This window comes from Caballeronia udeis, from assembly GCF_044909315.1.
GTDB classification, from domain to species: Bacteria; Pseudomonadota; Gammaproteobacteria; order Burkholderiales; family Burkholderiaceae; genus Caballeronia; species Caballeronia udeis_A.
Map to the genome: position 1 here is coordinate 56587 of NZ_JBIYEB010000024.1, position 55378 is coordinate 111964.

The 55378-nt window shown below is 61.4% G+C and carries 57 protein-coding genes and 1 pseudogene (2 of these 58 running past the window's edge); 34 read left to right on the forward strand and 24 right to left on the reverse strand.

The features are described from left to right. Positions 1-528 (reverse strand): annotated as a pseudogene (locus ABH944_RS31190) (PAS domain-containing sensor histidine kinase) (its annotated part extends 744 nt beyond the left edge of the window); the annotation flags it as partial. A gap of 218 nt (positions 529-746) precedes the next feature. On the opposite strand from ABH944_RS31190, the gene ABH944_RS31195 reads away from it, so the two are divergent. Continuing rightward, entirely contained in the window at positions 747-1211 is a 465-nt protein-coding gene (locus tag ABH944_RS31195) for a universal stress protein (RefSeq protein WP_404611151.1), read from the forward strand. A 42-nt stretch (positions 1212-1253) separates the two neighbouring features. On the opposite strand, the gene ABH944_RS31200 is transcribed toward ABH944_RS31195, so the two are convergent. Both ABH944_RS31200 and ABH944_RS31205 read right to left on the reverse strand, forming a co-directional pair. Then, complete coding sequence (locus ABH944_RS31200) at positions 1254-1760, reverse strand: universal stress protein (RefSeq protein ID WP_404611150.1); 507 nt, start codon at positions 1758-1760, stop codon at positions 1254-1256. 31 nt (positions 1761-1791) lie between these two features. Next, positions 1792-2631 carry a universal stress protein gene (locus tag ABH944_RS31205; RefSeq protein WP_404611149.1) on the reverse strand — a complete coding sequence of 280 codons (840 nt, stop codon included), beginning with the start codon at positions 2629-2631 and terminating at the stop codon, positions 1792-1794. Between the two features lie 314 nt (positions 2632-2945). Here ABH944_RS31205 and ABH944_RS31210 point away from each other — a divergent pair, with 314 nt between their 5' ends. Beyond that, a complete protein-coding gene (locus tag ABH944_RS31210; protein ID WP_404611148.1) occupies positions 2946-3983 on the forward strand; it encodes a zinc-dependent alcohol dehydrogenase family protein in 1038 nt (345 codons plus the stop codon). A 142-nt stretch (positions 3984-4125) separates the two neighbouring features. Further along, positions 4126-4362: a UDP-glucose 4-epimerase gene (locus ABH944_RS31215; protein WP_404611147.1), complete on the forward strand. Its 237-nt coding sequence runs from the start codon at positions 4126-4128 to the stop codon at positions 4360-4362. On the opposite strand, the gene ABH944_RS31220 is transcribed toward ABH944_RS31215, so the two are convergent. Next, complete coding sequence (locus ABH944_RS31220) at positions 4334-5524, reverse strand: PAS domain-containing sensor histidine kinase (protein ID WP_404611146.1); 1191 nt, start codon at positions 5522-5524, stop codon at positions 4334-4336. The genes ABH944_RS31215 and ABH944_RS31220 overlap by 29 nt on opposite strands. Positions 5525-5836: 312 nt before the next feature. On the opposite strand from ABH944_RS31220, the gene ABH944_RS31225 reads away from it, so the two are divergent. The 5 genes from ABH944_RS31225 to ABH944_RS31245 all read left to right on the forward strand — a co-directional run bounded on the left by ABH944_RS31225 (position 5837) and on the right by ABH944_RS31245 (position 11276). Next, complete coding sequence (locus ABH944_RS31225) at positions 5837-6451, forward strand: OmpW/AlkL family protein (protein WP_404611145.1); 615 nt, start codon at positions 5837-5839, stop codon at positions 6449-6451. A gap of 129 nt (positions 6452-6580) precedes the next feature. Continuing rightward, complete coding sequence (locus tag ABH944_RS31230) at positions 6581-7273, forward strand: CBS domain-containing protein (RefSeq protein WP_404611144.1); 693 nt, start codon at positions 6581-6583, stop codon at positions 7271-7273. A 410-nt stretch (positions 7274-7683) separates the two neighbouring features. Beyond that, on the forward strand, positions 7684-9069 hold the full coding sequence (locus ABH944_RS31235) for a glutamate decarboxylase (RefSeq protein WP_404611143.1): 1386 nt from the start codon (positions 7684-7686) through the stop codon (positions 9067-9069). 54 nt (positions 9070-9123) lie between these two features. Beyond that, on the forward strand, positions 9124-10599 hold the full coding sequence (locus tag ABH944_RS31240; RefSeq protein WP_404611142.1) for an amino acid permease: 1476 nt from the start codon (positions 9124-9126) through the stop codon (positions 10597-10599). 221 nt (positions 10600-10820) lie between these two features. After that, positions 10821-11276: a DUF2934 domain-containing protein gene (locus tag ABH944_RS31245; RefSeq protein WP_404611141.1), complete on the forward strand. Its 456-nt coding sequence runs from the start codon at positions 10821-10823 to the stop codon at positions 11274-11276. Positions 11277-11377: 101 nt separating this feature from the next. Here ABH944_RS31245 and ABH944_RS31250 read toward each other — a convergent pair whose 3' ends face one another. Together ABH944_RS31250 and ABH944_RS31255 are read right to left on the reverse strand one after the other, a co-directional pair. Beyond that, positions 11378-12298 carry an NADP-dependent oxidoreductase gene (locus ABH944_RS31250; protein WP_404611140.1) on the reverse strand — a complete coding sequence of 307 codons (921 nt, stop codon included), beginning with the start codon at positions 12296-12298 and terminating at the stop codon, positions 11378-11380. Further along, a complete protein-coding gene (locus ABH944_RS31255) occupies positions 12298-13362 on the reverse strand; it encodes an alkene reductase (RefSeq protein ID WP_404611139.1) in 1065 nt (354 codons plus the stop codon). The genes ABH944_RS31250 and ABH944_RS31255 overlap by 1 nt, the downstream gene beginning before the upstream one ends. Before the next feature lie 103 nt (positions 13363-13465). Between ABH944_RS31255 and ABH944_RS31260 the strand changes: the two genes are divergently transcribed. Further along, the gene (locus tag ABH944_RS31260) at positions 13466-14356 is read left to right on the forward strand and encodes a LysR family transcriptional regulator (RefSeq protein WP_404611138.1); all 891 of its coding nucleotides are present in this window, start codon (positions 13466-13468) and stop codon (positions 14354-14356) included. A 173-nt stretch (positions 14357-14529) separates the two neighbouring features. Then, positions 14530-16536 (forward strand): APC family permease, encoded by a 2007-nt coding sequence (locus tag ABH944_RS31265; RefSeq protein ID WP_404659602.1) that lies wholly within the window; start codon positions 14530-14532, stop codon positions 16534-16536. A gap of 72 nt (positions 16537-16608) precedes the next feature. Here the strand turns inward: ABH944_RS31265 and ABH944_RS31270 are convergent, their stop codons facing one another. Then, entirely contained in the window at positions 16609-16785 is a 177-nt protein-coding gene (locus tag ABH944_RS31270) for a hypothetical protein (protein ID WP_404611136.1), read from the reverse strand. Between the two features lie 322 nt (positions 16786-17107). Between ABH944_RS31270 and ABH944_RS31275 the strand changes: the two genes are divergently transcribed. Further along, the gene (locus ABH944_RS31275) at positions 17108-17824 is read left to right on the forward strand and encodes a dienelactone hydrolase family protein (protein WP_404611135.1); all 717 of its coding nucleotides are present in this window, start codon (positions 17108-17110) and stop codon (positions 17822-17824) included. A 244-nt stretch (positions 17825-18068) separates the two neighbouring features. Here the strand turns inward: ABH944_RS31275 and ABH944_RS31280 are convergent, their stop codons facing one another. The 5 genes from ABH944_RS31280 to ABH944_RS31305 all read right to left on the reverse strand — a co-directional run bounded on the left by ABH944_RS31280 (position 18069) and on the right by ABH944_RS31305 (position 21915). Then, positions 18069-18389: an NIPSNAP family protein gene (locus ABH944_RS31280; RefSeq protein ID WP_404611134.1), complete on the reverse strand. Its 321-nt coding sequence runs from the start codon at positions 18387-18389 to the stop codon at positions 18069-18071. Positions 18390-18419: 30 nt separating this feature from the next. Further along, positions 18420-19169, reverse strand: a complete 750-nt coding sequence (locus ABH944_RS31285) for an SDR family NAD(P)-dependent oxidoreductase (protein WP_404611133.1) — start codon at positions 19167-19169, stop codon at positions 18420-18422. A 103-nt stretch (positions 19170-19272) separates the two neighbouring features. Further along, positions 19273-20262 (reverse strand): zinc-dependent alcohol dehydrogenase family protein, encoded by a 990-nt coding sequence (locus ABH944_RS31290; protein ID WP_404611132.1) that lies wholly within the window; start codon positions 20260-20262, stop codon positions 19273-19275. Positions 20263-20325: 63 nt separating this feature from the next. Further along, a complete protein-coding gene (locus ABH944_RS44655; protein ID WP_472975138.1) occupies positions 20326-21087 on the reverse strand; it encodes a glutathione S-transferase N-terminal domain-containing protein in 762 nt (253 codons plus the stop codon). Between the two features lie 81 nt (positions 21088-21168). After that, entirely contained in the window at positions 21169-21915 is a 747-nt protein-coding gene (locus ABH944_RS31305; protein ID WP_404611131.1) for an SDR family NAD(P)-dependent oxidoreductase, read from the reverse strand. 233 nt (positions 21916-22148) lie between these two features. On the opposite strand from ABH944_RS31305, the gene ABH944_RS31310 reads away from it, so the two are divergent. After that, entirely contained in the window at positions 22149-23039 is an 891-nt protein-coding gene (locus ABH944_RS31310) for a LysR family transcriptional regulator (RefSeq protein WP_404611130.1), read from the forward strand. A gap of 61 nt (positions 23040-23100) precedes the next feature. Here the strand turns inward: ABH944_RS31310 and ABH944_RS31315 are convergent, their stop codons facing one another. Beyond that, the gene (locus ABH944_RS31315) at positions 23101-24300 is read right to left on the reverse strand and encodes a cytochrome P450 (RefSeq protein ID WP_404611129.1); all 1200 of its coding nucleotides are present in this window, start codon (positions 24298-24300) and stop codon (positions 23101-23103) included. A gap of 278 nt (positions 24301-24578) precedes the next feature. On the opposite strand from ABH944_RS31315, the gene ABH944_RS31320 reads away from it, so the two are divergent. After that, positions 24579-24980: a GNAT family N-acetyltransferase gene (locus ABH944_RS31320; RefSeq protein ID WP_404611128.1), complete on the forward strand. Its 402-nt coding sequence runs from the start codon at positions 24579-24581 to the stop codon at positions 24978-24980. A 57-nt stretch (positions 24981-25037) separates the two neighbouring features. On the opposite strand, the gene ABH944_RS31325 is transcribed toward ABH944_RS31320, so the two are convergent. Next, positions 25038-25403: a hypothetical protein gene (locus ABH944_RS31325; RefSeq protein WP_404611127.1), complete on the reverse strand. Its 366-nt coding sequence runs from the start codon at positions 25401-25403 to the stop codon at positions 25038-25040. A 33-nt stretch (positions 25404-25436) separates the two neighbouring features. Between ABH944_RS31325 and ABH944_RS31330 the strand changes: the two genes are divergently transcribed. From ABH944_RS31330 to ABH944_RS31340, 3 genes are all read left to right on the forward strand, one after another. Continuing rightward, the gene (locus tag ABH944_RS31330) at positions 25437-25889 is read left to right on the forward strand and encodes a MarR family winged helix-turn-helix transcriptional regulator (protein ID WP_404611126.1); all 453 of its coding nucleotides are present in this window, start codon (positions 25437-25439) and stop codon (positions 25887-25889) included. A 171-nt stretch (positions 25890-26060) separates the two neighbouring features. Continuing rightward, positions 26061-26909, forward strand: coding sequence for a helix-turn-helix transcriptional regulator (locus tag ABH944_RS31335; RefSeq protein WP_404611125.1), 849 nt, complete (start codon positions 26061-26063; stop codon positions 26907-26909). 65 nt (positions 26910-26974) lie between these two features. Next, a complete protein-coding gene (locus tag ABH944_RS31340) occupies positions 26975-27775 on the forward strand; it encodes a class I SAM-dependent methyltransferase (protein WP_404611124.1) in 801 nt (266 codons plus the stop codon). 62 nt (positions 27776-27837) lie between these two features. On the opposite strand, the gene ABH944_RS31345 is transcribed toward ABH944_RS31340, so the two are convergent. From ABH944_RS31345 to ABH944_RS31355, 3 genes are all read right to left on the reverse strand, one after another. Further along, the gene (locus ABH944_RS31345; protein WP_404611123.1) at positions 27838-28200 is read right to left on the reverse strand and encodes a copper resistance CopC family protein; all 363 of its coding nucleotides are present in this window, start codon (positions 28198-28200) and stop codon (positions 27838-27840) included. A gap of 11 nt (positions 28201-28211) precedes the next feature. Further along, positions 28212-29135 carry a hypothetical protein gene (locus ABH944_RS31350; protein WP_404611122.1) on the reverse strand — a complete coding sequence of 308 codons (924 nt, stop codon included), beginning with the start codon at positions 29133-29135 and terminating at the stop codon, positions 28212-28214. Positions 29136-29251: 116 nt separating this feature from the next. Then, positions 29252-29632, reverse strand: coding sequence for a DUF2946 domain-containing protein (locus ABH944_RS31355; protein WP_404611121.1), 381 nt, complete (start codon positions 29630-29632; stop codon positions 29252-29254). Between the two features lie 724 nt (positions 29633-30356). Between ABH944_RS31355 and ABH944_RS31360 the strand changes: the two genes are divergently transcribed. The 6 genes from ABH944_RS31360 (at position 30357) to kdpE (ending at position 38598) form a co-directional block, all read left to right on the forward strand. Further along, positions 30357-30452 (forward strand): potassium-transporting ATPase subunit F, encoded by a 96-nt coding sequence (locus tag ABH944_RS31360; protein WP_035566418.1) that lies wholly within the window; start codon positions 30357-30359, stop codon positions 30450-30452. After that, positions 30449-32257, forward strand: a complete 1809-nt coding sequence (gene kdpA, locus ABH944_RS31365; RefSeq protein WP_404611120.1) for a potassium-transporting ATPase subunit KdpA — start codon at positions 30449-30451, stop codon at positions 32255-32257. Before ABH944_RS31360 ends, kdpA begins: the two co-directional genes overlap by 4 nt. Positions 32258-32377: 120 nt before the next feature. Further along, positions 32378-34435, forward strand: a complete 2058-nt coding sequence (kdpB, locus tag ABH944_RS31370; RefSeq protein WP_404611204.1) for a potassium-transporting ATPase subunit KdpB — start codon at positions 32378-32380, stop codon at positions 34433-34435. Between the two features lie 94 nt (positions 34436-34529). Beyond that, complete coding sequence (gene kdpC / locus ABH944_RS31375) at positions 34530-35111, forward strand: potassium-transporting ATPase subunit KdpC (RefSeq protein WP_404611119.1); 582 nt, start codon at positions 34530-34532, stop codon at positions 35109-35111. Further along, a complete protein-coding gene (locus tag ABH944_RS31380; RefSeq protein WP_404611118.1) occupies positions 35111-37903 on the forward strand; it encodes a DUF4118 domain-containing protein in 2793 nt (930 codons plus the stop codon). Before kdpC ends, ABH944_RS31380 begins: the two co-directional genes overlap by 1 nt. Further along, positions 37900-38598 (forward strand): two-component system response regulator KdpE, encoded by a 699-nt coding sequence (gene kdpE, locus ABH944_RS31385; RefSeq protein WP_404611117.1) that lies wholly within the window; start codon positions 37900-37902, stop codon positions 38596-38598. The genes ABH944_RS31380 and kdpE overlap by 4 nt, the downstream gene beginning before the upstream one ends. Before the next feature lie 49 nt (positions 38599-38647). Here the strand turns inward: kdpE and ABH944_RS31390 are convergent, their stop codons facing one another. Next, positions 38648-38869: a hypothetical protein gene (locus ABH944_RS31390; RefSeq protein WP_404611116.1), complete on the reverse strand. Its 222-nt coding sequence runs from the start codon at positions 38867-38869 to the stop codon at positions 38648-38650. A 298-nt stretch (positions 38870-39167) separates the two neighbouring features. On the opposite strand from ABH944_RS31390, the gene ABH944_RS31395 reads away from it, so the two are divergent. From ABH944_RS31395 to ABH944_RS31450, 12 genes are all read left to right on the forward strand, one after another. Next, positions 39168-39719 carry a lytic transglycosylase domain-containing protein gene (locus tag ABH944_RS31395; protein WP_404611115.1) on the forward strand — a complete coding sequence of 184 codons (552 nt, stop codon included), beginning with the start codon at positions 39168-39170 and terminating at the stop codon, positions 39717-39719. A gap of 94 nt (positions 39720-39813) precedes the next feature. After that, positions 39814-40230 carry a universal stress protein gene (locus ABH944_RS31400; RefSeq protein WP_404611113.1) on the forward strand — a complete coding sequence of 139 codons (417 nt, stop codon included), beginning with the start codon at positions 39814-39816 and terminating at the stop codon, positions 40228-40230. 83 nt (positions 40231-40313) lie between these two features. Beyond that, entirely contained in the window at positions 40314-40658 is a 345-nt protein-coding gene (locus ABH944_RS31405) for a hypothetical protein (RefSeq protein WP_404611111.1), read from the forward strand. Between the two features lie 357 nt (positions 40659-41015). Further along, a complete protein-coding gene (locus ABH944_RS31410) occupies positions 41016-41660 on the forward strand; it encodes a GntR family transcriptional regulator (RefSeq protein WP_404611203.1) in 645 nt (214 codons plus the stop codon). A 58-nt stretch (positions 41661-41718) separates the two neighbouring features. Then, a complete protein-coding gene (locus ABH944_RS31415; protein ID WP_404611110.1) occupies positions 41719-42525 on the forward strand; it encodes an SDR family oxidoreductase in 807 nt (268 codons plus the stop codon). Positions 42526-42556: 31 nt separating this feature from the next. Then, positions 42557-43489 (forward strand): 3,5-dioxohexanoate:acetyl-CoA acetone transferase, encoded by a 933-nt coding sequence (gene kce / locus ABH944_RS31420; RefSeq protein WP_404611108.1) that lies wholly within the window; start codon positions 42557-42559, stop codon positions 43487-43489. A gap of 80 nt (positions 43490-43569) precedes the next feature. After that, on the forward strand, positions 43570-44316 hold the full coding sequence (locus ABH944_RS31425) for an N-acyl homoserine lactonase family protein (protein ID WP_472975139.1): 747 nt from the start codon (positions 43570-43572) through the stop codon (positions 44314-44316). Between the two features lie 58 nt (positions 44317-44374). Next, entirely contained in the window at positions 44375-45502 is a 1128-nt protein-coding gene (locus ABH944_RS31430) for a sugar ABC transporter substrate-binding protein (protein WP_404611105.1), read from the forward strand. Positions 45503-45519: 17 nt separating this feature from the next. Continuing rightward, positions 45520-47064: a sugar ABC transporter ATP-binding protein gene (locus tag ABH944_RS31435; RefSeq protein ID WP_404611104.1), complete on the forward strand. Its 1545-nt coding sequence runs from the start codon at positions 45520-45522 to the stop codon at positions 47062-47064. Positions 47065-47103: 39 nt separating this feature from the next. Beyond that, on the forward strand, positions 47104-49203 hold the full coding sequence (locus tag ABH944_RS31440) for an ABC transporter permease subunit (protein WP_404611103.1): 2100 nt from the start codon (positions 47104-47106) through the stop codon (positions 49201-49203). 19 nt (positions 49204-49222) lie between these two features. Next, the gene (locus tag ABH944_RS31445; RefSeq protein WP_404611102.1) at positions 49223-50173 is read left to right on the forward strand and encodes a 3-hydroxyacyl-CoA dehydrogenase; all 951 of its coding nucleotides are present in this window, start codon (positions 49223-49225) and stop codon (positions 50171-50173) included. A 15-nt stretch (positions 50174-50188) separates the two neighbouring features. Continuing rightward, entirely contained in the window at positions 50189-51091 is a 903-nt protein-coding gene (locus ABH944_RS31450) for an SMP-30/gluconolactonase/LRE family protein (protein ID WP_404611101.1), read from the forward strand. A 48-nt stretch (positions 51092-51139) separates the two neighbouring features. On the opposite strand, the gene ABH944_RS31455 is transcribed toward ABH944_RS31450, so the two are convergent. The 6 genes from ABH944_RS31455 to ABH944_RS31480 form a co-directional block, all read right to left on the reverse strand. Further along, positions 51140-51340: a YXWGXW repeat-containing protein gene (locus ABH944_RS31455; protein ID WP_404611100.1), complete on the reverse strand. Its 201-nt coding sequence runs from the start codon at positions 51338-51340 to the stop codon at positions 51140-51142. A 56-nt stretch (positions 51341-51396) separates the two neighbouring features. Next, complete coding sequence (locus tag ABH944_RS31460; protein ID WP_404611099.1) at positions 51397-52545, reverse strand: DUF1501 domain-containing protein; 1149 nt, start codon at positions 52543-52545, stop codon at positions 51397-51399. A 3-nt stretch (positions 52546-52548) separates the two neighbouring features. Beyond that, positions 52549-53985, reverse strand: coding sequence for a DUF1800 domain-containing protein (locus ABH944_RS31465; protein ID WP_404611098.1), 1437 nt, complete (start codon positions 53983-53985; stop codon positions 52549-52551). Positions 53986-54059: 74 nt separating this feature from the next. Beyond that, a complete protein-coding gene (locus tag ABH944_RS31470; protein ID WP_404611097.1) occupies positions 54060-54533 on the reverse strand; it encodes a periplasmic heavy metal sensor in 474 nt (157 codons plus the stop codon). Further along, positions 54530-54973 (reverse strand): hypothetical protein, encoded by a 444-nt coding sequence (locus tag ABH944_RS31475; protein WP_404611096.1) that lies wholly within the window; start codon positions 54971-54973, stop codon positions 54530-54532. The genes ABH944_RS31470 and ABH944_RS31475 overlap by 4 nt, the downstream gene beginning before the upstream one ends. Next, on the reverse strand, positions 54970-55378 hold the 3' portion of the coding sequence (locus ABH944_RS31480; protein WP_404611095.1) for an RNA polymerase sigma factor. 167 nt of this gene lie beyond the right edge of the window; 409 of the gene's 576 nt are visible here — the last part of the coding sequence; its start codon lies off the right edge, out of view; it ends in the stop codon at positions 54970-54972. The genes ABH944_RS31475 and ABH944_RS31480 overlap by 4 nt, the downstream gene beginning before the upstream one ends.

The following is a 55378-nucleotide window of genomic DNA, read 5'->3' on the forward strand; positions in this document are numbered from 1 at the left end:
CGCGCTGATGTCGCGCAGCATCACCGTGTAAAGCTTGCCGCCATGATCGTCCTCGAATTGGGAAATCGATGCTTCGAACGGGAATTCATTGCCGTTCGCGCGTAATCCGTACAGTATGCGCCGGCCGCCCATTTGCCGGTCGGACACGCCGGTGACGCCGAACTGGCGGACATGTGCGGCGTGACCGGCGCGAAAACGCTCGGGCAGGAAGCGGCTTAGGGAAGTACCGAGCGCGTCGGCCGCCGGGCAGCCGAACAGGCGTTCCGCCGCCGGGTTGAACATGACGATCCGCTGGTTTTCGTCGATAGTGATGATCGCTTCCATCGACGAGCGGATGATGCCGAGCAGCCGCGCTTCGTCAAGCGGTGACGAAGGCTCGAGATCGGGCTTCGTGGCCTTCGTGTCCTTGCGCGTGAGCGCCATGAAGGCGGCGCTCGCGGTGAGCATGAGAGCACCGGCCAGGCCAACCATGCCGGTCACGCGCGTCTGTCGAGCGGTGCCGCGCTGCGATGCCGTCTGCGATGCCGTGTTACGCCGTGGCCCGGACATGGGGTCTCCGAGGAAAGGGGGAAATGCGTGCCGCTGAAGTTGGGCGGATCATACCGTGCTGCTCCGGATGTCGTTCGCGTGGCTTGTTAGCTGACTGGGGGCTGACGGCGAGCCGACGGCGTGAATTGATGTGGATCAAGCGGCCAGCAAGCTTGCGCGCGGACACTGACGCATGAAGGACATCCGGGGAGACGGTCATGTACAAACGAATTCTGGTAGCACTCGACGGCAGCCTTAGCGCGAACCTCGCGCTTGAAGAGGCGCTCAAGCTGGCGCGGTCCGTCGACGCGATGTTGATGGCGGCGTGCGTTGTCTCGCACGACGTTTGCGATGCCGTGCCGGGAGGTATGGGAGACGCGGGCGGTTATGCCAGTGCGCACCGGCAACTCGATCATGCGCGCGATTCGTGCGCCCGTGGCGGAGTACACGGCGAAGTGCGCTGCATTACCCAGATAATCGATGCGCACGGCGCGAGCATCCCGGACGCACTCATGCAGGCAGCCCAGGCATTCGAGGCGGATCTCATCGTGATGGGCGCACATGGGCCGCGTGACATGCGCCGGCATTTGATCGGCAGCGTTGCGGAAGCGGTTTTGCGTTCGAGTCATGTTCCCGTCCTCACCGTTCGTGACGCACAGCATGACGCAGCATTCGCGATTTAGCGCCGGACGGTGCTTATGCGTAGGGCAGAACCATCGCTGCGCTCATGACGAAGCGCTGGCTATGTCCAGCGTGCTCACGCTGCGAGGTTCCTTTTTATCCGCGGAATTCAGTGGCACCAGCAGCACCGGCCGGGTCGATATCCGCAAGAAACGCTCGGCGACGCTGCCCAGCACGAGCCGCCGCCAGCCACGCCGCCCATGTGTGCCCATGACGACGAGATCGGCGCTGAAATCGTTCGCAGCGGCCGTGATCCGCTGAGCGATATCGTCGCCCAGCGGATCGACTTCAACGACCAGCGTCGCCCCTTTGACGCCCGCGCGCAGCATCCTGGCGGCAGCGTCGGACAGTACTTGCGCGCCTTCCTTGACGAAGGCGTCCCGCACGAGCGACGGATCGCACGCCGGCCCGGAATACATCAGTTGCGGCACGTCCACCACGTAGATCGGCTTGAGTTCCGCGTCGTGTTCGTGCGCGAGCTCCAGGGCGGCGTCGAGGGCGTGCGATGACGTTTCGCTGCCGTCGATCGGAACGAGAATGCGGGTGTACATGAGGAATCTCCTTGGCTCTAAAGCAACAACATCAATGCGACATCAGTACGGGTACGGGCATGGATTGCAGCATGGTGCGTGTCGCACCGCCCATCACGAGTTCCTGGCAGCGCGAGTGGCCGTACGCGCCCATGACGATAAGGTCGGCACCCAGGTCCGACGCGCGCGAAATCAGCATGTCGCCCATAGGAATGTCGTCGACACCGTCGATTGCCGCAATTTCGGCCTTGACGCCGTGCCGCGCCAGCAGGAGCGCGATGTCGGCGCCCGGAATGCGGTTGACGCCCGGTTCGACCTGCGATTCGTTGAGTCTGACGACCGTGACACGTTCGGCGCGTTGCAACAGCGGCATTGAATCGTGGACAGCGCGGGCCGACTCGCGGCTGCCGTTCCACGCAACCATGACGTTCGCGCCCAGCGTCGGAAACACCCCGGTGTACGGAATAAACAGCACAGGGCGCCCGGCGCTCATGACGAGCGTTTCAGGGAAGTGATCGGCGATAAAAGATTCCGGGTCGTCCGGATCGTCCTGCCCCGCCACGACCAGATCGGCGTAACGGGCATGGCGAGGAATCGCTTCGCCTGAGGAGTCGGGGTAATCGACCCATTGCCCCGTGACGCCCGCCCGCAGCAATTCTGCGTGAAAGATCCGCTCGAGCGCACCGTGGCGTTCCTGACGGGACTTGCGGTGCACTTCATAGTAGTCGGCCGCGCCGGCCATGACATAGAAGGAACGCGGATCAGGCGTGAACGACGAGAACACACCGGTCAGGTGGGCGTCGAATTGTCTGGCGAGACGTATTGCATATTCGAGGCGTGAATGGGCGCGCGCGCTCATGTCGAGTTGAACGACGATGCTTTTGTAGCTCATCGCAGAGGCTCCGTTAGTGGGTCGGTGGCTCGGGGACACAGTGAGCAGGCGGCGTTGTTCCGGAGCCAGTCCGGAGCGCGCCGCTTACAAAAAGTCTATGAGTTCGTGCCTTTTTTCCGTTGATGCAGATCAATAACCGGCATCTCCGGCGCATCTTGAACGGAGCGCGGCTGTGCTCATGGCCGTGGCGGACACGTCCGCCTTCATGTCCCTATCGGTTGATACAGGTCAACTGCGTCCGCGTCGGCCGAGCCTAGAGTTTTGTGGTGGAAGCCTGGTGTCCAGGCATGTCCAGGCATAAGGAGAGATTGACGATGAAAGCACTCGTGTATCACGGGCCCGGCAGTAAATCGCTCGACGACCGGCCGACGCCCAAGCTCCTTTCGGCGACCGACGCAATCGTCAAGGTCACGCGCACGACCATTTGCGGAACCGACCTGCATATCCTGAAAGGCGACGTGCCGACGTGTGAACCGGGCCGCATCCTGGGACACGAAGGCGTGGGCGTTATCCAGGAGGTCGGGGCTGCGGTCTCGACCTTCAAGCCGGGTGACCACGTGCTTATTTCCTGCATCACGTCGTGCGGAAAATGCGACTATTGCCGTCGCGGCATGTACTCCCATTGCACGACCGGCGGCTGGATCCTGGGTAACCGGATCGACGGCACGCAAGCCGAGTACGTGCGTATTCCGCATGCGGAAACCAGCTTGTATCCGATCCCCGACGGGGCTGACGAAGAAGCGCTGGTCATGCTCTCGGACATTCTTCCCACCGGCTTCGAGTGCGGCGTGCTGAATGGCAAAGTGCAGCCGGGCAGTACGGTCGCTATTGTCGGCTCGGGGCCTATCGGGCTTGCCGCGTTGCTCACGGCGCAGTTCTACGCACCGGCGCAGATCATCATGATCGACCGCGATGCAAACCGGCTGGAAGTTGCGCGGACTTTCGGCGCGACCGCGTGCGTGAACAACGCGAGCGGCGATCCGGTGGCTGAAATAATGAAACTGACCGGCGGCGTGGGCGTGGATTGCGCGATCGAAGCGGTTGGCGTGCCGGCGAGTTTCGAGTTATGCGAATCGATCATTGCGCCCGGCGGCACCATTGCGAATGTGGGCGTACACGGCGTGAAAGTCGACCTGCACATGGAATGCCTGTGGGACCGCAACATCTCGATCACCACGCGGCTGGTGGATACCGTCAGCACGCCCATGCTGCTGAAGACGGTACGTTCAGGGCGCCTGGAAGCGGGCAAGCTCATCACGCACCGCTTCGCGCTGAACGACGTTTTGAAAGCCTATGAGACCTTCGCCCACGCTGCGGATACGCATGCGCTGAAGGTGATTATCGAAGCGTAATGAAGGCGAAGGCGCTTCGTCTAACCAGGCCTTGGCTTGCCTGGATGACGCGCCGCGCAAGTGTGGCGGCACTGACATGGGACGGCCGCCGGGTCGTCGAGTACGGTCGAGTAAGGTCGGGTAAGCGAGAGGGAGGCATGACATGGCACTCACGGGTCAAGTGAGCGGGGACGACTGGACTGTTTCCACCTGTAGCATTCCGGTCGAAGGCGGTTTTTGCTGTGACGTGCATGTCGCCCATGGCAGCGCGGCGGGTGAATTCAAGCATCGGTTCCGGCACGCGAAGATCTTCGCCACGGAGTGCGAGACGGTGCTCGACGGCTTGCGCGAGGGCGCAGTGTGGATCAGCCTCAAGCGCTCGGAGACGATTCATCTGTAGGGCGGCGCGGGAGATCCGGGTAAGCGTCTTCGTTTTCCTTGACGGCCTCGGCGGGCAAACGGATATCGATTCGAAATCCGTCGCCGGGTTCGCTGTCGAACGTTATCCGTCCGTTTAACTGGCGTATCCGCTCCTTCATGCCGAGTAGTCCGAAGCTTTTCTTGTCCCGGTCGCCGTCCAGCTTCACTCCTTTGCCGTCATCTTCTATGTGCAGGCGGAATTCGTCCTGCACGACGTGCATCTCGACGCTTACCCGGGTGGCTTCCGCGTGACGCGTAACGTTGGTCAGTGCTTCCTGGACCACCCGGAACATGGCGGTCGCCGCGGTTGCCGAGAGTGCGAGTTGATCCGTCATGTTCCGCACCGTGATGACAAGGCCATAGCGATTGCGGAACTCCGCCGCGAGCCACTCGAGCGCGGCCCCAAGGCCCAGGTCGTCAAGCATGGGCGGGCGCAGCCCCGCCGCGATCCGCCGGGCTGAGGCAATGATCGAATCAATCTGGCTCTGCAACGCGAGCGTCTGCGATAAGTCGCGACATACGGCCTGGCTTTCGCCGTCCGGGACCTGATTCAGCAAGGCGACATCCATCTTGAGCGCGACCAGTTGCTGGCCGAGGTCGTCGTGAAGCTCGCGTGCGATCCGGGTTCTTTCTTCCTCGCGTGCACTCTGAACGTGTAAAGACAGCGCGCTGGCATGCTGAAGCTCGATCAGCCGCAGGCGATCCGTCAGGTCCCGCGTTACCTTGGCAAAGCCGCGAAGCGCGCCGTCGGGTGCACGAATCGCGGTGATTGTTACGTTCGCCCAGAAGCGTGAACCGTCGCGGCGCACGCGCCAGCCTTCATCTTCAATGCGGTTGTCCGATGCAGCAAGCGCCAGTTCTGCGCGAGGTTTGCCGCTCGCATTGTCTTCCGGCGTGTAGAAAACTGAAAAATGCTGCCCGATGATCTCGCGGGCCGTATAGCCCTTGATATTTTGCGCGCCGCGGTTCCAGCTTACGACAACGCCGTCCGGATCCAGCATGAAGATGGCGTAGTCCTGCACCGCGTCGATGAGCGCCCCGAAATGGGGGTCGCTCAGGGTAAGAGGAAATGCGCTGCTGGCGAGTTCGTCGCCTGGCTGGGAGCTGCGGGGCTGAGGTGAGGAGGGTCGGTCGCTTGGCACGTGATTCTCCGGCTCGAATTGCTCGTGTCGTTCGGTCATCCTCCGGGCTGCCGCGCGCGAAGCGTGGGCCCGGCGGAGAGCAGGTTTGCCTGGGATCGATTGTATACGGCGGGGTACGCCGGTTTGGATAGCACGGAATGGGCCCGGCATATGGGTATTGAAGCGGACGGTTCAGTTCACGCGGAAAGCGCGATACGCCGCACCCTTGTCATTCCCATTTTCTGATCCACGTCATGGCGCAATAGCGGCTGCATTCGGAAAATCCCCCTACGGAAAAACGCATTCGCGACCGGAAAAAAACAGGGGAAAACCGTGGGAAAGCATTCAGTATTTGCAGCGGCGTTGTTGAGCGCGGCTTTATCGGCGGCATGTCTGCCGGCACAGGCCGATCAGGGCGACATTCTTGCGCGCGTTAGGGCAATCAGCATCCAGCCCGGCGTCTCGGCGGGGGGCACGCTGGGAAGCATCGGGACGGGTGTCAACAACGCGATCGTTCCCGAACTCGATTTTGTTTATATGGTGCGCCCGAGTATTGGCATTGAGTTGATCCTTGCCACGTCGCGTCATCAGGTAACGTCGAGCGCCGGGGCGCTGGGCGGCGTGAATGTCCTGCCGCCCACGCTCCTGCTTCAATACTATTTCAATGCGGCCGGAAAGGTACGCCCTTACGTTGGCGCGGGCGTGAACTACACGCTGTTCTATAACAACGGGCTTCACGCGGGAGATACGCCTGTATCGATCAAGAATTCAAGCTTCGGACCCGCGCTCCAAGCGGGTGTCGACGTGCAAGTCGCCCGCAATCTGTTCGTCAACTTCGACATCAAGAAAATCTGGATGCGCACCAGCGCGTCTGCGGACGCTGCCTCGCTTGGGTCGCTCAAGATCGACCCGCTGGTGGTCGGCGTTGGCGTAGGCATGCGTTTCTGATGGCTGTACGGTTGACCTGAGTCAAGTCTGCGGCGCGATCCTTCACTAGCATTCCTGATGTAGGCGAGTCCTGTCGAAGGAGGTTCACCCTCGTTCAGGAACTCGCCCGATCATACTCAGGAGCTGAACATGCGAGCAGTCGATGTCATGACCAGGAAGGTCATTACCGTAGGACCCGGCACGAGCGTGCGAGAAGCTGCCCGCCTGTTTGCCGACAATCACATCAGTGGTGCGCCGGTAGTGGATGACGAAGGCCGCCTGCTCGGCATGCTCACCGAAGGCGACCTGCTCCATAGAGCAGAGATCGGCACGCAAGCCCGGCGAAGGTCATGGTGGCTTGAATTTTTTGCATCGACACAGAATCTTGCCGCGACGTACATCAAGGAGAACGCGCGCCTGGTGAAGGACGTGATGACCTCCAGGGTGATCACGGTCAAGGAAACAACGCCGGTCAGGGAAATAGCCGACCTTCTGGAGCGGCATCGGATCAAGCGCGTTCCGGTGTTGTACGACGGGGAACTGCTGGGAATTGTCAGCCGGGCAAACCTGGTAAAAGCCCTGGCAAGTGTTCCGAAGGACGCAGGCGTGAGCACGCCGAGCGCCGACCAGACGCTGCGCGACGCGGTTCTCCGGCAGCTCGAAGGTCATCGCTGGGCCGTGGCCGCCGAGAACGTCATTGTGAATGACGGCACGGTTCATTTATGGGGCGTGGTCACCTCGCTTGAACAGGCGCGTGCCATGTGCATTGCTGCGGAAAAGGTACCGGGTGTCAAGGGTGTGGAAGACCATACCGATGCCCCGGTGATGATTCCCGCGATGTAATTGTTGTGACGTAATTGCTGATCGCCACGGGCATCGCGACTCGGCGCAATAGCGCAATCAGCGCCATGGCGGATGCATTGTGGCGGCCATAAGCGCGTTTGAAAGGCGCACGTAACCGCCTATGACCGCATGTCATCCATAAACAAAGCCAGCTCCACGGATTGAAGACCTACCCGCCATGCGCGTGACACAGGTCAACGACCGTTGGAGTTTGCGGCATATAACGGTATCAGGTCGAACGAAGCGGTTGTTAGCTGAACCGCTATCGGATCCGGCCGGTTGTCGAAGCAGCCGCAACACGCTCATTCTTTACGTGGTTGCAATCAACCGCATGACTTCGCGAAGAAGCCAATTGGCTTTAAGCACCACGTGTCTGGCATCTCCGCTCAATCTTTTCACCGGAATGGTCAATGACATTTCTTAAGCCCGCGCTCAGCAGCGCCGAAGCGAACAATGACGAGTATTCAAGCACTATCTCCGGCGCGTCATTGCCGAAATATCGCATTCCCCAAATGCCCTCGGAGCCTCGTGCGGTGTTCGATCTGGTTCGCGATGAGCTTTTCATGGATGGCAATTCGCGTCAGAACGTAGCCACGTTCTGCACGACCTATGCGGACGACGAAGTCCGCCGCCTGATGGATCTGTCGATCGACAAGAACATGATCGACAAGGACGAATATCCGCAGACCGCCGAGATTGAAAAACGCTGCGTCCACATGCTGGCCGACCTCTGGCATGCGCCGCGTTCGTGGGAGACAACGGGATGCTCGACAACCGGTTCGAGTGAAGCCTGCATGCTGGGAGGACTCGCGCTCAAATGGCAATGGAAAAAGCGCCGCCTGGCTGAAGGAAAACCGGTCGACAAGCCCAATATTGTGTGTGGACCCGTGCAGGTGTGCTGGGACAAGTTCGCCCGTTATTTCGATGTCGAGCTTCGTCAGGTTCCGCTGAGCGGAGACTCGCTCGGTCTGCAACCGGAGCAGCTCGCTGCCTATTGCGATGAAAACACCATCGGTGTGGTCGCAACGCTGGGCATTACCTTCACCTGCGTCTATGAGCCCGTGAAGGCCCTTGCCGGCGCCCTGGATGCGTTGCAGCGAGATGTTGGCCTGGACATCCCCATTCACGTAGATGCAGCCAGCGGCGGGTTTGTCGCACCTTTCATCCAGCCGGATCTGGAATGGGACTTCGCCATTGAACGGGTGAAATCGATCAACACCTCGGGCCATAAATATGGTCTGGCGCCGCTCGGAGTAGGTTGGGTTGTATGGCGCAGCGTGAAGGACCTGCCGGACGATCTGATCTTCATGGTCGACTATCTTGGCGGCAACATGCCCACGTTCGCGCTCAATTTTTCGCGGCCGGCAGGACAGATCATCGCGCAGTATTACTTGTTGCTCCGGCTGGGCCACGAGGGCTACAGGCGCATCCAGCAGGAATGTGCCGACACGGCGCAATTCCTGGCGGACGGTCTCGCCAAGCTCAGCACCCTGGAGATGGTGTACGACGGCCGCGGTGCGCTGCCTGCCGTTTGCTACAAGCTGCGCCACCCCGATACCGCCGGCTTTTCGCTATTCGACTTGTCGGACCGTGTTCGCATGCGGGGCTGGCAAATCGCCTCTTACAAGCTTCCCGCCGATCGCGAGGAAACGATCGTCCAGCGCATCCTGATTCGCCGGGGCATCACGCGCGACATGGCGGGCCTGCTGCTGAACGACATCAAGCATGCAATCGCTCACCTGCAGGAAAACCCGACGCCCAATTCGAAGGCGGGACCGGGCTTTCATCATGACTGACATTGATGGCTTAGTTGACAGCTTAGTTGACGACTTAACGACCAAGGCTCTGATATGACTGCGACAGCGAAGAAAGGCACTTACCTGAGTGCCACCTCCATTGGCCTGATGACAGCGGCCGCCGTGGTGACCAGCTTGCGCGGCTTGCCGCTGCTGGCGAAGGAGGAGATGACGATGTTCGTCTATCTCGCGTTCACCGTGATCTTCTACCTGATCCCGGCGTCACTGATCTCCGCCGAACTTGGCGGCGCTTTCGCCGACCGGCGCGGCGGAATATATACATGGGTGGGCGAGGCCTTTGGCAATCGATGGGGTTTCCTCGCGATCTGGCTGCAATGGATCCAGAACGTGGTGTGGTACCCGGTCGCGCTGACGTTCGGCGCAGCGGCTATCGCCTATACGATCGGCCGTCCTGAACTGGCGACCAATGGCGTCTACGTGGGCGTGTTTTGTATTGTTGCCTATTGGCTTGCTACCTGGGTGGTGCTGCAAGGCGTCGAAGTGTTTGCGCGGATCGCCAACTGGACTTTCATTATCGGCACGATCGTTCCGGGGTTCGTATTGCTCGCGTTGCTGGCGTACTGGATCTATACGGGGCACGCGCTCGGCTGGCAGCATCTGAAGGACCCGGCGCTTTCGGAAGCGGGTCATGCGCGTTATTGGCCTGCGATTCACGGCTTCGGCACTATCGCGTTTCTCGCCGGTATTGTGCTGCTGTTTGCCGGTGTCGAGGTCCAGGCCGTGCATGTGATGGACATGCGCAACCCGAGCCGGGGTTACCCCGCAGCAATCGGTCTGGGCGCCATCATCTCGATCCTGATTTTTGCGCTGGGCGCGCTGCCGATCGCCGGCATTCTTCCGTACGAAAAGATTTCGCTGCAGTCCGGCGTATTCGATACATTCGCCGCGGTCATCACGGATATCTGGCATATGCAGTGGCTGGTATCGGTGCTGTCGCTGCTGGTGGGCGTGGGCGCCATAAGCGGTGTACTGGCCTGGCTCGGCAGCCCTTCGCGCGGACTGCTTGAAACGGCTCATGAGGGCGAGTTGCCGCCGCTGCTGCAAGCGAAAAACAAGCAGGGAATGCCTACGCATATCCTGCTCGTGCAAGGCTTGATTGTTACCCTGATGTCTTGCTTCTACTTCGTCATCAAGGATGTATCGGTCGCGTTTTTCCTGATCTCGGCCATGACTATCGCCCTGTATTTGATCGCTTACATGCTGATGTACGCAGCAGCAATAAAACTGCGCTATTCCTCGCCCGATCTCAAGCGTCCGTTCACCGTACCCGGCGGGATCGTGGGCATGTGGATTTTCGCGGGCGTGGGCCTCGCGGGGGTGGTATTCAGCTTCGTGGTGTCGTTTTTCCCGCCGGACCAGTTGCCGGTGGGTTCGCCGGGTATGTACATAGGGCTCGTGACGCTTGGCATCGTGGTGTTTGGCGGTGTCCCGCTGATCATTCATCACTTGCGCCGCGGCAGCTGGGCCGCGCCTGCCGATTCGCCGGCGCTGACCGCGGCTGCGAAATAAGCTGCAGAACAAGCTGTGAACTGGCCCCGCATGGCGAACTCGACATCCTGAGCGGTTCAGGCGGGTTCGCCGGCTGATTGATGCTGAATGTTGTCTGGCGGGATCGATCCTTGCGCAATCGTCTTTATGGAGGACGAGGGAACGCCGGTCCGAATTCATGTCCGGGTTGCCTTCTTATTTGAAAGCGATGGTTCGGCAAACACCCTTTAGGGAGCACTGCGATGGCAGAGCGCTTGATTGATGTGTTGGACAGCAGTGGAACGGTCATTCATACCTATCCGGTCACGCTTGGGCAGGATGATGGTCCCGCCGACGATGCCCGGTACCTGGCAAAGGCGCTGGAGGCCGCCGCCCACGGGCGTCTGGTTTCCAATGCCGAGCTGCCAAGCCTGAGCGCAAGAGTGCATGTGGGGCGGGGTGGTCAACTGGCGTCTTATGGCGACGATCTCGACGGTCGTTCGGAAACGAAACAGGCTCTGGAGCAAGACATCCGCCAGCGTGCCTATCTTTTGTGGGAACAGGATGGTTGCCCGGAGGGCCGGGCAGATGAATATTGGCAACGCGCTTCCCACCAGCATCTCCGCGAGCGCGCGTATGTGCTCTGGCAACAAGAGGGTAGTCCGGAAGGACACGCCGATGAATACTGGCATCGGCTACAGGAATTCGAGGCTCAATAACTTGAAGCCTGATGTCATGGATTGGGGCACGGTCCCGACGACCCTCATCGCCCCGGGCATTAACAACGGCTTCGCTGCGGTTTCCCGCAGCGAAGCCGTTCTCAAAACAGGATCACGGTTTTACCCGGACCATGTCCCGTCTTGTTGCGTTCGATTGCAGCGGTAGCGTCGCTTAATCCGGCGGCTTCAGACACTTCGACCTTCACTGCGCCTTGATCGATCATGCCGACAATCTCCGCTAGTTGCGCCGCGTCGGGCCGCATCTGAAACCAGATACCGTGCTTGCCCGGCGGCGTCTGTGCCGTGACATCCGGCGCAGCCGCGCTCACGATTCTTCCCCCGTCGGCCAACGCTTGCCATGAGTTGGCCAGCGTCGCGCCACCCACCAGATCAAGGATCAGATTGATCTCCCTGGTTCGTTCCCAGAAAGAGGAAGTGCGGTAATCGATGACCTCATCCGCACCCAGCCCACGCAGATAACCCGCGTTGATGCCCTGAGCGGTCGTTATCACACGCGCCCCGGCGAGGCGTGCGAACTGGACGGCGAAACTGCCCACGCCACCGGCGGCACCATGAATCAATACGGTCTGGCCGCGTTTCAGTTCGCCTGCTTCGAACAAAGCCTGCCATGCGGTCAGCGCCCCGACCGGGATAGCCGCGGCACGCTCGTCGGTCAGGCTGGCGGGCGTCTTCACCAGCGTGTCAGAGGCGACCGTCACATAATCGGCATAGGCGCCAAGTCCGCTCACGGGACCCATGACCCGGTCGCCAATGGCGAACCCGTTCACGTCCTGGCCGACCTCAATCACGTCGCCGGCAAGTTCAACGCCGAGCGTCGCGGGGAGGGGCAACGGGAAATCGTTCTGCAACCAGCCGTCGCGAATCTTCCAATCAACAGCGTTGACTCCCGCGGCCCTGACGCGAACAGTCACCTGGCCCGAGGCCGCGGCCGGTTTCGCGATGCTGTCAAGCTTCAGGGCGTCAGGAACGCCGTAAGCGTGAATACGAAGAGCGCGGTTCATCAAGCTTTCTCCAGTGCGGGATAGTCGATATAGCCGGCCGGGCCGGGCGAATAGAACGTGTCGCGGTCAGGCGTGTTGAACGATGCACGGCCAAGGAAGCGTTGCGGCAAATCCGGGTTGGCGAGATACAGGCTGCCGAACACGGTTGCATCGGCCTTGTCCTGCTCGATCAGCGCTTGCGCTGTCTCGCTGGTCAACCCGCCGCCTGCCAGATAAGGGCCATCGAACAAGGGGCGCAGGAATGTGCGGTAATCGAATTCGCTGCCGGTCCTGACCACATGCAGATACGCCAGCTTGAGTGCGGAGAGTTGCCCGACGAGATATCGATAGGTATCCTGCGGAGTTGCATCGGCCACGTCGTTGAAGCCCATTTCAGGCGCGATCTTGATACCGACCCGGTCGCTGCCTGCTTCCTGAGACATCGCGCCCAGTACTTCCAGGATGAAGCGCGCGCGATTCGCCGGCGAGCCGCCGTAAAGATCGGTCCGCTGATTCGTCCCGGATGACAAAAACTGCTCGGGCAGATATCCCGAGGCTGCATGCAATTCAACGCCATCGAAGCCGGCCAGCAACGCTTTACGCGTGGCAAGCCGATAGCCCAGAACGATCTCCGCAATCTCACTGGTCTCAAGGGCGCGCGGTTGCACGAACTCCTGTGGTCCCGTTGCGGTGAATACCGTGCCAGCAGGCCGGATTGCCGACGGAGCAACCGGCGTTGCGCCGTCCGGCAGGAGGCTCGGATGAGAGATGCGCCCGGTATGCATGAGCTGCAGGAAGATAAGGCCGCCCTTGGCGTGAACTGCACCGGTGACGTGCTTCCAGGCCTCGATCTGCGCTTCGGAGTGAATGCCCGGCGTGCGCACGTAGCCTTTGCCCATGGGTGCGGGATAGGCGCCTTCCGTGATGATCAGGCCGGCGTCGGCGCGCTGGCCGTAGTAGTCCGCCGCCATGGGCGAGGACACGCCCGTGGTGTCGTCGGCACGTGAACGGGTCATCGGCGCCATGACGAGGCGATTGCGAAGCGTATAGCGTCCAATCCGGGTGTTGCTGAAAAGCGGGTTCATGTCAGTTCCCTGGTTGATAAGGTGTAGAGACATGTTGCATTGATCCGCTAAAGGGATAAATAGCTATAATTGAAAACAGTGATCCATCAGTGGAGCAATCATCGTGGAACTGCTGAGCTATATGCGGTTGTTCGTGGAAGTGGCGCGGACCAAAAGCTTCAGGGGCGCGGCCGAAGCGCTGGATATGCCCAACTCAACGGTGTCGCGGCATATATCGGAGCTGGAGAAGGCAATTGGCCTGCAGCTGCTGCATCGCTCCACACGCAAGGTCGAGCTCACCGCCGCAGGTGAGGTGTATTTCAAGCGGTGCCAAAGCATTGTCGAAGAAGCACGCATTGCGCATGAATCCTTGCTTGATGTGGTGGAACGGCCTAGCGGCACGTTGCGGATATCAATGCCGGTTGATCTCGCGACCGGTCATCTCGCGCCGCTCCTGAGCGACTTCGCCAAGGCTTATCCGCTGATCAGTTTTGAATTTGACGTGACGCCGCGGCGCGTGGATCTGCAGAGCGATCCGTTCGACCTCGCCATTCGCATTGGACCGCTGCCGACGACTCCGTCCACACTCGTCGCACGGCAGATCGCGTTGTTGCCGCGCTACCTCTACGCATCGCCCGACTATCTCAAGGCGGCCGCGCAGCTCACTCATCCCGATGACCTGACCAAGCACGTGTTGTGCATCGGACAGGCATTGACGAATCAGGAGGAGGCGTGGAGAACCTTTTATCGCGGGGAAGAGGAGGTCAATGTGATGATCGCATCGCGCTTCAGGATGAACAGCGTTGGCCTGAGCCGCGCGCTGGCTGTATCGGGTGTGGGTATCGCCGTGCTCGATACGGACCTCGCGCATGAGGATGTGGCGTCGGGACGTTTGCGGCGGATATTGCCGGAGTGGAGTCTTGCGCCGGTCCCGGTGCACGCGATTACCGACACGCGACTCCTGCCGGCAAGGACCCGTCTGTTCATCGACTTCATCAAGGCACGGCTGAATTAGCGGCGTATTCGGCGTCAGATATTTCGTCCTCGCACTAGCGGCTGGCGTAGCATATGAACCGTCCCCACATCCTTCTCGTTGAGTCTGTGAGTCAGTGCGCGCGGCCGTTCACATAGTAAGAAAAGAAAGTAAGGCAGGAGAAAGGGAGCCGGGCCTCGACCTTCTTATCCGCAATGATATTGCCGCTTCTCGATCAACCGGGAGACGCCGTGACAGCCGTTCAAAAGATCTGGGGTGTACTGGTAGGCAAGCCGCTCGATCCTCTCGATCCGCGCACGCGCCATGTGATCGCCGTCACGCCTCTGCTCGCGTGGGTCGGGCTGGGTGCCGATGGGTTGTCCTCCTCTTGCTACGGTCCCGAAGAAGCGTTCCTGGCGCTCGGTCAGCACACGCCGCTCGCCCTCATCCTTGCATTCGCGACCGCGGCGACCGTCTTTATCATCGCGCTCGGCTACAACCAGGTCATCGAGCTGTTTCCGACTGGCGGAGGCGGATACAGGGTGGCGACTGCGTTGCTGGGATCAACCCCTGGGCTTGTCTCGGGGGCCGCGCTCCTGGTCGACTATGTGCTGACAATCGCGACATCGCTTGCGAGCGGCGTCGATGCGTTCTTCAGTCTGTTGCCGGTCAGCGCGCAGGCATTCAAGCTCGCGACCGAACTGACGTTGATCGTCCTGATGACGGGCCTGAATTTCCGCGGCATGAAGGAATCGATCCTTGTGCTGTTGCCCATCTTCCTCGGTTTTGTCGTGCTCCATCTCGGACTGATCATCTATGGCGTAGCGGTTCACGGCGATCATCTGGCGGCTGTCGTGCCGGGCGCCGTGGCGGAAGCGCACAGCATGTCGCATACACTCGGGCCGCTCGTGGTCGTGGCGCTGCTGATGCGGGCGTTCTCGCTGGGCGGCGGGACCTACACGGGGCTCGAAGCCGTGTCGAACAACGTCAACATGCTGGCCGATCCGCGTGTCCCGAACGGCAAGGTGACGATGTTCTACATGGCCACGTCACTGGCGTTCACGGCGGGCGGCATCATCCTGCTTTACATGTTGTGGCATGCCCAGCCGGTCGAAGGCCAGACCCTCAACGCAGTGGTGTTCGGCAGCGTGATCGAGCATCTGGGACTGGGCTCGGCGTTCGCTCGTCACGCCTTGCTGGCGGTTGTGCTGGCGCTCGAAGCGGGATTGCTGCTGGTCGGTGCGCAGACGGGCTTTCTGGATGGCCCCGCGGTGTTGTCGAACATGGCCTCCGATTCCTGGGTGCCACGCCATTTCCGCGACCTGTCCACGCGCCTCGTCAGGCAGAACGGCATTGTGGTGATGGGTATAGCAAGCCTCGTGATCCTGCTGTGGACAAGAGGCAATGTGGACATCCTCGTCGTGCTGTACAGCATCAACGTGTTCCTGACCTTCAGCTTGTCGCTGCTCGGTTTGTGCACGTACTGGTGGCAGCATCGCCACGACGGCAAGGGTTGGGTTAGGCCGTTCGTGCTGTCGGCGCTGGGTCTCTCGGTGACGAGTGCCGTGCTGGTCATCACGCTGATCGAGAAGTTCACGGCAGGCGGCTGGCTGACGGTGCTGGTGACTAGCGCGGTGATCGCCGCGTGTTTCCTGATCAAGCGTCACTACAGTGACACGCGTGCGCAGCTCGCTCGCGAAGATTCGCTTTTCTCGGACTTGCAGTCTACTGCCAGCGAATCCGATGTCGCTAAACCGGACCCGTCCCGGCACACTGCGATCCTGCTGGTCGGAAAGCATCGTGGAGCCAGCATGCATGCGCTTTTGTGGGTCAACCGGCTGTTTCCCGATCACTTCAAGAACTTTATCTTCCTCGCCGTTGGCGAGGTCGATGCGCAAAGCTACGAAGGTGCGGAGCACCTGGAGCGCCTGCAGAAAACGATCCAGTCATCGCTTGAGTACTACGTTTCGTACTGCCGCCGGCACGGCATTCCGGCCGACTACCGGATTGCCTTCGGCACGCATCCCATAGGCGAATTCATGAAACTCACCGAGGCTACGATGGATGAGTTTCCCGACAGCGTGTGTTTTGCCAGCAAGCTGATTTTCAAGCGCGTCAATTTCCTGACAGCGTGGCTGCACAACCAGACGCCGGTCGAAATCCAGACGCGCCTGCATCAGCAGGGCAAGCAGATGGTGCTATTGCCGATGAATGTAGGGTGACAATTCACGAACCTTAACGGCAAAGCCGGGCGTTACTACCACCCGCGTTCTGCCCGCGCGTTACCGCTACCCCTACGCCGGTGCGCCATACATTCTGTGCAATTCCAGATTCACCTTGAGCACGTTGATCAGCGGCTCGCCGACCAGACCGCCAAACGGCGCGACGAGCTGCCCGGCCTGCGGTCCAGTAGCATAGCGTGCAATCGGCCCCAGCATGCGGGCCACGCGATCGAGCAGCAGATAGTTCATAACACTTTGCGTCGACGACCTGGACGCCGTTCGAGTGATTTTCAAAATAAAGGAATCCTATGTTTACCCGGAATTTTTATGCCAGATCCGGTCAGCCCGGTCAGCCCGGTCAGCCCGGTCAGCCCGGTCAGCCCGGTCAGCCCGGTCAGCCCGGTCAGCCCGGTCAGCCCGGTTAGCCAGGTTAGCCAGGTTAGCCAGGTTAGCCAGGTTAGCCAGGTTAGCCAGGTTAGCCAGGGTGACGGACGGTGCAATCGCCTTGAGGGTCAGCGGGCGCGCGGCACTGGCGCTATGCTACCGGTTCCGCCCAACCAAGGACCATGTCATGAAACAGTCACCAGGATCCGTGATCACCTACCAACGCCCTGACGGGAAGGACGTCCAGGGTTACCTCGCCAAACCGCAGAAACTGGAGGGCGCACCGGCCATTGTCGTGATTCAGGAGTGGTGGGGCTTGAATGACCAGATTCGCGGCGTGGCCGACCGCTTCGCGCAGTCCGGTTATCTGGTGCTGGTCCCCGATCTTTTCCGCGGCAAAACCACCGTCGAAGAGCAGGAAGCAAGCCACCTGCTGGGCGAACTGGACTTCGCCGATGCGGCTGGCCAGGACATTGCAGGCGCCGTTAAGTACCTCAAGGCGCATTCGGAGCGGGTCGGCGTGACCGGCTATTGCATGGGCGGCGCGCTCACGCTTCTGGCCCTGTGTCATGTCCCTGACATATCGGCCGGCACGGTGTGGTACGGCTTCCCGCCGCTCGAATACGTCGACGCGTCGAAGATCACGGCGCCCGTGCTTGGTCACTGGGCCACACAGGATGAATTCTTCCCGGCTGAAACGGTTGACGCACTGGAGAGCAAGCTGAGTGAGGCCAAGGTCGATGTGGAGTTTCATCGCTACCTTGCGCATCATGCGTTCGCCAATGAGACAGCGGTAGGTCCGGGCCGCATTGCCAGGACCCAGTTCGACCCGGTCTGGTCGCAACTGGCGTGGGACCGGACGCTGACCTTCTTCGGCCGCACGCTGTGGCCGCACGCCGGTTAGCATCGCGGGCACGGGCATTAGACCAGCGGCGAAGCGGTGCGCCGCTGGGTCGGACTCTTGCGGGGGTGCTGCTTACAGGACCTCAAACACGCTGTACACCGGCCCGGCTCATGAGCGGCATGGGGAGGTCATCGGAAAGCGGAGCGGAGATGGTGTTCACCATTGCGCTATGCAGGCAGCGGTAAGCAGCGGCGTCAGTCCGTATGACGAATCTGAAGGCTGCGTGTTCATTGGATTGCCTAAGCTATTTAAGCGGCGAAAAGTCCGTGGGCCGCATGATCCTCGACTCCATGCTGACGAGAATATCCAGCGCTTTAACCTTGCCGCCGAATGCCTGCCAGCGGCTGTCGGCGGCCATCCTGTCCCGGCGCTCAAGCCGATCGTCCAGGCTCTTGTATGCCCAGATATGAACGATCTGGCTGATGTCGCCAATCTCTGTCGTGAAGAAACCAATCAGTTCGCCCAGGAATTCCTGCTGAAGCGGCAGGCCCTCGCTTTTGTACAACGCAAGCCATTCAGCGGCGCGCAACGGTTTGAAGGTGTAGGTTCGGATTTCGTAAAGCATGGGTTATCTCCTGGGCTTCTGTGAAAGGGGTTAGGACGCGGTCCGTCCGCCATTGATCCTGAGCACTTCACCGGTCATGAAGCTCGACTTGCCTGACGAAACAAACACAATGGCGTCGCCGATTTCTTCGGGCGTCCCAGCGCGTTTAAGGGGGACGGCCGAGAGAAAGGCCGCCTTGCGTTCCGCATCCGCCAGCAACCGGTTCAGCATTGGCGTCTCCACGGGGCCCGGGGCGACAGCATTGACCCGGACACCGAACGCCGCAGCCTCGAGCGCCGCAGATTTCGTGAGGCCCTCGACCGCGTGCTTGCTGGCCACGTAGAGGGACGCGCCAGCCGCGCCACGCGCGCCCATTGTCGACGATATGTTGACGATACTGCCGCTGCCTTGCGCATTCATTACGCGCAGTTCGTGTTTCATGGACAGCAGCGTGCCGAGCACATTGCTGTCGAAGACGGCTGCGTAGCGTTCGGGCGTCTGCTCCACCAGGGGCGCTGACTCGCCTTCCGCGCCAGCGGCGTTGACTGCCACATCAAGCCTTCCGAAGCGAGCCACCGCGCCGTCGACGAGATTGCGCACATCGTCTTCGAAACGGACATCCGCCTGGATGAATTCGGCTTCCACGCCAAGAGCTATCAGCTCCGCGGCGAGCGTCCGGCCTTCTTCAACGCGGCGGCCCGACACGACAACCCGCGCGTTTTCGCCGGCGAATGCAAAGGCGGCGGCGCGACCGATGCCGGTCAGCGCGCCCGTGATAAGTACAACAGGATGATTCGTCATTGAGTTGCTCTCCTTGATCGGGCAGCGCGAAAGCGGGTTCTGGCGATCGCACTGCCATTCATCGGGTGCCGGTGTCCGTGATATCGAGCCCCGGCGCATTCGCTTACACGGTCACCACGATCTTGCCGAACTGGCCGTTGGTTTCCAGATAGCGATGCACGTCGACCATTTCGTCGAACGTGAAGGTTCGATCGATCACCGGTTTGAGCGCGCCGCTCTCGAGCCCCTTGAGCACAAATTCCACGACGGCCTTGCGACGGGTTGCGTCACCGCTCGTCAGCCAGATGTTATGAGCCTTGACGGTGATCATCTTCGCGATCATGTCCAGCACGGGCAAGGGCGTCACATCCTCGCTGAGCGCGCCATAGATGTATGCAATGCCCTGGAACGACAGGGCGGAAATCAGCTTCGCGAAGGTCGGGCCACCGACAGGATCGAATGCGACGCGCGCGCCCTGACCGTCCGTGATTCGCATGACTTCTTCGACCAGATCGGTCTCATCCGTGACTATCACGTGCGCCGCGCCCGCATCGAGCAACTGCTGCTTCTTGCCTGCCTTGCGCGTTGTTGCGATGGACGTTGCCCCGGCGTAGTTGGCAATCTGGATCGCCGCGAGTCCGACGCTGCTGGACGCTGCCGGGATAATCACAAAATCGCCCCTGCCCACCTTCGCATCTTCGATCAGTGCGCCATACGCCGTCACGAACATCATCCAGACCGATGCAGCCTCGACATACGAAAGCGGCTCCGGGTGTTCAACGACCGCGTGGTCCGGCGCAATGATGACTTCGCCGTACGTGGTGTACTGGTTCATCGAGAACGACGGAATCAGGTTGACCTTGTCGCCCGGCACGAAGCGGGTGACGTCGCTGCCCACTGCGTCGACAACGCCCGATGCTTCGTATCCGAGCCCGGCCGGGAACTTGACCGGTTCAACGTAGGTGTCCACGCGCCACATCGCTTCGGCGCGGTTGATGCCTATCGCCTTGACGATGATGCGAACTTCGGCCGGACCGGGAGCGGGCACGTCTGTCTCGACAAATTCGAGGACTTCAGGACCGCCGGCCCTGGCAAACTTGATCGTGCGTGACATGAGACTCTCCAGAGTAATTGGGCTTGAGCTGGGCTCAAGCAGAGCGCCGAAGCGCCGTTCGGTTCACATGGCTTCTGCGACTTGTACAGCAGGCAGACTAGCGCGGAAATCCGAGCGGTGCTTTTCTTCGCCGCCCCGGAATGCTGCGTGGACATAAGGGAAGCGACGGCCCCAGGTTTTATGCGGTGGCGCTCGGCCGGGCAGAGACTTCGTCATACCATCGGTGAAATGCGGCATGTTCTGGTGGAATCGGCATCTTGAGCGCGTTGGCCGCGAAGTCGACCGTGACCAGCGTGGTGATGTCCGCCGCCGAGAATTCGTCGCCGGCAACGAACCGGACCCTCTCGAGCCGTTCGTTGAAGTCGGAAAAAAATTCGCCACGCGTTGTTTGCTGCGTTCGACCAGTTCGGGAATCTGTTCATAAGCGTGCGGTCCGGACAGAGCGCGGCCTTTCAGTCCGGCCACCGCGTTGCGCACGCCCTCCATGACCGGCGCGAAGCCGTCGAGTTCTGCCCGGCGTTCCCACATGGTGACGAGTGCCTTCGACTCGGCCGTCTTCCCGAGCAATGGGGTCTGGGGATACGCTTCTTCCAGATAACGCCAGATTGCGGGCACTTCCCCGATCACGGGTCCGCCGGCCAGGACGAGCGCCGGCACCTGGCTGCGCGGATTGACTGCGCGGTAGGCATCGGAAAACTGCTCCTTCGCACCCAGATCGACCGGCTTCATCGGGATATCGATTCCCTTCTCGGCGATGAAGATGCGCACACGGCGTGCGTTCGGCGAGCCTTTCGACTCGTACAGTACGGGAATGGTGAGTGTCATTTTAATGATCCTTTGATGTTTCGATTAAATGTGGATACCTGATCAATCAAGTTTTTCGCATACAATGAAAACAGGTTCGGGCTAGAGTTTCGAACCACCGTCCACACGCAGCGTTTCGCCGGTAATCCAGCGCGCCGCATCCGATGCCAGAAACGCGACTGCGCTGCCAATGTCGTCTGGTTGGGCGACCCGTTTCAGTGCTTGCATACCGAGCGTGGCTTCGCGTCCCGCGTCAGTCTTCATGAAGCCCGACATGTCGGTTTCAACTACACCGGGCGCTATCGCATTCACGCGAATACCACGTTCGCCGAGTGCCGAGGCGAAGTGTTTGACCAATGTATCGACCGCGCCCTTGGTCGCCGCGTATGCCGGGAGCGTACCCACGGCGGCATGCGCCGCGAGAGAGGAAAGCAGGACCACGCTGCTGCCTTTGCACATCACCGGCAGCAACTGCTGCACGAGGAAATAGGGCGCGCGCACGTTCACGGCAAACAGGTTGTCGAAATCTTCTACTGTCGTTTCTTCAATGCTTGCTGCTTTTGAAACGCCGGCGTTCGCCACCAGGATATCCAGACGATGGCCAATGACCGCACGTACGCGTTTCGCGAGCGCATGCGGGCCGCCCGCGTCGCGAAGATCGGCCGCCACTTTCTGGGCATTGCCGCCGGCCGCGCGAATTTCTGCGACCACCGCGTCGGCCGCCTTCTCTCCGCTGCTGTAGTGGACCAGCACTTGCGCACCTTGGCTCGCCAGCGCAAGCGCACTTGCCCGGCCGATGCCGCGTGAAGCGCCTGTCACGAGCGCGGTTTTTCCGGCGAGGTTGGTCATGATCAGGCTCCTGTCAGTTGGATGAAAACAATCGGGTAATTCATTGCTTCGTGCCTAACCGCGGTTTTCTGCGATATAGATGAAAGATATGGAGTGAGGCGCTTGCCATTGCCGTTTCGCCATCGTCTGGTACGTAATCTAGAGGGCTATTGCGGAAAGTAAAAAGACTTTGTAGGCTGGCGGGCATGCCTGTCAGGCATGCCCGCCAGGTATGACTCAACGGAAGGAAGCGTATGGAGCTTCGACATCTGCGGTATTTCATCGCCGTCGCGGAGACCGGTAGCCTTACCGTTGCGGCCGAGCGCCGCCTGCACACATCGCAACCTTCGCTTAGCCGGCAGATCCGTGATCTGGAAGAGGAGGTCGGCGCGGAACTGTTCAACCGTGGTGCGCGTGGAGTGGAGTTGACGGCGGCCGGCAAGGCTTTTCTTGATCACGCGCGGTTAGCGCTGACACAGGTCGACGCCGGTATCGAGGCTGCGCGTCGTGCGGTGCAACCAGCAAAACAGGTCTTCGCGCTCGGTTTCCTGACCGGTCAGGAGATGACCTGGCTGCCGCGCGCCATGCAGGTGCTGCGCGATGAACTGCCTAGCATCGACGTGACGGTATCGAGCGACTATTCGCCGGATCTTGCCGATGCGCTCGCACGCGGCAGGCTCGATCTCGCGTTCCTGCGTGCCGAACCGGGGTTCGATCTGGACTATCGTGTGGTCAGCCGCGAAAAGCTGATTGCGCTGATGCCCAGCGACCATCCGCTCACCGAACGAACGGCGATCCGTCCCGGGGACTTCGTGGGCGAGCCCTTCATCATGGCGTCGAACAAGGCGAAGGTGCTGCATGAAGTGATTGACCGGTATCTACAGCAGAGCGGGGTAAATATCACGCCCGAACAGGGCGTCGACAATCTGGCGATGGCCATGTCGCTCGTGTCGTCCACGCGCGGGCTGGCGCTGATGCCGGAGTATGCGAACAACCTGCTGCCCTGGTCCGTAGTTAGCCGGCCGCTTGAGGGCGAGGCGCCGACAATCGACCTGGTGATTGGCTACAGCAGGTCCAACACCTCCGCCATCCTGAAGTTATTTCTCTCGAGAGCGGACGAGCTGGTGATGCGCGCGACGGCTTGATCCTGGTGCGCCTGGCCACGGTCTTGATTGACAATCCGTCGATCCTTGCGTTCGATCGGGCCTAACCGAGCGCCTTTAACGATTCCACTCCGCGCAGGGTATTGCGCTGCCGCCACTGCAGCGCGTCGAGATTCGTGATGCGCAGATCCGGCAGCCGGGAGATGAGGGCGCCTAGCCCTGTTTCGAATTCCAGTGTCGCGAGCCGTGCACCCAGACAATGATGAATGCCGGCGCCGAACGAAAGCAACCGGCCCAGCGCGGGACGCCCGATGTCCAGTTCATCCGGCTTCTCGAACTGATCCGGATCGCGATTCGCGGAACCGAGCATCATGAACACCATTGTGCCGCGCGCGATCGGGTGGCCCGCCGCCTCCAGGTCTTCAAACGCCGTACGCACGATCATCTGGACCGAGCTGTCGAATCGAAGGCACTCTCCAACCGCCTTGGGCAGGAGCGATGTATCGCCCCTGAGCAACGCAAGTTGCTCTGGATGACGGTGCAGCGCTATCAGTGCATTACCCAGCATGTTCGATGTCGTCTCATGCCCGGCCACGAACAGCAGAAGCACGTTCGAGATGATTTCGTCATTGGTGAGCGACTCGCCGGCTTCCTCGGCGCGAAGCAGCGCGGACACGAGATCGTTGCCTGGTTTCGTGCGCCGTTCTTCGACTACCCTCGCGAAATAGCGTCCCAATGCGAGCGTTGCTTCGTTCGCCGCAGCAAGGTGCGCGGCGTCCATGGGCGCTGCTTCCAGTGCGTTGCCGAAGTGACTTGCCGCCGAGCCGAGCTTGACGCCATCTTCAACAGGCACATCGAGCAGCCGGCAGATGACGTTCACCGGCAAGGGCAACGCGTAGTCGCTGACCAGGTCGAAATTCGCGCCGGGTTCGAGCGCGTCGATCAGGCTATCCGCGGTGCTTTGCGCCACGTCGCGAAGCAGGTCGATCTGGCGCGCGTTAAAAGCCGCCATGAGGAGACTGCGCAGGCGCGTGTGCACAGGCGGGTTCGTCATGAGGAACATGCGGCTAAGCGCCTGGAACACCGGCTGCTCGGGTCCGCTTTCACCGTATCGCGCGACCACGCTGGGCAGATACGTCTTCCCCATGCGCCGATCGCGCAGCAACGCGTCCACTACCGCATAGCGACCGGTTATCACGATGTTGGGCGCCAGCGGAACCAGTGCGCCCTCGGCGCGAAGCCGTTCATAAAAGGGGTAGGGGTTTTCAAAGAAAGCAGGAGATGACAGGTCGCTGAATTTCATGGGAGCCATGGGTAAGTGGGAAGACCGCGAACGGAGGCCAGGCGTGCGCCTTACGCAGTGTGAACACGTATCCGGGCAGGTTTATTCCGTTGAGTCTTTTCGCTGCTGCGAGCGTAGTTGAAATATGGAAGGGCGGATAGATAGAATGTTGAACGTAGGTGTAGGTAGTAGCGTAAGCCTGCTAAATTCCGCATGCTGGCCGGCCCGCGGCCAAGCCGTACGGCTCAACCTTTAAAATAGTTCGTTGCAGGATGATGATGGGCGCACAGATTCGAGAAATGGTGCTGGCCGACTATGAGGCCGTGGTTGCACTCTGGAAGAGCACACCGGGTGTCGACATCCGCCCCGTTACCGATAGCCGCGAGGGGATTGAACGCTTACTTGCCAGAAACCCCGGCCTGAGCGTTGTTGCTGTCAACGACGGCGAGCTCGTGGGCTGCGCCCTGGCCAGCCACGACGGCCGCCGTGGATTTCTTCAGCATGTCGTGGTTGCCCCGGAATTGCGCGGGCAGGGTCTTGCCCGGGCGATGATCGGAACGTGCCTCGAACGTCTTCGGCAACACCATCTGGGAATGGTGCACCTGGATGTTGTTGTCGATAACGAATCTGCCATGGCTTTTTGGCAGAAGGCGGGCTGGCATCGTGTCGACACGCTGACCCGGCTGTCGCTTGCGCTTTAGGTATCGGCCAGCCTGGCCTTATTGACTGTATTAAACAAAGCGCCACGGCAAACTCGCCTAGCGGGCCTCCAGCGTATCAAGCCGGTCGCGGCGCAAGAAAATAATGACCGTCACGAGGGTCAGGACTGCCAGCACCAGCGGTCCGATTGTCTTGCCCGCATCATGCAACACCCATCCGACGATCGCGTCACACGCCTGTATCAACGCCAATAACAAGCCCAGCACCACGATACCGCTATGCGAACGCCTGGCTGTCGCGATCAGCGCCGCCAAGGCGAGCGGCACGCTACGCGCAACAGCGTACATGGCGGCCGCCTCCATTAGCGGCTGGCCCATCAATATTGCGAGCGAAAAACCTACGCTGGTCAGCGCGTTCAGGCAGGTGACCGACGCGCAAAGGTAGAAGAGGGATTTGGTTCTCATAGAGAATGGTTCACATAGTGAATGATATCTCCAATGTACTATTCCTCCATGAAACAAGCAAGTCACCTGACCAATACCGCCGGTTACATGCTCAGCAAGCTTGGGCAGGCCGTGACCGAGGAGTTTGCAGAGCGATTGCGCAAGCTTGGGCTTCGGCCAAGGCATTGCGGTCTGCTGGCGGCTATCCGTAGCATGCCGATGACCTCCCAGCTCGCGCTTGGCCAGGCATTGAATGTGGTGCCGAGCGCGATCGTGCCGATGATCGACGACCTGGAGGCGCTCGGTGCGATCATCCGCGTGCCGGATGAGGCAGACCGTCGCCGCTACGCGATCCAGCTCACGCCGAAGGGCGCGGCATTGCTGCAACAGGCGACCGCGATCGCGCTGAAACTCGACGACGTTATGCTGGGTTCCCTGGAAAAGGACGAGCGGGAGACGCTTCACCGGCTTCTGGACAAGTTGTCCGTGCGTCCACCGGGGAGGTGAGCGTGGGCGAAGAGCACGGCAACCTGTGCACGCCTCGGCCGCATCACTGAACTGTTCGTTTCTGGTAAACCCGGTTTGAATCGGACTGGTGGCCGTTATCAAGCGGTTCAGCGTGTTTGCGCTTGTGTTTCCGCTTCAACGCGCCGTGCAACTTGCGGTAGTCTTTTGGACATGAAGACAACTCCGGATCACTGCTGTCGGGTTTTCGGTTCGCCCTGGGCGGATGTCTATTGCACGGACATTGAGAGTGCTCGCCACTACGGCAAACACTGGCACGCAACCTTCGGTCTCGGGTTGCTGGAGAGCGGCGCGCAAAGCTCCGCTAGCGGACTGGGGCAGGTCGAGGCTTACGCGGGCAACCTGATTACGACCAATCCCGGTGAAGTGCATGACGGCCGTCCGTTAGGCGGCACGTCGCGTCGCTGGCGCATGGTGTACCTGGAGCCTGGGGTCATCGCTTCCATGCTCGGCGACCCTCAGTCTCGCGCTGCCCCGGATATAGCGCTTACCCGTCCTGTCATAGAAGACGAGAGACTTCGTGCCGCGCTGCGGGAATTGTTTCGTCGCGTCGAATGCGGGAGCCCCGGACAGCAGCCGACCCGTACCCATGTCCTTGCGTGTGAAGAATCCCTGGTCCAGACCTGTGCGATTCTATTGAATGTCCATTCCACCACGCCATCCGCCCGCGAGATTGGGGGTGATGTAAGACGAGTTCGCGAGCGGCTTGGCGATGACCTCCTTGATCCGCCAACGCTTACAGAACTGGCCGTCATGTCAGGCCTGAGTAAATACCAGGTGCTGCGCCGCTTCGAAAAGACTTATGGCGTGCCGCCGCATGCGTGGCTACTGCAACAGCGCGCCGAGCACGCGCGAGGTTTGATTCGCAAAGGGCTCAGCCTCGCGCAAGCGGCCGCGTCTTGCGGTTTCGCGGATCAAAGCCACATGACGCGGCTTTTTATCCGCTACTTTGGATTCACACCCGGTGCATGGCAGAAAGCGGCCGTGCGTGCGCTGCAATAACGTTCAAGACGCGCCTTGGGTTCAATCGTGACACTGGACCACCTGCTAGAAGGATGTCTGGATTCATGGATGCATATGTACACGGTTATCACCCGGACGAAAACGAGCGCCTGAACAACCAGGCGCATACGCTAACCGGGTTGCTGCACTTCGACACCGTTTATCCTGCCGGCCACGCGGTGCTGGAGGCGGGATGCGGTGTTGGCGCGCAGACAGTGACGCTGGCTGCGCGCAGCCCGGATGCACGATTTACTTCTATCGACATCCGCCCGGAGTCCATTGACGCCGCGCGGCAAAGGACTCGCGCGGCGGGACTGACGAACGTCACATTCCAGCAAGCCGATATCTTTTCGCTACCATTCGAAGCCGGTTCTTTCGATCACGTTTTTGTCTGCTTCGTGCTGGAACATCTCGGGCAGCCAATGGAAGCGCTTGCGCGGCTCAAGCGCTTGCTCAAGCCGGGCGGCACCATCACGATCATAGAAGGGGACCACGGCTCGACGTATTTTCATCCGGACCGCCCGGCGGCTCGCGCGGCCATTCAGTGCCAAATCACATTGCAAGAGCAGGCGGGCGGCAATGCGCTTATTGGCAGGCAGTTATATCCGCTGATGAACGCAGCCGGTTTCAGTCAGGTCCGCGTGTCGCCGCGCATGGTCTACGCGGACTCGAGCCGGCCCGATCTGGTGGATGGATTCACACGGAAAACCTTCACCGCAATGATCGAGGGCGTGCGCGCATCGGCGGTATCGGCCGGCCTGATCAAACTGGAAGAATTCGATAAAGGCATCATGGATCTTTATCGGACCACGCTGGACGATGGCGTGTTTTGCTACACGTTTTTTAAGGGCGTGGGGAAGAGGTGAAATCGGTTGGGGGCAATGGAAGGCTGCCACCGGGTTTGGTGCTTTGATGGCAGCCTGGGTACCTACTTGACCGTGAAGCTGTAATGCCCCTGCGTGCGGTGCCCGTCGTCGGCGACTGCAATCCAGGCGACCGAATAGACGCCGGGCGTCAATGCATTCAATGCGACGGACATGTGTTTCTTGTCCACCGGATCGACCACGGACTTGGCGCTGGTGACCGGTTTGCCCTGCGCATCGGTGACCGTGATTGAACTGAACGCGGGTTCGAGTCCATCGTCGAATTCAATCGCCACTTCCTTTTGCGAAGTCGATACGGTGGCGCCCGCGCCCGGCTCCTGATGTTGCGGATACGCATGCGCGTGAGCAAGGGGTGCACTTGCAAGAGCGGCGGCAGCGATCAGCGTGCGCACGATGGTGGAGTTCATAAGAGGGATTTTCATGGATTGAAGAGCGGCTTGCCGACAGAGTTAGGGAAGATATCGTCGAAATACAGATGCGCCTGAAGCAGGATGCCGACGTGGCTGCCGGTCGCGCGATTGACCGGAATCTGCGCTTCTATCCCTAGCTGGCCATAGCGGTTGAGCCAGATGAAACCGGGATTGATGGTTCCCGTTGTATGGCCGGAACACGGACCGGCGGTGCAGGTGTTCATCGGGAATTCGACCACCGGAATCAGGTTGGCGAATGGCTGTGGCAAACCAAGGTCTTTCACCTGCTGCTGCAAATACGGAATGCTGTACTGGATCGTCGTGCCCCAGTCGAGCGAGTTCGGTGACGAACGCGACGTTGTCAGGTTCGGTCCGATTTCACCCGTGATCGCGAATGGTTTCAGGAAACCGAGACTGGCGGGAAGGTCACCGAACCCCTTGCCGAAATAGACCGTCGGCGTGATGGTGGAGGACGAATCGCCAATCGCGCGGGCGCCCGTTCCACCCAGTTCCGTGTTCACGCCTACCGAGGCCATGAACTCATGCTGAGGGTTCGAGTACGCCAGATACTTCAGGCCCAGCGTGACGTTGTCGAAGCCCTTCGCCGAGCCGCCGTTGGGCGCGTTCTGCGTCACGTAGGCACTCGCAATGCTGAACACCAGGTTCGATGTAATCAGCTTGTCCCATTCGAACGAGGCCGTGTTGACGTTCATGTTGTCGCCGTCGTCGGTCGGGCTTTTAATGTGGCCGTACTGGAAGTCGAATTCATCGCCGACACCCGGATCGTCTACGGCCATCGTCGCCGGGAAGACCCGGTCGCCGACAACCGCATGCGCCCAGGCGCCGGATGAACCCGCAAGACAGGCGGCGCCGGCCGCCCACATAAGAGCGGCGCGCGCAGGCGCCACGTGCCGCTTGAGAAGCGTACGCATCGTGTTTTTCCTTTGTCATGGTCATTGTGAGCGCGCTATTGAACGTCGTCGCGTTTGGCACGCGACGGCGTTGTGCCACTGTCTGTCAGCGGCACGAGCGATAGGCACGAAATGGATCAGGAAACGACAGGAGGCGCGCGAGGCTGGGCGGCAATGAAAAGCGGCAACGCGCGAACGGTTGCGCGTATCACGGGAAGCGGAGCACCCGTCACCGAGACGGCGGCGGCAAAGGCCACCGTTGAACCGGTCAGGACAGGAAAGTGGGCGAGCAGGCCGCAATAAGCGCAGGCCTGCCAGTGCAGCGCACCGGAATGCGAGGAGGAGTCGCTGTTGCCTGCTTCACTGAAGGCCGGGTCAGCGGAGCAAAACGTGCTGAGCGCCTGGCCCAGCCGGTCATGCGAGGCTAGCGCGTGCGAGACCGTCGGCGCGATCGAAGTCATCAGGATTGCAAGCAATCCCAGGATACTTCCGATCTTCAGTAAGCGACGGCGGAACATGCTGTGATGAGCACCGGACGGTCGATGATATTGGGGCCGATTATGCCACGCGTCATGGCTGCAACCTGGGCCTTTTTCTTGTCTGGCGGGATGGCCGGTTAAGCCGTCTGCGAACAACTGAAACGCTTGGGCGAAGCATCAACGCCGCTGAAAAGCAGCAGGCATGTTAGCGGCTAAGGGAAGGCTAAGGGAGCGCCGAAACTGTCAGAAATTTTTACTTTTTCCTTTCAAGCTTTCGACGTGACACGGATTCCGGTCAAGCAGGAAAGATGCGTCCTGGGCGCCGCGCATATTGACGCTTTGCATATTTCCTTTTGACGGACTACGGCCTTGGTAACTCACTTCCCTCCGCGCGTTAGCTATCACACCAGTCTTATCCCTCTGTTGCGGCTTACCCGCTAACGCCTCGCTTGACGAGGCGGCACACCGGGCCGGCTGCTCACCGGCCGCTCCGCCCGGCTCCCCGCGTGGATAAATCCCAAGCCTTCCGAACACGGCGCCGCACCTGGCTTTCCTCGCGTCTTTACACTTTATTTATATCCTCCCCAGTTCTCTTGTCCGGGCGTTTACGCGCGATCAACTAACCTTCAGCACGTCCAAATCCGCTACGGGAGATCAAAACAATGGACCTGCTATATATCGCCGGCATCATCGCCTTCTGGGCATTGTGCGCGGCCCTGACCATCGGTTGCGACAAATTGCGTCGCGCTCCGGGAGGTCGCCCATGACCACCTGGATGCTGTTACTGGCAGGCGCTTCGACTCTGCTCTTGTTCGTGTACCTCGTGTACGCACTATTGCGTGCGGAGGATCTGGAATGAACGCCAATACCACATTTCAAATGGGTCTTTATATCGTCGTGCTGATCGCGCTTGCGATTCCGCTCGGCCGGTACATGACCTCCGTGCTCGACGGCTCGTCAGTCGTTGTGCGACGCATCGGCCGCCCGGTTGAAGCGCTGCTGTACAAGCTAGCAGGCGTGGACGAAAAGTCCGAAATGTCGTGGAAGCACTACGCATTCGCCGTGCTGGCGTTCAACGCACTCGGCGTACTCGTCGTGTTCGGATTCATGCGCTTGCAACAGTGGCTGCCGTCCAACCCGCAGGCTTTCGGTCCCATGACCCCCGACGCCGCGTTCAACACGGCAGTCAGCTTCGTGACCAACACGAACTGGCAAGACTACACGCCTGAGTCGACTGCAAGCTACCTGTCGCAGATGGTCGGCCTGACCGTGCAGAACTTCTTTTCGGCCGCGACCGGCATTGCTGTTGTCGTCGCGCTGATCCGCGGCTTCGCACGTCATACCGCAACGACCATCGGCAACTTCTGGGTCGACATCACGCGCATCACGCTGTACATCCTTGCGCCGATTGCGACGGTCATTGCGCTGGTGTTCGTGAGCCAGGGCGCGATCCAGAACTTCCAGGCGTACCAGGATGTCGCCACGCTGCAAGTGACGACCTACCAGACGCCGAAGACGGACGCGCAGGGCAATGCGGTCAAGGATGCCAAGGGCAATCCGGTGATGGTGGACAACAAGGCCGAGAAGCAGACGATCGCCATGGGCCCGGTTGCCTCGCAAGAAGCCATCAAGATGCTCGGCACGAATGGCGGCGGGTTCTTTAACGCCAACTCCGCGCATCCGTACGAAAACCCGACGCCGTTCTCCAACTTCGTCCAGATGATTGCGATGCTCGTCATTCCGGCGGCGTTGTGCGTGGTGTTCGGACGCATGGTGGGCGACAAGCGGCAGGGCTACGCAATCCTCGCTGCCATGACGATTGCATTCGGCATCGCGTGCTGGGGTGAGATCTCGTTCGAGCAGGCCGGCAATCCGCTGTTCACGTCGCTGCATGTCGATCAAAGCGCATCCGCGATGCAGTCAGGCGGCAACACCGAAGGCAAGGAAACACGCTTTGGTATTGCGCAGTCGGGCATCTTCACGGTCGCCACCACGGCTGCATCGTGCGGTGCTGTGAACAACGCGCATGACTCGCTGACGCCTATGGGCGGCTTCGTACCGCTGTTGTTGATCCAGCTGGGTGAAGTGATCTTCGGCGGCGTGGGGTCCGGCTTATACGGGATGCTCGTCTTCGCCATGCTCGCGGTGTTCGTCGCCGGCCTGATGATCGGCCGCACGCCTGAATACATCGGCAAGAAGATCGAGTCGTACGAGATGAAGATGGTGGCGATCGTCGTGTTGCTGACGCCGTTCCTGGTCCTGCTCGGTGCGTCGATTGGCGTGCTGACGGACGCGGGCACAGCGGGCATAGCCAACCCCGGGCCGCACGGATTCTCCGAGATTCTCTACGCCTATAGCTCTGCCGCGAACAACAACGGCAGCGCGTTTGCGGGCCTCACGGTCAGCACGCCGTTCTACAACATCTCGACCGGCATTGCCATGTGGTTTGGCCGCTTTGGTTCGATCATTCCGGTGCTGGCCATTGCCGGTGCGCTTGCCGCTAAAAAGCGTATTGCCACCACGGCCGGCAGCTTGCCGACCCACGGTCCGCTGTTCGTCGTGTTGCTGCTCGGCACAGTCGTGCTGGTGGGCGCACTGACGTATGTACCCGCGCTTGCGCTGGGTCCCGTGGTCGAGCATCTGATGATGCTCTCGGGCAAATAAGCGGTCACTGATACAGAGGAAAGTATGAACACAATTGTCAAACCGCCAGTGAAAACGCCGAACAAGACACCGGAGAAAACGCCGGAGCCGAGTGGCCATTCACGCTCGGCAGCCCGTTCGATGTTCGACCCCGCCATCGTCGTACCGGCGATTGCGGATTCATTCAGGAAACTGGGCCCGCGTACGCAACTGCGCAACCCGGTGATGTTCTGCGTCTACATCGGCAGTATCCTGACCACGGTGTTGTGGGTCGCGGCACTCGCGGGGCAGGCTGAAGCCCCGGCAGGCTTTATTCTCGCGGTCTCGCTGTGGCTGTGGTTCACCGTGCTGTTCGCGAACTTCGCCGAAGCACTGGCCGAGGGCCGCTCGAAAGCGCAGGCGGCTTCGCTGCGCAGCGCCAAGCGCGACGTGATGGCGAAGAAGCTGGAGTCGGCAAATCCGAAGTCGGCGCTGCGTATTACGACGGCAACGGAGCTGCGCAAGGGCGATATCGTCCTCGTGGAAACGGGCGACGTGATCCCCGCGGACGGTGAGGTAGTCGACGGTGTAGCGTCAGTCGACGAGTCCGCCATCACGGGTGAATCCGCACCGGTGATCCGTGAATCAGGCGGTGACTTTACCGCGGTGACCGGCGGTACCCGTGTGCTGTCGGACTGGATCGTGGTGCGCGTGACGGTCAATCCGGGCGAGGCATTCCTCGACCGCATGATCGCGATGGTGGAAGGCGCCAAGCGTCAAAAAACGCCTAATGAAATCGCGTTGACCATCTTGCTCGTGGCACTGAGCCTGGTGCTGTTGTTCGCGACCGCCACGCTGCTGCCGTTCTCCATGTTCTCGGTCTCCGCAGTGAAGGCCGGCCACGTGGTGACGATCACCGCGCTGGCCGCCCTGCTGGTCTGCCTGATCCCGACCACTATCGGCGGACTGTTGTCTGCCATCGGTGTGGCCGGTATGAGCCGGATGATGCAGGCGAACGTGATTGCGACTTCCGGCCGTGCAGTGGAAGCTGCTGGTGACGTCGACGTGCTGTTGCTCGACAAGACCGGCACGATCACGCTGGGTAATCGTCAGGCATCCAGCTTCGTCCCGGCTCCCGGTCTCTCGGAGCAGGACCTGGCCGACGCTGCGCAGCTTGCGTCGCTGGCCGACGAAACGCCGGAAGGGCGCAGTATTGTCGTGCTCGCGAAGCAGCGCTTCAACATTCGCCAGCGCGAGATGGCTTCGCTGCATGCGACCTTCCTGAGCTTCACGGCACAGACGCGAATGAGCGGTGTCGATTTGCCCGAGCGCGAGATTCGCAAGGGCGCGGCCGACGCGGTCAAGACGTACGTTGAACGCCATGGCGGCCGTTATCCGCAGGAAGTATCGAATGCGGTGGATGAAATCGCGCGTCGCGGCAGCACGCCGCTGGTCGTGGCCGACCGGCGCGAAGAAGGTGCGCGCGTGCTGGGCGTGATCGAGCTGAAGGACATCGTCAAGGGCGGCATCAAGGAGCGTTTTGCCGAGCTGCGCAAGATGGGTATCAAGACCGTGATGGTGACGGGCGATAACCGCCTGACCGCCGCGGCGATTGCGGCTGAAGCCGGGGTTGACGACTTCCTCGCGGAAGCCACGCCTGAAGCGAAACTGGCGACCATCCGCTCGTATCAGGCGGAAGGCCGGCTGGTTGCGATGACCGGCGACGGCACCAACGACGCACCGGCGCTTGCACAGGCCGACGTCGCGGTGGCCATGAACACCGGCACGCAGGCGGCGAAGGAAGCCGGCAACATGGTCGACCTCGATTCGAACCCAACCAAGCTGATCGAGATTGTCGAGATCGGCAAGCAGATGCTGATGACGCGCGGCTCGCTGACGACGTTCTCGATCGCCAACGACGTGGCCAAGTACTTCGCCATCATCCCGGCCGCGTTTGCATCGACGTACCCGCAATTGCGCGTGCTCGACATCATGCACCTGACGTCGCCGTCGTCCGCCATCTTGTCCGCCGTGATCTTCAACGCGTTGATCATTGTGGTGCTGATCCCGCTGGCGCTGAAGGGCGTGAAATACCGGCCGCTGGGCGCCGCCGCATTGCTGCGCCGCAATCTGCTGGTGTATGGCCTCGGCGGGATCTTGCTGCCGTTCCCGTTCATCAAGCTGATCGACATGATTCTGACGGCGTTTGGCTGGGCCTGAACGTCAGCCGGCGAGCCGGGCGTGGTGCTGAACACCCTGCCCGGGCGCTGCTGACACCCTGGCTATTATCACAATCTAATTGGGTTGAATCATCATGAAAAACATCCTTCGTCCTGTGCTCGTGCTGTTCGCGGCATTGACCGTGGTGACCGGGCTGGTATATCCGATCGTGGTTACCGCGGTCGCGCATGCCGCCTTTCCGAGCCAGGCAAACGGCAGCCTGATCGAAAAGAACGGCAAGCTGGTCGGCTCGGAACTGCTCGGCCAGCAATTCGATGCACCGGGCTATTTCTGGGGCCGCCTGTCGGCCACGTCGCCGAATCCATATAACCCGCAAGGTTCGAGCGCTTCGAATCTTGGCCCGACGAATCCGGCGCTGGCGGATGAAGTGAAAGGACGCATCAGTGCGTTGCACGATGCGGACCCGACGAATACCGCGCCGATCCCGGTCGACCTGGTGACCTCGTCAGGCAGCGGACTGGACCCCGAGATCAGTCCGGCTGCTGCTGCGTACCAGATCGATCGCGTTGCCAAGGCACGCAAGCTGTCGCACAACGACGTCGATGCGCTGGTTCAACGCGCAACGACCGGCCGTCAGTTTGGCATTCTTGGCGAAGCGCGCGTGAACGTGCTGAAGCTGAACCTGGCGCTTGACGAACTCAAGCCCGCAAGCTGATGGACCGCCCCGATCCCGACGAACTGCTCGACAAGATCCAGCGTGACGAAGAGAAAAGGCAGCGTGGCAAGCTGAAGATTTTCTTCGGCGCATCGGCTGGTGTCGGGAAGACCTATGCCATGTTGCAAGCCGGGCACCGTCGCCGAGAGGAAGGTGTCGACACGGTGGTCGGGATTGTCGAGACCCATGGCCGCAAGGAGACGCTTGCGCTGGTCGAGGGGCTGGACTCCGTACCGCTGACGCTTTACGAATACCGCAACCGCAAGCTGCCCGAGTTCGATCTCGACGCCGCGCTTGCGCGCAAGCCGCAACTGATTCTCGTCGACGAACTGGCGCACTCGAATGTGCAGGGGGCCCGTCACCTGAAACGCTGGCAGGATGTGTACGAACTGCTCGACGCCGGGATTGACGTGTACACGACCGTCAACGTCCAGCATCTCGAGAGCCTGAACGATATCGTCGGGCAGATCACGGGTATCCGCGTATGGGAGACCGTGCCGGACCGCGTGTTCGATCTCGCCGATGAAGTCACGCTCGTGGACTTGCCGGCCGAAGAATTGCTCGACCGGTTGAGGGACGGAAAAGTTTATATGCCGCAGCAAGCGGCGAATGCGGTCAAGAATTTTTTCCGCAAGGGCAACCTGATTGCGTTGCGCGAACTCGCGCTTCGTCGGACGGCTGACCGCGTGGATGCGCAGATGCGCGAGTACCGCGCCGATCAGTCCATCAGCCGGATCTGGCAAGCCCGCGAGCGGCTGATCGCGTGTATTGGGCCGGGACCCGAAAGCGCCACGCTGGTTCGTTCCGCCGCGCGTCTTGCTGCCAGCCTCAAGGCGGACTGGCTGGCGGTCTATGTTGAAACACCGAAGCTGCAGCGCCTGCCTGATACATGGCGCAAACGCACGCTGGATGCGCTCAAGCTGGCGTCCGAGCTGGGTGCCGAGACCGTGACGCTTGATGGCGCGGACGCCGCCGCCACGCTGGTCGCGTACGCGCGCATGCGCAATGTGTCCAAGATCGTGGCGGGTGCGTCGGATGCGCCCGGCTGGCGGCGCCTCTTTGACCGGTCCGTCGCCGAAGCACTGGTGCACCATTCACACGATATCGATGTGACGCTGGTGGGCGTGAGAGCGGCAAGGGAAGGCCGGGAGCGCGATGCAAGCAACCCGGTGTTCGCCGCTGTCCGCAACGAAGCCCGCTCCTCGCCCAACGCCTACTTTTACGCGGCTGCAATTGGCGTCGCGATCACGGCGCTGGCGAGCCTGCTGTCGCGCCATATCGACCTCACGAACCTCGTGATGCTGTATCTGCTGGGCGTGGTCTTTGCCGCGGTTCGACTCGGACGCGGCCCCGGTGTACTGCTGTCGTTCGTGAGCGTCGCGGCGTTTGATTTCTTCTTTGTTCCGCCACAACTTTCCTTTTCCGTTTCGGACACGCAGTACCTGCTGACTTTCTTCGTGATGCTGCTGACCTCGCTCACGATCAGTCACCTGACTTCGAATCTTCGCCGTCAGGCGCGGGTAGCCTCGTTGCGCGAGCGGCGCACGGGCGCTATGTACGCGATGACGCGCGAACTGGGCGGCGCGCTGATGACCGAGCAGATCATCGAAATCGGCACGCGTCACGTTGGAGAGATCTTCCAGTCGAAGGTCGCGATCCTGCTGCCCGACAGTGGGGAGAAGATCCGTCAGAAAGTCGACGACCCCAACCCGCAGTTCACGCTCGATGCCGCCGATCTCGACCTCGATATCGCGCAATGGGTGTACGACCAGCAAAAACCTGCGGGGCGCGGCACGGACACACTGCCGGCCAGCAACGCGCTTTATCTGCCGCTCAAGGCGCCCATGCGCACACGTGGTGTCCTGGCGCTCATCACGGCTCACTCAGCCGAGCTGGCGATCCCGGAACAGCAGCGCATGATCGACACGTTTGCTTCCCAGATCGCGCTCGCGCTGGAACGGGTCCACTACGTCGAGATTGCGCAGGATGCGTTGGTGAACATGGAGTCGGAGCGCATGCGCAACTCGCTGCTCTCGGCTATCTCGCACGACTTGCGCACGCCGTTGACATCGATTGTCGGATTCGCTTCGGTGCTGGAAGAGCAGCAGCGTGTTCACAACGGCACGACCGACAGCGCGCGCGAGCTGATTCACGCAATCCACGAGGAAGCGCTGCGCATGAGCGGGCTTGTGACGAATCTGCTCGACATGGCCCGGCTCCAGGCGGGCAGCATCCGTCTGAACCGGCAATGGCTGATGCTGGAGGAAGTGGTCGGAGCGGCGCTGGCCGTCTGCCGCCGCACGCTTGGCGGGCACACCGTGCAGGTCCGGGTTCCGCCCGACCTTCCGTTGATACAACTCGACGCAGTCCTGATGGAGCGGCTGCTCGCCAACCTGTTCGAGAACGCGGCCAAGTACACACCGCGCGATTCGACGCTGTCCATTCACGCAGCGGTTGAACAGCAATCGGGCGAGCGCTACGTGAGGGTCTGTGTGGACGATAACGGCCCGGGCCTGGCGCCGGGAATACAACAGACGCTCTTCGATAAATTCACGCGTGGAGAGAAGGAGTCCGCCAAGCCGGGGATCGGTCTGGGACTGGCAATCTGCCGGGCGATAGTGGAGGCGCATGGCGGGAAGATTGGCGCCGAGAACCGGGTGGACGCTCAGGGAAAGGTGTTGGGTGCGAGGTTCTGGTTCACGTTGCCGGCCGATCAGACGCCGCCTTTCGAGGCGCTTCCCGACGAGAATGGCGAGGGACCGGACGCTGCCGCGCATACGGATACGCCATGAGCGAGCCTACGCTGACCATTGTCGTCATAGAAGACGACAAGCAGATCCGCCGTTTTGTACGAAGCACGCTGGAAGCGCAGGGCATGACTGTGTTCGAAGCGGAAACCGGGCAGCAGGGTCTGCGCGAAGCGGCGTTTCGCCTGCCTGATCTCATTGTCATTGACCTTGGCTTGCCGGACACCGACGGTATCGATGTGATCCGTGAGCTGCGTACCTGGACCGAGCAACCATTGATCGTGCTCTCGGCGCGTACTCACGAAGATGCCAAGGTTGCCGCGCTCGACGCAGGGGCGGATGACTATCTGACGAAGCCCTTTGGTGTGTCGGAGCTGCTCGCACGCATTCGTGCACAGCTACGGCGGCGCAATCGCGGCGGGCAGCAGGAAACACCACAGGTGCGGTTTGGCACGGTCTCGGTGGATCTGTCGGAGAGGCGCGTGACCCGCGACGGTGAGATGATTCATCTCACGCCCATCGAATACAGGCTGCTGACAACGCTGGTACGCCACGCCGGGCGGGTCATCACGCATCAGCAATTGCTGCGCGAGGTCTGGGGGCCGGCGTATGTGGAGAACCAGCATTACCTGCGGGTTTATATGGGTCACCTTCGGCACAAGCTGGAACTTGATCCGGCTCAGCCGGTTCATATCCTGACCGAGACCGGAGTGGGGTACAGGCTTGTGGGTGCGCAGTAGCCCACGGTTCTATGCGTTGTTCCCGTGAGCGTCCAATAGCGATCGCCGCTTAAGGGAACAGCGCAAAGGGCAGCGTAGCCGCGATATAAACCGCCAGACCGGTCTTGGGCAGACCTAAGGTTATTGCGACCGCGGCAATCACGGTCCCGCCCAGCGATAACGTCAGCAGCTTTCGCTGACGTGCCTGCCGTCCGGCAATGCTCGAGCGGGTGCTTTCCTGGTCCGGCTCATTTTGTCTGGGAGTGCGCTTCCGGAACGTCAGGGCGTGCATGTTTTCGACTCTCTTTATATAGACCCGAAGTCTCGTTCTTATCGCGCAATAACGGCGTTTAAATAGCACCGGAGCGCATATAGCTTTCATCAATTCGACGCTGGACGCTCACGTCTTGACGGGTTCTTGATACGCCACGGCTGGCTTTTATCCCGATTGATACGCCCGGCGGCGTAGCCTTCCAGGACGCTAATAACAAAGGACCGTGATGCATGAGAATCAGGCACCGGCGGCTGGCGCACCCGGTCAATCCAGACGGCGGTTGTGCGCGGAACTCGCTCTATGCGCATTTTCTTTCATGACGGCAGATGCAGCCTACGCGACCGACGACGCGTCCGCGTCCAACAGTCGGCTAACCGCGGTCATCCAGTCCGCATCCGGCGAATCACCCGAGGTGGCGAACGTAGCCGCAGTGTTATGGCAGCAGTTTCGAGTGGCTCGCCGGGAGGCAACGTTGATCGCGCAAGCGGTCATCAGCGCGGCGAACGAATATGCGATGTCACCCGCGCTGTTGCTCGCGGTCATTGCGACCGAGTCGGGGTTCGACCGGCAGGCGGTCAGCGTTGCCGGTGCGCAAGGGCTGATGCAGATCCTGCCGGCTGCACATCCGCAGGTGCTTGCATCGGGCAATGACCTGACCGAGCCCGCTGAGAACGTGCGGATAGGGTCTTCGATCCTGCGCGAGTATCTCGATGCGTCGGGTGGCGACCTGGGCGTCGCGCTCAAGCGATACAGCGGCGGCGGCAAGGGATACGCCCAACGTGTGGTGTTTCGCATGCGGCAGTTCTCGGCCAGTCTGCACACGCCGCCGGACGATGCGGTCAAGGCCACGCTGGTCAGGGCGCCTTGACACAATTTTTACGCGGCAGGCGCGAAACTCTGCGCGCGTTTGACACGGCGTCTGCTGTAATGAAATGGTAGTGAATACTGAAACGGGGACGCTCATGTTACGGGTACTCATACCGGTGATAAACAAGGAAGGTGCGCTTCAGGCCGCGCGGCATGCCGCATTTCTTTATGCGGAGCACTGCGTGTCGGAAGTCGAGCTGATGGAAGTGCTCGAGCCTCCGGACCAGGGACGGGCCAGTGCGTTTCATTCCCGTGGCACGCTGCGCTTGCAGGAAAAACGTGCCATGCTGAGTGCGCTGGTTCAGACCCGGGCCATTCTGGACGATGCGGGCGTTCCGTATCACTGGTCGCGGGTGTATGGGCCCGTTGCCGGAACCATTGCAGAGCGCGCGGCTGAAAAACGCTCGGACATTGTTCTGGTCGATGCCAGTCACCTGGGCTTTCTTACCCGATGGTGGGTGATGAACAGGTTGTGGCGAAGCATGCAAACACCGGTGACGATGGTTCACTAGAGGGTCCATCAAATGGGTCCGTCGAATGAGCACCGCAATCAACGAATCAACATTTACCGGCGTTCAGTCAAGAGTACACAATCGTGTTGAAGCTTCATACGGCCATGCGGATCAGGGGCACGGCAAAGGTGGTGTGCGTCGCCATTGTGGCGAACCAGGTACTGACTACCGTGTTTGCTTATGCGGTGCAGCAGCTGGACCCAGGCGCGCCAGGCATTATCACGACCATCTTCAGTTTCCTCACATGCGGTCTGGTGAGCATCTGGCTGCAGTCAGATGCGCGGCGGGCGTATTTGCTGGCGCGTGAGAAGGGCTGCATTACCCCCGTGGACAAGACCAACCCCGCGCTCAAGATTGCGCCCGATTGCCCGAAGTTGTGGCTGGTGGTTTTGCACATTGAAATGAATCCGGCTGCGGTGGGGCTTTAAGCGGCTTGCCTGACAGAACCTGCTCCGGGCAAGTGCAAATCATCTCCCAGGCGGCAACTCGAATCCGACCTCGACCCGCGACATGACGAGTCGTCCGCGCAGACCTGAACTGGTCATTGACTCCTGGCGCGCTTGGCAAAATAGCTTGTCGGCGAGTCACCCAATACGCTCGCCCGGACGCCCTTCGGGCAGTCGCGTTTTCCCCTAGTACTTGAAGGTTGACTAAGAACCGCGACGGCACCAAACTTCTTCTTACTGTGTGATCACAGGTCACACATATCGTAAGGAGCTGTTTAATTGACGACACGTGAAACAAGCGCGGATGCGTTGCCGCTCGAACTGGTGGCACGCGAGACCATGGCGGGCCGCGTCTACGCCCAGTTGCGCGAAGCGATCATGACGGGGCGTTTTGCGCCCGGGCAGGCGTTGAGTTTGCGCGGGGTGGCCGAAGCAGTGGGTTCATCGACCATGCCGGTGCGCGCTGCGCTGACAAGGCTGCAGGCCGAGGGTGCGTTGATCGACGGGCCGGGCCGCGCGCTGATGGTGCCGCCCATGACGCTGGACCTGCTCGAAGAGCTGCGCGACGTGCGAATCGCGCTTGAAGGCTGCGTCGCGAAACGGGCGGCCTCGCGGATGACAAAGGACCATTTGAACGCGCTGCAAGCTGTGTTCGACACCATGGATGCCCACGTGGAAGCCGGCGACGTACCCGCGTATCTGCGCAGCAATTTCGAATTTCATATAGCAATGTACACGCATGGGGCGAGCGACCTGACGCTCGCCACGATCCAGAATCTCTGGATGCGTATTGGTCCGTTCCTGAACCTCGTGGCGCCGGACATCCCGCATATGAGGTTGTCCATGGCGGCCCACCGGAAGATTGTCGATGCCCTCTGGAAGGGTGACGGTGAAGGCGCGCGTGCGGGCATTGAGGAGGACATCGGCGGTGCCGCTGCGGACCTGCGCGAACGCTTGCAGAGCAGGGAAGCGGCCAGGGCCTGAGGTTGACCTGGATCCTGTAAGCCGCACCAGCCGCACCCCAAAAACGATGGAGACGAGCATGGCCGTTCTGCAGATGTTGAAACCGCGCGCGGGGTTGCGTGTGCTGGTCACGGGCGGTGCGTCGGGCATTGGTCTGGTAATCGCGCATGCTTTCGTGGACGCCGGGTCGCGCGTGCATGTCTGCGACTCGAGTCAGCAAGCTATCGACGCGCTCAACGAAGCCGAGCAAAGCGCCGAGATGAACGCAATCACCTCGACGCTCGCGGACGTGTCGGACCGCACGGCGGTCGACCGCGTTTTCGTCGATGTGAACGAGCAGCTTGGCGGCCTCGACGTGTTGATCAATAACGCGGGTATTGCGGGTCCGACGGGTGGTATCGACGAGATGGAGGCGGATGACTGGGAACAGACCGTTGATGTAAATCTCAATGCTCAGTTCTACTTCGCACGTCGCGCGGTGCCGCTGTTGCGCCAGGCGCGCGACGGCGGGTCGATCATTGCATTGTCATCGGTGGCGGGGCGGCTTGGATACGCGTACCGCACGCCGTATTCAGCCACCAAATGGGCGGTTGTTGGCCTGACGAAGAGCCTCGCCATTGAGCTGGGACCGGACAACATTCGCGTCAATGCGATCCAGCCGGGGATTGTCAAGGGACCGCGAATTGAACGGGTGATTGCCGCACGCGCGGAACAGTTGGGTCTTCCCTACGAGCAGATGGAAAAAGAATATCTCTCGAAAATTTCTCTGCGGCGCATGACCACGCCGGAAGAAGTCGCGGCGACCGCGTTGTTCCTGTGCTCGCCGGGAGGCAGCGGCATCTCGGGGCAAGCGATCTCGGTGTGCGGCAATGTGGAAGTGCTCTGAACGCTTTTCTTTTCCGATGAGGGCTTGAAGCATGGCAACGAAGCGTAAAGTTATCATCACCTGTGCACCGACCGGTGCGATCCATACTCCGTCGATGTCGCCGTATCTGCCGGTCACGCCGCAGGAAATAGGCGACGCGGCGCTTGCCGCCGCCCGGGAAGGCGCGGCAATCCTGCACCTCCATGCACGTGATCCCAACGACGGCCGGCCCACGCAAGACCCCGCCGTGTTCCAGCAATTCCTGCCGCGCATCAAGGCCGAAACCGATGCGGTGATCAACATCACAAGTGGCGGCAGTCCGCACATGACGGTGGAGGAGCGGTTAAAACCCGCTCACCATTTCAAGCCGGAAGTGGCGTCGCTGAACATGGGCTCCATGAATTTCGGCCTCTATCCCATGCTCGACCGCTTCAAGGAATTCAAGCACGACTGGGAACGCCAGCATCTGGCGAACAGCCGCGACCTGATCTTCAAGAACACGTTCAAGGACATTGAATACATCCTCACGTCATGCGGCGCGAACGGTACGCGTTTCGAGTACGAGTGTTATGACATCTCGCACTTGTACAACCTGGCGCATTTCGTTGACCGCGGACTCGCGAAACCGCCGTTCTTCGTGCAAAGCGTGTTCGGGCTGCTTGGAGGCATCGGGCCGCATCCGGAAGACTTGATGCACATGCGCCGTACCGCCGACCGCCTGTTCGGAAGCGACTATGTCTGGTCGATCCTTGGCGCCGGGCGCAACCAGATTCCGCTCGCGACGCTCGGCGTGGCGCAGGGATCGAACGTGCGGGTCGGGCTTGAAGACTCACTGTGGATCGAAGCGGGCAAGCTGGCTGAATCGAGTGCTGCTCAGGTCGTGAAGATTCGCCAAGTGATAGAAGGCCTTTCGCTCGACATCGCGACGCCGGACGAAGCGCGCGCCATGCTTGGGCTCAAGGGCGCGGCCAACACGAACTTCTAGTACCGCTGCCTCGGGCGCACGTCCTTCAACTCTTGACGATGGAGACCATCGTGGCTGTGTCGAAACTCAAAGTCGTCGCGATGCCTACAGGCTGGCTGAGCGTTGACCGTTCATCGCAGGTCTATGGCCGCTACTACGGCCAGCAGATCAAGGTCCCGGTGTGGTCCACGGCGATCGTGGGCGGCGACAAGAAGATTGTGGTGGATACCGGGATTCACGATCCGGGCTGGGTGTCGAGCTTCGTCTGCCCTTGTGAACAGGCACCGGAAGAGCGGCTTGAACGTGCGCTGAAAGAGTATGTGGGCTGGAATGCGGACGACGTGGATATTGTCATCAACACGCACTTGCACTACGACCATTCCGGTGGCAACACGCTCTTCAAGAACGCACGTTTTGTGGTCCAGGCAAGCGAGTGGGAATACGCTGGCCGGCCCTTGCCGACGCAGTCCACGTTTTATCAGGAGTTTCTGATCGGCCGGGAACCCCTTGGTTTTTTTCGCTGGCAATTCGTACATGGCGTAGCCGACATAGCGCCCGGCGTGCGGGTGGTGCCAACACCGGGACATACGCCCGGGCATCAATCGGTTGCGGTCGATACAGCGGACGGCGTGGTCCTGATTGCCGGCGACTGCGCAAGCTGCATGGAGAATATTGTGGATCTGGTGCCGGTCGGCATTGTCCATGAGACGGCTGCCGAGCTGGCTTCACTCAGGCGTATCCGGCAGATCGCGGACTTCGTGATTCCCGGCCACGATCCGAACGTCGTGGCCGGTTCAGCGGGCATTCAACTGCCCGCCAGTGCACGGCTGAAACACGTTGAAGATTAGTACTACGAGTGTTTTAACGAAGCCAATCAAATGACCATATGCAGGATCGGAGGAAGACATGAACGCACTGACGAACACCATCCGTCAGGGGGGGCGGGTCGCGCTGGGCGCCGCGCTTCTCGCGACGCTGGCCGTCTCGGGACAGGCCTCGGCGGCAGGCAAATACAAGATTTTCCTGTCGATGAGTTATGTCGGCAACGACTGGCAAACAGAAGCTGCCAACATGGTCAAGGCCATGGCCGCTACGCCGGGACTCAAGGACAAGGTCGACCTGGAAGTACAGGTCGCCGGCACCGACGCACAGAAACAGATCCAGCAGATCAACTCGATGGTCCAGGCCGGCGCCAAGGCGATCGTGATCTATCCGATCTCGCCGACCGCATTGAATCGCGCCATCAAGAACGCCTGTTCGAAGGGCGTGGTGGTCGCGGCCTATGACGGCGAGGTGACCGAGCCGTGCGCCCATAACGTGACGATCGACCAGAAGCAAGCGGGTACTGTCACCGCCGAATGGCTCGCGAAGACCATTAACGGCAAGGGCAACATCGTGCTGATCAACGGCGTGCCCGGCACCTCGGTGGATCGCGCGCGCACCGAAGCCGCGAAGGCCGTGTTCGCGAAGTATCCGGGGATCAAGATCGTGGCCGAGGGCACGGGCATGTGGAGCCAGGCGACCGCCAAGACGGAGTTGTCGAAGATCCTCGCCACCAATAGCTGGGACAAGATCGACGGCCTGTGGATGCAGGTGGGCTGCTTCACGGCGGCGTCCATGCAGCTCGAGGCCGGCATAGCGGACGACAAGATCAAGCCGTGCGCGGGTGAATCGTCGAACGGTCACCGCGTGCAGATGTTGCCGCCGGGCACGGTGAAGGGCGATGGCGGCTATCGCTCGATCGGCTACCGGTCCATCTCGTATGGCTCGCCGCCGTACTCCGGTGCACTCGCGCTGAAGCTGGCCGTGGACAAGCTCGACGGCAAGGACTTCCCGGCGCATGTGACGCTCAAGCTGCCGCTGGTGGAGACATCGCAATCGAAGTTGTGCACGACCGGTTCCATCGATGAACTGAAGGGCGGATGCACCGCGTTCATGCCGGACAAGGTGCCGCCGGGCTGGTTTGCGGATATCTATTCGGCAGAGACCAGCGAGGTCGGTTTCAACGCGGCGCTGACCGGCAAGCCGGACTAAAGGTAGAGGGGTACGTCATGTCGAGTGCAGGGGCAGACGCTGGTATCACGGGCAGCGGCAATGAATGGGCGCTTGATCTGTCGAAGGTCACCAAGCGGTTCGGCGCTACTGTTGCGCTCGACAACGCGTCGTTCCGCGTCAAACGCGGCGCCGTTCATGCGCTGCTCGGCGAGAACGGCGCGGGCAAGTCGACCACCGTCAAGCTGTTGTCCGGCCTCATGCAGCCGGACGCAGGCGGCATCTCCATCATGGGCCGCAACGTGAGCATGCGCGGTCCGAAGGACGCGCATCGTGCGGGCGTGCAGACAGCGTTCCAGGAGATGACGCTGGTGCGAGACCTGACTGTCGCGCAGAACCTGCTGATGGCGTATGAACCGACCGGCTGGTTCGGCCGCATCAGGAAGCGGGAATCACAGAAGCAGGCGGCGCAATGGCTGGAACGTCTTGAGCTGGGCGATATCCGCCCGGGCGCTTATATCCGCGATCTCGCGTTACCGGTGCGCCAGAAGATCGAGATTGCGAAGGCGCTGGTCCGCCAGCCTGAAGTGCTGCTACTCGATGAACCTACGTCCGCGCTGTCCGGGCGCGACGTTGCGTGGTTGGCGCGACGGATCGAGGAGTTGAAGGCGCGCGGCGTGACCTTCGTGTTCATCACGCACCGCATGCAGGAGGTACGCGAGTTTTGTGACAGCCTCACCGTGTATAGAAACGGCCGTGACGTAGGCGCTTTCGATACCGATTCGATCTCGGACGACGAAGTCATTCGTCTTGTGATCGGCCGGTCGATGGACGCCAAATATCCGCCGAAGGTTGCCACGCCGGCGGCGCTTCAAACCCCGGCGATGGAAGCACGCGGCATTAAGGTGGACGGCGTGGTCAATGACTTCGACCTGACGCTCAAGGCGGGTGAAGTCCACGGCATCGCGGCGCTGCAGGGCATGGGGCAGCGTGAGATCTTCGAGGCATTGTTCGGTGCCGAGTTTATCGACGCGGGCCAGATTCTGATTGATGGAAAACCGGTCACGCTGACCTCGACTGCTGATTCGCTGAAGGCCGGGGTATCAACGAGTTTTCTACCCGAAGACCGCAAGACCGAGGGTTTGTTCCTGCGTCTGCCGGGTGGGGAGAACGTCTCGCTGCCTATCATCAAGCGCTTCTCGCGCTTCGGCCTGATTGACAGGAAACGCGAGCAGGCCGCGATCAAGCGCGCGCTCGCACAAATGGAGGTCAACCCGCGGGCAGTCTACAAGCCGTGCCTGTCTTTCTCGGGCGGCAATCAGCAAAAGATAGCCATGGCGAAATGGTTGCTGACGCAAAGCCGGGTGTGGCTGATGTTCGACCCCACGCGCGGGATTGACGTGGGGACCAAGCACCAGATCTTCGTGCTGATGCGCGCGTTCGCGGCGGCGGGTGGTTCCGTGCTGTTCTATTCCACCGACGTACCGGAACTGGTGAATGTATGCGACCGGGTGTCGGTGGTGTATCGCGGACGCAATGTCGCCGAGCTGGCCGGTGAGGCGCTGACCGAAGAGAACGTGATGCGCAAGATGCTTTCAAGTTGACGGGCTCTTGAAGCTCGCTCAGGCAATCAGAGGACCATCATGAAAATTGCAATTGCGTCGCCCGACAGCGAGGTCGTGCGGCCCGGTGCGCACGTTGGCTTGCGGGCGCGCGTGGATCACTACCGTGGCTTGATCATTGCGATCGGCGCGCTGCTCGCGATGATGATCGCGTGGGTGTCGCTGTCCGCCACGCCGGTCGGACTCTACGATGTCGGCTCCGTGATCTCCAGCAGCGCGACGCTCGCGCTCGCCGCGATCGGGCAGACCATCGTGGTGTTGAGCGGTGGTTTCGACCTGTCGGCATCCGCCGTGGTGTCGTTGTCCAACGTGCTCGCGGTGCGCTTCGTGCAGGGCACGCCGATCGAGCAATGGGGTGGCGTCGCGCTGATTCTTGCGATTGGCGGGGGCATTGGACTCATCAACGGTGCGTTGATTGCGTGGTTCCGGCTCCAGTCGATCGTGGTCACGCTCGCCACCATGTTCATGGTGCAGGGCTTGACGCTGCTGATCCAGAACAAACCGGGCGGGAGCATCGGCGATCAGTTTGGCGCGTTCATCACCTCTGATCTCGTGCCCGATAAAGTCCCCATGTCAGCGGCCGTGCTGGTTGTCGCGCTGCTCGTGTGGACCTTCGTCAAGCGGACACGCTTTGGCGTGGGCCTGTATGCGCTTGGCAGCGATCCCGACGGCGCGTATGCGAACGGCATGCCTGTCCGAGGTTATCGAATTGCTACCTATGCGCTTGCCGGCATGTTCTACGCTGCAGCGGGCTTGTACGTATCGGCACAGACCGGCTCCGCTGATCCTCTGGTGGGCCGGCCGTTGCTGCTCTCCATGTTCACGGCGGTCGTGCTGGGCGGCACGTGGTTAGGCGGCGGCCGAGGCGGTTGTGTGGGCACGGTGTTCGCCGCGATGACCCTGATGATCACGGTCAATATCCTGCTGGTGCTCAACGTATCCGCTTTCTTTACGACTATTGCCGAAGCCGTGATCCTGATTTTGGCGGTACTCGGGTCGTCGGTAGGCAAACAGTCGGCGGCGCATCATTGCGCGCGCTACGCCGGACGATGGTTCACCGCGTGGCGCACCGGAACGCGCGCAAGCAACGACGGGAACGCGCGGCGTGTGAAGTTCGAAGTCGAGAACTTCCGCCCCATGGAAAACACGGAGCTCAAGGGTCACCTGCTGGGCGACTGGATCGAACGCAATCGGGAATGGGTGAAGTACGTCGTGCCCGCGTACCTGTTGTTCTTCGCGGTGATTGCAGTTACGGGCGTGGTCTACGGCCCGGGTGTCCTCGTGAGCGCCAACTTCTATACGAGCTTGCTGACACTGACCTTGTTCCTGGCAGTGTTAGGGCTGGGACAAGGCGCCGTGATCCTGACCGGCGGGCTCGATCTGTCCGTGCCCTGGCTCATCACGCTATCGGGCGTATTGCTGACGGGGCTCACGCATGGCGTCAACGAAGCCGCGGCGTGGGCCGTGCCGCTGGTGCTGTGCGCGGGCTTGGCTGTTGGCGTATTCAACGGTGTGGGCGTGGTGGTGCTGGGCTTGCCCCCCATCGTGGTCACGCTTGCCGCCAATGGCCTGTTGCAGGGCATCACGCTTATTTATTGCAATGGCTCGCCGCAAGGCTGGGCGCCGACTGCGATCAGCGATTTCACGAACGGGCGCGTGGGTCCCCTGTCGCTCGCCGCGTGGTGTGTACCGCTGTTCCTTGCGTTAGCGTTGCTGTTGCTGCATCGCACGGCCTTTGGGCGACGCGTCTATGCCGTCGGCAATTCACAGGTTGCAGCGAAGCTGTCGGGCGTGCGGGTGGGCGCCACCCTGATCGCGGTGTATTGCCTCTCGGGTTTATGTTCCGCCGTGGTGGGTCTGCTGCTTGCCGGCTTCAGCAGCCAGGCTTTCCTCGGCATGGGAGACCCGTATTTGCTGCCGTCCATTGCGGTGGTGGTCGTCGGCGGCGCGTTGATCACCGGCGGCCGGGGGCATTATCTCGGTGTATTCGGCGGCGCGTTGCTGCTGACCGCGCTGGGTACGCTGCTCGCCGGCACTACCGTGCCGCCTGCCGTGCGCGACATCATCAACGGCCTGGTCGTACTGGCCGCCGTGATTACGTTGCGCGATAAAAAAGCTTGATCGCCCATGGAGCCGCACAATGACCAGACGCATTGCAGTGATTGGATCGGGACGGATAGGCCGCGCGTGGGCGATCGTATTCGCGCGCGCGGGGTTCGAGGTCAGGCTTCATGATGCCGACCGCGCGATGCTCGACGGCGCGATTCCGTCCATTCGCCGCAGTGTGTCGGATCTCGCCGGATACGGACTGATCGACGAACCGGAAGAGCGGATCGTGTCACGTGTCAGCACCTGCGAAACGCTCGCGGACGCGGTAAGCAATGTCGATCTGGTGCAGGAGAACATTGCGGAGATCGTGGAGGTCAAGCGTGCGTTGTTCGCCGAACTGGACAAGCTGACCCGCCCCCACACGCTGCTGGCCAGTTCGACCTCCGGCCTGCCTGCCTCCACGTTCACCGAAGCCCTGGAGGGCCGCGCACGGTGCCTTGTGGCGCATCCGGTGAATCCGCCTTCGCTCGTGCCGCTGGTCGAGTTATGCGGCGCGCCGTGGACATCGCCGGACACCTTGGACCGTGCGCGTGCGCTCTACGAGGAGGCCGGTCAGGAGCCGGTGACCGTTGCACGCGAGATTCCGGGTTTCCTGCTGAACCGCCTGCAAGGCGTGCTTCTCGACGAAGCATTGAGCCTCTATGCACGGGGGTATGCAAGCGCAGCCGATCTCGACACCGTGATGCGCGACGGTCTCGGTCTGCGGTGGTCGTTCATGGGTCCGTTCGAAACCATCGACCTGAACGCACCCGGTGGCGTGGCGGATTATGCGGCGCGTTATGGCGCGATGTACCGCTCCTTCGCGAAGGACAGCGTGCCGTTCGACTGGTCGCCCGACAGTATCGCGAGGCTCGATGCCGAGCGCCGCGAGGTGTTGCCGCTCGATGAAATAGAAAGCCGCAGCCGCTGGCGTGACCGGCGGCTGATGGCCTTGCTGGCGCATCGCCGCGCGACATTGGAGTCCGATGACGACAACGATTGATAACCGGAGGCGACCATGATTGAAACCCGTTTGATAGTCGATGCCAACAATCATCTTGGCGAAGGGCCGCTGTGGGATGTGAAGGAGCAGCGCCTCTACTGGATTGACAGCACTGCCGCCGAGATCAGCAGTTGCCGTGCTGACGGCAGCGACATACGGCGCTATTTCGTGCCACGCCACATTGGTTCGATGGCGCTGCGCGAGGGCGGCGGCGCGGTAGTCTCGCTGGCGAACGGCCTGCATTTCTACGACTTCGACACGCAGACGGTCAAGTTCATTGCGGACCCGGAAAGCGACGACCCCGAGACGCGTTTCAACGACGGCAAGGTGGACCGGCGAGGGCGGTTTATCGCGGGCACGATGGCGTATGACTTCGACCGTTACGACGCCGATCGCGGCCAGCGTCCGAACCGCAGCGGCGCACTGTATCGGCTGGATACGAATGGCTCCGTGACGCGTCTGGACGGCGGCATCAGTTGTTCGAACGGTCCCTGCTGGAGCCCGGACAACCGCACGTTCTATTTCACCGATTCCTACGACAGGCAGATGTACGCGTACGACTACGACATCGAGACAGGCGCGGTGGCGAACCGGCGGGTATTTGCGTCAGCGCGGGATCTGGCTGGTACGTTCGACGGCGCGACGGTCGATGCTGAAGGTTATCTCTGGTCGGCGCTTGTGTTTGGTGGACGGATACTGCGGTTCGCGCCGGACGGCAAGCTTGACCGGGTAGTGGAGTTTCCTGTACGGAACCTGACGAGCGTGATGTTCGGCGGTCCCGACCTGGACATCCTGTTCGTCACGACCATGGGCCGGCCGATGTGGGGCATCCCGCAGAAGGAGCGCGACAAGGGCGGGTTGTTCGCGATCACCGGGCTGGGGGTACAGGGCTTGCCGGAGCCGCGATTTGCCGGATAGGGCGGCCGCGCTTTAAAGCCGCCTGCATGACAATCGTCCCAGGCCAAATCAGTAAGCGGCCCAATGCCCGCGTACCCACACCCACTGGTTACCCTCCCATTTGTAGTGCCCTTTCACCCAGCGGTAACCCGGCGCCGGTTGCGCCGGGACAACTTCAACAAGCGGCTCGGGGCGCGGCGGACGGGTGGGTTCCACCACACACGCTGTGAGCATGATGCTAAGTAGTACGATACTTGATATGTGTTTCATTTTTATCTCTTCCCTGATGAAGTCAAATACGTAACTGCTTGCCGGCCGTTGCGCCGTCAGGTCCGCAGCAACCTGCCGGACATCGGGCTGGCGGTCTTCTGCGCAAAGAGCGTCGCCCTGACCTGAGCCGGATCAAGGCCGAAGGTTTCCGCGGTTGCGGCCGCAATCAGGCTGTCCAGCCCGAGCGTGGGCCGCAAATCCCGTCCCTGATACAACGCCGACGGCGCGAGCCCCGGCCAGTCCGCCAGGATCCGGCCGCCTTTCACCGTTCCTCCCAGCAGCATCGCGGCGGACGCCGTGCCGTGATCCGTGCCGCCCGTGCCGTTCGCCGCTGCCATGCGCCCGAACTCGGTCGCCACCAGGACAGTCGTGTTCGCCCAATGCTCGCCGAGACCATCGCGCATGGACGCCATCATCGTGTCGAGCGCCTTCAGTTGCGCACCCAGCCGCGGGTTCTGGGCGCTGTGCGTGTCCCATCCGCCGGTCTCGATCATCGCGATGCGCGGGCCGTCGCTGCGGCCGAGGAAGCTTGCGGCAAGCTTGCCGATGCTCGCCGGGTCCTGACGCGCGCCGGCATCGGCGGCGAGCCCGCGAGCGTCCATCGCTGAACTCCAGAGCGCATGAAGCTGCGGGTCGCCGGAATAGAGCTGCGAGACGCGGACAAGCAGATCGTCTGGCGCCTGCGGCATCCCGGACGGTACGTACGACGTCACCTGGGCACGGCCGCGCAGCGCCAGCGGTACGGTGGGCGCGAGCGCTATTGCGTTAGCCTTGGAGGCGGGCAACATGGACACCAGCCGGTTCAGCCAGCCATCCTTGATCTGGTAGGGCGATGTACCGCCGGTTTCGAGCACGTTCTGGCCGTCGAAGTGAGAGCGATCGCGATACGGCGATGCAACCGCATGCACGAACAGCGCCTGCTGCGCGGCGTACATCTTCGCCGTCTCGACAAGCGAAGGGTGCAGCGCGAACGTCCCGTCAAGCTTGGTCGCGGTCGACGGATCGATAGCCAGCGCCCCACGCAGGCGTGCGTAAGCGGGATCGGCGTAGGGCACCACGATGTTGAGTCCATCGGCGGCGCCACGCTGGATCACAAAGACAAACCGCTGGTCCGACTCCACCGAAGCGAATGCAATGCGGGACCCGATCAGCATTGCACCGACGCCGGCGCCGGCACACATCAAGAAATTCCGACGCGAGGTCATTGTTCATCTCCTTTGGAAATCGGGGGAAACAAGCAGCAGCGCGAGCGCGGTTGGTGCGCTTTCCGCACGCGATAGTTCGGATGCCGTAGCATCGCTCAGCGAACCCGCGAGCAACTGGTCGCCGAGTGTGCGCGCGTCGAGCGTATCGCCTATACGTGATGCAAAACGCTGCGCCAGCTCCACCCGGCGCACGAGCGCGTCGGGTGCGGCCCAGCTTGCGGCTATGTCGTCATAGCCCGCCGGCGACCCCGGCCGCCACACGGGCTGGCCAAGCTGTGTCAGCAAAGGCGCGATCTGCAGGTTGCCGAGATCTTTGAGACCCAGCCCCCGTAGCGACGACACCGTCCAGTCCCACGGCGTCTTGAACTTGGCATCCACCGGCGACCATGCTTCATGTGAATCGATCAGCACCTGGTACACGCTGGGCAAGTCACCGTTCGTCGCGCTGAACACGCCGGCCAGGCGATCGACCAGCGCGGGCGGCGGGGTATCGGCGACAAAATGCCGGGCGAGCTTGCCAGCAATGTGCTGCGCGGTCGCGGGCGAGGCAGCCAGATCGTGCAGTACGGCAAGCGCCTGCTGCTGGCCGGGCTGATCGTATTGCCGGTTCATGATCGTGCGTGTTCCAGGCTCGTGCAGCGGCTGGCGAAACACGAATTGCCCGGGCTCTGCAGCGTCATTGCGCTGGGCACCCGCACCCATGCCGCCGCCCATTGCACCAATACTCCAGCCCGTCAGCGCCCGGGCGAATTCGGTCACGTCGTTTTGGTCGTAGCCGCTGCGCACGCCAAGCGTATGCAGCTCCATGATCTCGCGCGCCAGATTTTCGTTCAGGCCGGGCTTGCGGTCAGGATGCTTTGCGGCAGCGCGTTCAGCCGCCGGGCTGTCGGGGCCGACCGAGCGGGCCTGATCGAGGAAAATCTGCATGGCCGGATGACGTTCCACCGCGACCAGCATGTCTTCGAAACGGCCCAGTACATGAGGGCGGATGGCTTCCGCCTCGAATGATCCGGCAAGCATGGCCACCGGCGGTTTTTCCACGGAAACCGCGAAATGGTTAGACCAGAAAGCCACCAGCCGCTCGACAAACGGTGTGGGCGTTTGCAGCGTGCTGACGAATCGCGCGTTGACGGCTGAGCGATAGATATCGCGGAGTTTCTCGTTATAGGACTTGCGCACCGCTTGTTTGTCGTCGGCGCCGGCGTTGCGGATCGCATTCTGGCGATCGGCGAATTCGGCGGCGAGCGCGGTGCTTGCAGGTTGGTCTCCTAACGCTTGCGGCATTGCCTGATAGCTTGCTCCCGAGAGCTGGCTCTTGAGCCAGCCCTTCGGATCGGGCGGCGCCGCCTCACCTGCGCGGGCACCCAGTCCGAAGCGATTCAATGCGATCGCGGCGGGGGTCACGGATGTAACGGCGGTACCGGGTGTCACGTCAGCCATGGCTGTTCCCACGAATCGAATTGCTATGTAGCTTTAACGGTGGGGCCGCGTGAATCCGTCGGTGTGCCCCAAATTTATTTTTTGGGCGGCGGCCCCACATGCAGCGGGCCGTGGCGCTCCAGCGCATCGACAAGCTTGAGCCGTTCATCGGGTGTCAGCGTGCCGGCGAAGTCAGCCACCGTTGCTTCGACCCGCGCACGCACCGCAACATCGGCCTCGCGCGTGCGGGCGAGCGCCGCGTCGAGCGCGGCGCGATCGAATTGCGGCGCAGCAAGCGCCTGCACGACATCGAGCCGGCCGGAGCGCGCACCAATGATCAGGGGCAGGCTCTCACGGCGTGTCTGCCGCAGCGCCTCGCGCAACTGGTCCTGGCGTTCCTGGGGCAGTTCAGCCGCGGCGAAACGCAGGCCGCGTTGCTGCGCCAGCACTTCGGCTTTCTGCTTCGCCACCCATCGATACGTCCCGCCCGCGATTGCCCCGAGCAGGAAGATGTTGAGTACGAGCGACACGATCAGCAGTGTCTTGAGCCGGGTTGTCGGCATGGTCATTGGTCGCTCCAGTCGGCCGTCGAGCTGCTGAATACGGTGCTTTCACCGGTTTGATCGAAGAGACTCGGCGGATTCGCCGACGTGTAGTAGAAAGATCCGGTCAGCGATATGGCCAGCACGCCCGCGGCAATTCCCGCCACGCCCACGCCCACGAGACCGGCGCCCGAGAGCCACCATTGCGGCCGTTTCCAGGCGGGTTTCTGACGTGGCGACGCGAGCGGCGCCGAGGCCAGGATGCGCCGGACCAGATCCGATTCGGGCGCGGCAACGTTATGCTTCGACAGCACGAGATCGAGCGACCGGGCCTCGGCCAGGGCAGCCAGTACGGCCGGGTCACGTTGAGCGAGCAGCGCCTTGGCTTCGGCGCGCTCGGTTGCGGGCCAGTGTTCCGGCATGGCACCATAAGACTCGGTGAGGCGGCGAAAACGTTCGGGGGTCATCGGCGTTCCTTTCCAAAGACATGCTCGCCGCGCTCGCCGGCAAGACGGCTGCGCAACGTGCGGCGTGCGCGCGCGAGCAGGCTTTCCAGCGCTTCGACGGTGATACCCATCAAAGCCGCGGCCTCGACGTTCGGCAGTTCCTGGTAGTACTGCAAGACCAGTGCCTCGCGCTGGCGTGCCGGCAGCGCGGCGAGCGCGGCGGCAATGCGCTCGCTGCGCGCGGACTCGTCAAGTTGGTCTTCCGGCAGCGGCGCCGGGTCGACGGGTTCCGGCGCGTCGTCGTCGGAGATGACATCCTGACGGCGGCGCAAGCGGTCATAACACAGGTTGAGCGCGACGCGGTGCAGCCAGGTGTCAAAGCGAGCCTGGCCGCGCTGCCAGCGCGACGCCTGCTTCCAGATCCGT

Bases quoted from the DNA above. Each gene is read 5' to 3' on its own strand.
- ABH944_RS31360 (WP_035566418.1), top strand. From the start codon at position 30,357: ATGACCACCTGGATGCTGTTACTGGCAGGCGCTTCGACTCTGCTCTTG.
- ABH944_RS31200 (WP_404611150.1), bottom strand. From the start codon at position 1,760: ATGTACACCCGCATTCTCGTTCCGATCGACGGCAGCGAAACGTCATCG.
- ABH944_RS31230 (WP_404611144.1), top strand. From the start codon at position 6,581: ATGCGAGCAGTCGATGTCATGACCAGGAAGGTCATTACCGTAGGACCC.
- ABH944_RS31415 (WP_404611110.1), top strand. From the start codon at position 41,719: ATGGCCGTTCTGCAGATGTTGAAACCGCGCGCGGGGTTGCGTGTGCTG.
- ABH944_RS31195 (WP_404611151.1), top strand. From the start codon at position 747: ATGTACAAACGAATTCTGGTAGCACTCGACGGCAGCCTTAGCGCGAAC.
- ABH944_RS31430 (WP_404611105.1), top strand. From the start codon at position 44,375: ATGAACGCACTGACGAACACCATCCGTCAGGGGGGGCGGGTCGCGCTG.
- kdpE (WP_404611117.1), top strand. From the start codon at position 37,900: ATGAGCGAGCCTACGCTGACCATTGTCGTCATAGAAGACGACAAGCAG.
- ABH944_RS31310 (WP_404611130.1), top strand. From the start codon at position 22,149: ATGGAGCTTCGACATCTGCGGTATTTCATCGCCGTCGCGGAGACCGGT.
- ABH944_RS31350 (WP_404611122.1), bottom strand. From the start codon at position 29,135: ATGCGTACGCTTCTCAAGCGGCACGTGGCGCCTGCGCGCGCCGCTCTT.
- ABH944_RS31390 (WP_404611116.1), bottom strand. From the start codon at position 38,869: ATGCACGCCCTGACGTTCCGGAAGCGCACTCCCAGACAAAATGAGCCG.
- ABH944_RS31470 (WP_404611097.1), bottom strand. From the start codon at position 54,533: ATGACCATGCCGACAACCCGGCTCAAGACACTGCTGATCGTGTCGCTC.
- ABH944_RS31305 (WP_404611131.1), bottom strand. From the start codon at position 21,915: ATGACCAACCTCGCCGGAAAAACCGCGCTCGTGACAGGCGCTTCACGC.
- ABH944_RS31335 (WP_404611125.1), top strand. From the start codon at position 26,061: ATGAAGACAACTCCGGATCACTGCTGTCGGGTTTTCGGTTCGCCCTGG.
- ABH944_RS31445 (WP_404611102.1), top strand. From the start codon at position 49,223: ATGACCAGACGCATTGCAGTGATTGGATCGGGACGGATAGGCCGCGCG.
- ABH944_RS31460 (WP_404611099.1), bottom strand. From the start codon at position 52,545: ATGACCTCGCGTCGGAATTTCTTGATGTGTGCCGGCGCCGGCGTCGGT.
- ABH944_RS31440 (WP_404611103.1), top strand. From the start codon at position 47,104: ATGAAAATTGCAATTGCGTCGCCCGACAGCGAGGTCGTGCGGCCCGGT.
- ABH944_RS31355 (WP_404611121.1), bottom strand. From the start codon at position 29,632: ATGTTCCGCCGTCGCTTACTGAAGATCGGAAGTATCCTGGGATTGCTT.
- ABH944_RS31435 (WP_404611104.1), top strand. From the start codon at position 45,520: ATGTCGAGTGCAGGGGCAGACGCTGGTATCACGGGCAGCGGCAATGAA.
- ABH944_RS31215 (WP_404611147.1), top strand. From the start codon at position 4,126: ATGGCACTCACGGGTCAAGTGAGCGGGGACGACTGGACTGTTTCCACC.
- kce (WP_404611108.1), top strand. From the start codon at position 42,557: ATGGCAACGAAGCGTAAAGTTATCATCACCTGTGCACCGACCGGTGCG.
- ABH944_RS31410 (WP_404611203.1), top strand. From the start codon at position 41,016: ATGGCGGGCCGCGTCTACGCCCAGTTGCGCGAAGCGATCATGACGGGG.
- ABH944_RS31210 (WP_404611148.1), top strand. From the start codon at position 2,946: ATGAAAGCACTCGTGTATCACGGGCCCGGCAGTAAATCGCTCGACGAC.
- ABH944_RS31205 (WP_404611149.1), bottom strand. From the start codon at position 2,631: ATGAGCTACAAAAGCATCGTCGTTCAACTCGACATGAGCGCGCGCGCC.
- kdpA (WP_404611120.1), top strand. From the start codon at position 30,449: ATGAACGCCAATACCACATTTCAAATGGGTCTTTATATCGTCGTGCTG.
- ABH944_RS31285 (WP_404611133.1), bottom strand. From the start codon at position 19,169: ATGACGAATCATCCTGTTGTACTTATCACGGGCGCGCTGACCGGCATC.
- ABH944_RS31275 (WP_404611135.1), top strand. From the start codon at position 17,108: ATGAAACAGTCACCAGGATCCGTGATCACCTACCAACGCCCTGACGGG.
- kdpC (WP_404611119.1), top strand. From the start codon at position 34,530: ATGAAAAACATCCTTCGTCCTGTGCTCGTGCTGTTCGCGGCATTGACC.
- kdpB (WP_404611204.1), top strand. From the start codon at position 32,378: ATGTTCGACCCCGCCATCGTCGTACCGGCGATTGCGGATTCATTCAGG.
- ABH944_RS31265 (WP_404659602.1), top strand. From the start codon at position 14,530: ATGATATTGCCGCTTCTCGATCAACCGGGAGACGCCGTGACAGCCGTT.
- ABH944_RS31280 (WP_404611134.1), bottom strand. From the start codon at position 18,389: ATGCTTTACGAAATCCGAACCTACACCTTCAAACCGTTGCGCGCCGCT.
- ABH944_RS44655 (WP_472975138.1), bottom strand. From the start codon at position 21,087: ATGACACTCACCATTCCCGTACTGTACGAGTCGAAAGGCTCGCCGAAC.
- ABH944_RS31340 (WP_404611124.1), top strand. From the start codon at position 26,975: ATGGATGCATATGTACACGGTTATCACCCGGACGAAAACGAGCGCCTG.
- ABH944_RS31255 (WP_404611139.1), bottom strand. From the start codon at position 13,362: ATGAACCCGCTTTTCAGCAACACCCGGATTGGACGCTATACGCTTCGC.
- ABH944_RS31240 (WP_404611142.1), top strand. From the start codon at position 9,124: ATGACTGCGACAGCGAAGAAAGGCACTTACCTGAGTGCCACCTCCATT.
- ABH944_RS31235 (WP_404611143.1), top strand. From the start codon at position 7,684: ATGACATTTCTTAAGCCCGCGCTCAGCAGCGCCGAAGCGAACAATGAC.
- ABH944_RS31345 (WP_404611123.1), bottom strand. From the start codon at position 28,200: ATGAACTCCACCATCGTGCGCACGCTGATCGCTGCCGCCGCTCTTGCA.
- ABH944_RS31475 (WP_404611096.1), bottom strand. From the start codon at position 54,973: ATGACCCCCGAACGTTTTCGCCGCCTCACCGAGTCTTATGGTGCCATG.
- ABH944_RS31315 (WP_404611129.1), bottom strand. From the start codon at position 24,300: ATGAAATTCAGCGACCTGTCATCTCCTGCTTTCTTTGAAAACCCCTAC.
- ABH944_RS31395 (WP_404611115.1), top strand. From the start codon at position 39,168: ATGACGGCAGATGCAGCCTACGCGACCGACGACGCGTCCGCGTCCAAC.
- ABH944_RS31290 (WP_404611132.1), bottom strand. From the start codon at position 20,262: ATGTCACGCACGATCAAGTTTGCCAGGGCCGGCGGTCCTGAAGTCCTC.
- ABH944_RS31465 (WP_404611098.1), bottom strand. From the start codon at position 53,985: ATGGCTGACGTGACACCCGGTACCGCCGTTACATCCGTGACCCCCGCC.
- ABH944_RS31330 (WP_404611126.1), top strand. From the start codon at position 25,437: ATGTACTATTCCTCCATGAAACAAGCAAGTCACCTGACCAATACCGCC.
- ABH944_RS31250 (WP_404611140.1), bottom strand. From the start codon at position 12,298: ATGAACCGCGCTCTTCGTATTCACGCTTACGGCGTTCCTGACGCCCTG.
- ABH944_RS31270 (WP_404611136.1), bottom strand. From the start codon at position 16,785: ATGAACTATCTGCTGCTCGATCGCGTGGCCCGCATGCTGGGGCCGATT.
- ABH944_RS31425 (WP_472975139.1), top strand. From the start codon at position 43,570: ATGCCTACAGGCTGGCTGAGCGTTGACCGTTCATCGCAGGTCTATGGC.
- ABH944_RS31455 (WP_404611100.1), bottom strand. From the start codon at position 51,340: ATGAAACACATATCAAGTATCGTACTACTTAGCATCATGCTCACAGCG.
- ABH944_RS31245 (WP_404611141.1), top strand. From the start codon at position 10,821: ATGGCAGAGCGCTTGATTGATGTGTTGGACAGCAGTGGAACGGTCATT.
- ABH944_RS31380 (WP_404611118.1), top strand. From the start codon at position 35,111: ATGGACCGCCCCGATCCCGACGAACTGCTCGACAAGATCCAGCGTGAC.
- ABH944_RS31320 (WP_404611128.1), top strand. From the start codon at position 24,579: ATGGTGCTGGCCGACTATGAGGCCGTGGTTGCACTCTGGAAGAGCACA.
- ABH944_RS31450 (WP_404611101.1), top strand. From the start codon at position 50,189: ATGATTGAAACCCGTTTGATAGTCGATGCCAACAATCATCTTGGCGAA.
- ABH944_RS31325 (WP_404611127.1), bottom strand. From the start codon at position 25,403: ATGAGAACCAAATCCCTCTTCTACCTTTGCGCGTCGGTCACCTGCCTG.
- ABH944_RS31400 (WP_404611113.1), top strand. From the start codon at position 39,814: ATGTTACGGGTACTCATACCGGTGATAAACAAGGAAGGTGCGCTTCAG.